The sequence below is a fragment of the Chitinophaga sp. GbtcB8 genome (genome assembly GCF_019091455.1).
Taxonomy (GTDB): domain Bacteria; phylum Bacteroidota; class Bacteroidia; order Chitinophagales; family Chitinophagaceae; genus Chitinophaga.
The window spans coordinates 57672-113217 of the sequence record NZ_JAGXJN010000028.1 but is presented as its reverse complement, the minus strand read 5'-3'; the positions used below and the strand labels follow the sequence as shown (position 1 = coordinate 113217).

Genomic DNA, 55546 nt, shown 5'->3' with positions numbered 1-55546 from the left:
ATGCGCTGTTTTACCGCAGTGGTAAACGAGCCTTTTTCAAGGCCTAACAGCACGCTCTCAATCAGTACTCTGGGAGTGGCGGCGCAGTTCACTTCTATCATAGGCCCGGTGGCGCGGCTGCTGCGCTCATGGATCCAGCGGGCTACCAGCTCCTTGCCTACCCCGTTCTCGCCGGTTACCAGCACACGGGCATCGGTGGGAGCCACTTTTTCAATGGTCTCTTTTATTTTCAGGATAGGCGCAGAACCGCCGATCATTTCCTGGGTTTTGTTCACCTTACGGCGCAGGCGCTTGGTTTCCGCCACCAGTGTAGTTTTATCCATAGCATTGCGCAGGGTAATAAGCAGGCGGTTCAGATCCGGTGGTTTGGGAATGTAGTCAAACGCGCCTTTTTTAACTGCTTCTACGGCTGTATCAATATTACCGTGGCCGGATACCATTATGATGGGAATATCAGGATTGGCTTCCTTGGCTTTTTCCAGGAATTCCAGGCCATCCATCTTGGGCATTTTGATGTCGCACAACACAGCATCATACTGCTTTTCCCTGAACATCTTAAAACCTTCTGCCCCATCTGCCGCTTCATCGAGCTTATATCCTTCGTAGGTCAGGATCTCAGACAATGTTTTACGGATGCTTTTTTCGTCATCAATAATCAGGATGTTCGCCATATTGGTGTTTTGTGAGGGAGCAAAGATAATGAAATCAATGGGCCGATGAGAAAATATGCGGATGTGCCGGTGTTACCGGCAGCAGGAAAAAAAACAACCCTGCGACTAACTTTACAGGCATAATATGTACTTTTAAACTACTAAACATTGTATCCTGTAATTCTAAGCCGCATATGGAAAAATTATTGGAGGAGTTAAAGCGCAGGCACCAGTGGGCAGCGGCCAATCCTTACCCTTGTACTACAGCGGTCAGCGATTTTGCCAATGACCTGGTAAACTGGCTATTTCCCGAACACACGGGTAAAGTGATGGCAGCGGCGGACCTGGCCCCCTATGCACAAAAGCTGGAACAGCAGCTGCAGCAGCTATTGCATACCATGCAGCCCCAGCTACCGGATACGGCAGCACAACTGAGCCAGCATTTCATGGCCCAGGTACCGTCTATTTACGATGATCTTACCAAAGACGCCACCGCTATTTACCAGGGCGACCCGGCAGCTACCTGCTTATACGAAGTAATAAGGGCTTATCCCGGTTTTTATGCCATTGCCTTTTACCGTATTGCACACGCGCTGCAGCAGCTGAACATACCCTTACTGCCCCGCATGATCACGGAGCTGGCGCATGCCCGCACCGGTATCGACATTCACCCGGCAGCTATTATAGCGCCCTATTTTTGCGTAGACCATGGCACCGGTATTGTGATCGGGGAAACTTCTGTAATAGGAGCGCATGTAAAGCTGTACCAGGGCGTTACCCTGGGTGCTTTGAGTATTGATAAAAGCATGGCTAAAAGCAAGCGCCATCCCACCATTGAGGAACATGTAGTGATCTATGCCGGCGCCACCATTTTAGGCGGTGATACCACTATTGGCCACCACAGCGTAATTGGAGGTAATGTGTGGCTGATCAAAAGTGTTGCACCCTTTTCCCGTATTTATTACAAGGCAGATGGCAGCATGAATGTGGTGGAAGCCGTGTAAACCTAAGATCGTAAATCAACATAACTGATGCATTCAATTCTTGACCAGGTAGGTAATACACCTATTGTTGCACTGAAAAAATTAACGGCAAACCCTAATGTTACTATTTATGCCAAGCTGGAAGGTAATAACCCCGGCGGCAGCGTAAAAGACCGGGCCGCCTATGGCATGATCAAAGGCGCGCTGGACCGGGGCGAGCTAAAGCCCGGCATGAAGCTGATAGAGGCTACCAGCGGTAATACCGGTATTGCACTGGCTATGATCGCCGCCCTGTTTGGGGTAGAAATGGAGGTGGTAATGCCGGAAGATGCTACCCGCGAGCGGGTGCTGATTATGGAAGCCTTTGGCGCCAAGGTGACCTTAACCCGCAAGGAGGATTCCATGGAAGGCTCTATTGACTATGCGCATGCGCAGGTGGCCAAAGGCGGTTATCATATGCTGAACCAGTTTGCCAACCCGGATAATTACGGTATGCACTACCGCACTACCGGCCCGGAAATATGGCGCGATACACAGGGAGCGGTAACACATTTTGTGAGCGCCATGGGTACTACCGGCACTATTATGGGCGTATCCCGCTACCTGAAGGAGCAGAACCCGCAGGTACAGATCGTAGGCTGCCAGCCAACTGAAGGCTCCCGTATACCGGGCATCCGCAAGTGGCCGGAGGCTTACCTGCCGAAAATATTTGATAAAGAGCGTGTAGACCGCACCATGGATATATCTGAGAACGAAGCGCGGCAAATGACGCGGCGCCTGGCAAAGGAAGAAGCCATTTTCTGCGGCATGAGCAGCGGCGGCGCAGTATCTGCAGCAGTACGCTTATCTAAGGAATTAGAGCGGGGTGTGATCGTTTGTATTATCTGCGACCGGGGCGATAGGTATTTATCGAGTGATCTCTTTGGATCTTAAGCTGAAAGCTCAAAGCATAAAGCAAAAAGCCGATTGTAATTATACAACCGGCTTTTTGCGTTTTAATATGTTCTGAGCTTTGGGCTTTCTGCTTTGAGCTTTGAGCTTTATGCTACTTCTTCATATACATTACTTCCTTTACCAGCTTCACGGTACGCTCAATATCGGGCATGTACAGTTTTACCAGGTTGGGTGCGTAGTGCATAGGTGCATCCGGAGCAGTGATACGGCGGATGGGGGCATCCAGGTAATCAAAACCCTCTTTCTGAATACGGTAGGTAATTTCAGAAGAAATGCTGGAAAAAGGCCATTGCTCTTCCACGATCACCAGGCGGTTGGTTTTCTTTACAGATTCCAGGATGGTGAACCAGTCCAGCGGGCGGATGGTACGCAGGTCGATCACTTCGGCCTCAATACCTTCTTTGGCCAGCTCTTCTGCGGCGCCCAGGGCTACTTTCATCATTTTGTTGAAAGAAACGATGGTTACGTCCTTACCGGCACGTTTAATATCGGCCTTGCCAATGGGAATAATATATTCTTCTTCGGGTACGTCGCCCAGCTCGCCATACATTACTTCACTTTCCATGAAAACCACCGGATCATCATCGCGGATAGCGGCTTTCAGCAAACCTTTGGCATCATATGGGTTGGAAACGGATACTACTTTTAAACCGGGGATGTTGGCATAATAGCTTTCAAAAGCAGTGGAGTGCTGGGCGCCCAGCTGACCGGCAGAACCGTTAGGTCCGCGGAAAACAATGGGGCAGCCTACCTGTCCGCCACTCATGGCCAGCATTTTGGAAGCGGTGTTCAGGATCTGGTCCAGGGCCAGTACGGCAAAGTTCCAGGTCATAAATTCCACTACAGGACGAAGGCCGTTTTGTGCAGCGCCAACGCCAATGGCAGCAAAGCCTAATTCTGCAATCGGGGTATCAATTACCCTTTTGGCCCCAAATTCATCCAGCATTCCCTGGCTCACTTTATAGGCACCATTGTATTCGGCTACTTCCTCTCCCATCAGGAATACGCGCTCGTCCCGGCGCATTTCTTCCTGGAGGGCTTCTCTTAAGGCTTGTCTGAAAGCTATCTGACGCATGCTATTGGTATAATGATTTGAAAGATTTAAAGTCCTTTCCTAAAAAGGCAGGGGCAAAATTATCGTTTGTTGGCGAAAATGCAAAGGATTTCAGGAAGGCTTATTTATTTAAATATTAATAAAATATATAAAATTATTAATATATTGTAACGTATTACCTGTCCTATGATCACCGTTACCATCCTATCCCTGAGTTTTTTAACGGCCATTTCCTGCAGAATAAAGAAGGTAAAATCGCCGGATGCTGTACGCCTTTTATGGTATGTGCACCTGGTTTTGCTGTTCTTTTCCGTGCTTTGTGTGTTAATGATGCTGAATGGCTATGGCTTTAAAGGCGCTTTCACAGAGCGTGTGTTCCTTTCACTGTATGCCGGCTCCGGCGTGATCCTGTATGGGTTAACGACCCAGGATGCCAGTGGCAAATGGCTGTATCTGGCTTGCTTTTTCGGCTTTCCTTTTCTGCTGCTGTTTGGATTGCTGCTCCCGCCTTTACGCATTTTAACCATTATGGCGGGCGTAGCCCTGCTGTTTGATGGGAATGTGCGCCGCTACCCTATTGATGATGATTATACGCTGGAAACCCGCGATATGGGCATTTTATCCCGCTACCCTACCTACAACATGGTAGCAGATAAATACTGGTTCTTTGAAAAGACCACTCCGGATGTGGTATCCAAGAACTACTCCCTGCAGGCGCTGCAAACGGCGCAAAAGGACGGGGATAGCGTAAAGATCAGCATACTGGCATTTGACAGGAGCAAAATGCGGTTTGATACAACGATCGCCCTGCAGTAAAAAAAGGGGAGCAGGATGGATAGGATATTTATATGATCTTAATGAAGTTCTATATGAAAAATGCAGCGAAGTGCTTCGCTGCATTTTTAGTTTATATACATTTCGTATAGCCGTGTTTATACCTTCTCAATAATAATGGCGCTGGCGCCGCCCCCGCCGTTACAGATCCCGGCTACGCCATAACGGCCGCCGTGCTGGTGCAGGATGGAATTGAGTGTTACCACAATACGGGCGCCGCTGCAGCCAATAGGATGGCCCAGGGATACGGCCCCGCCCCATACATTCAGCTTCTCCGGGTCTAATCCCAGGTCTTTCTGATTGGCGATAGCCACACAGGAAAATGCTTCGTTGATCTCTGCATAATCCATATCAGATATTTTCAGCTGTGCTTTGGCAAGCGCCCTGTTAATAGCCTTTACCGGCGTAGTGGTGAACCATTCCGGAGCCTGGGAAGCATCTGCAAAGCTGATGATCTTAGCCAGGGGCTTTAATCCCAGCGCTTTCAGCTTTTCGCCACTTACCAGTACCACTGCAGCTGCACCGTCATTGATGTTGGAGGCATTGGCCGCTGTAACTGTCCCATCTTTCTGGAAAGTGGGTTTCAGGGTGGGTATCTTTTCAAAATTCACCTTTTTATAGTCTTCATCTTCCGTAACGGTTACTACCTGTTTGCCGGGCACTTCCACGGGGATGATCTCATTTTTGAAATATCCTTTTTCATATGCTGCTGCGGCGCGTTTGTAGCTGCTGGCAGCATAAGCATCCTGGTCTTCACGGGTGATCTTGTATTCTGATGCACAGATCTCAGCGGCGTTGCCCATATGAAAATCCTTGTAGGGATCCCAGAGGCCATCCCGGAGAATACCATCTATTACAGCGCCATGGCCCAGGCGGTAACCTGTGCGGGCTTTATCCAGGTAATAAGGAATGTTGCTCATACTTTCCATGCCGCCGGCTATCACTACATCATTATCTCCCAGCATAATGCTTTGCGCGCCCAGCATAATGGCTTTCATACCGGAGGCGCATACTTTATTTACGGTGGTGCAGGGCACATTGGTAGGTATGCCTGCATAAATACTGGCCTGGTTGGCAGGGGCCTGGCCCACGTTGGCGCTGATCACATTGCCCATATATACTTCATTCACCTCTGTGGCGGCAATTCCGGCTCTTTCCAGGGCTGCTTTTATAACGGTGGCGCCCAGCTGCGTAGCCGGTACAGCGGCCAGTGTACCGCTTAATGCCCCGATGGGTGTACGAACCGTGGATACTATAAATACTTCTTTCATAACATAAGATTGTTTGGCTTGAACATTCAAATATAAAGGAAAAGTAGGAAGCGGTAAGAAGGCTGCATAAAAAAGAAAGGTGAAAAGCGGGCTGCTTTTCACCTTTCAAAATTTTGTGTATATGCTTATTGCAATATAATGCGCATAGCTTTTTGTTTGCCGTAACCGGCTACTTCCAGGTGATAGATGCCTTTGGGTAAGGTACCCAGGTCTATTTCCGTAAGCTGGTCTTTTACCTGTTTACGGTACAGGGTGTTACCTTTTGTGTCATGTACAATAATATCCACCGGTTTTAACAGTGGTTTTTCAAAGCGTACATATACCAGGCCGGCTGTAGGGTTCGGGAAGGCGCGTACAACGTTCTCCCCTACTGTTACATCCGGTACTGCGGTGATCACCATATTCACCGTAGTGGAGGTGCTGCGGCAGGTACCGCCATTGCTTACAATTACGTAATACTGCCCGTTGGCTTTTGCGCGGATGGCTGCCGTAGTGGCGGCGGTTAAGGCTGCACCGTTAAAGTACCATTGGTAGGTAAGCGCTTTGCCTGCAAACAGGCTATCGCCCCGTTGCTGTAAAGTAGCCACCGGCGTATTTACTACGGCAAACTTTGAAGACCAGTCAGTAGTATCTGCCGGGGAGCTGCTCACTATTCTTACCCGGTAATCCTGTCCGCAGGGAATGGTATCCGGTATGCTAACCTTTACGGATATACGTGGATCCGTACCCGGTACAGTAGCCAGGTTTGTTACTGTTCCATCCAGCTCGCCGGCCTTTTTACCGCCGGTGTTAGTGCCTTGCAGCAGCTGAATGATGAATACGTTATTGCTGTTGAAGGAATGATTAAAGCTGGCAGTTATGGCAAGGCTGTCGTTCGCATTAACCGTAGTGGTGTTGCCAACGCTGGCCGGGTTTTCGGGTTCAACAGGCTGTAGTATGCGGATGGTATCTGACACAGATCCGTTACAATAATACACGGTTACACTGTAAGTGCCCGGAGCAGTGATGGTAATAATAGGCCCGGTTTCGCCGGTAGACCATGTACGGGTGGTGTTTGGAAAATCGGCGCCCAGCATCACGGAATCGCCTGGATAAAGGGTTATGTCTGCTCCCAGCTCCAGGTTAGGTTTATTAATCAGCTCAACAGAACGGGTGGCAGTATCCGTAGCTCCCTGGCTGCCGGTCACTACCAGCCTTACCAGGTATTGCCCATCTGCAGCATACAGGTGCTGAGGGCTTTGCGTGGTATCCGTTGTGCCATCGCCAAAAGACCATTCCCATTTTACGATGGGTTGTATTGCCGTGCTTTCGTCCCCGAAGTGCACGCTGGTGCAATTGCGGCCCCATATGCCAATGGCAGCATTTATACCGGCCGGGTTAGCAAATTTAATATTAATGGTATCTGTAACTGTGCTGCCGCAGGAGCTAACTTTTACCCAGTAGCTACCGGATGTATACACTACAATTTCAGGCTGGGTGCTGCCGGTAGACCACAGGTAAGTATCTCCGGAGTTATTTGGTTTACGTGCATCCAGCAGCAGGCTGTCGCCGGCCACCAGGGTGGTATCTGCACCCAGAGTTACAAGCAGTGGTGCAAAGTAAATGGTGGTGGTGGCGGTATCCCGTTTTCCAGCACTGTTCATTACTACCAGGCTAACTGTATATTCACCACGCTGGCTATAGGTATGCAGCGGGTTTTGTGCAGTGTCAGTAGTATTATCGCCAAAGCTCCATTGACGGCTGGTAATAGTAGTGCCGGCAGCAGTGGTGCTTTGATCAGTGAAGCGTACGGTAGTGCATTGTTGTTTGTCGGCAGTGAATTGAGCGGTGGGATTATTGACTATTACCGTATCCGGTATGGTTACCACAATAGTATCTGCAACTGTGCTGCCGCAGGAGCTAACCTTTACCCAGTAGCTGCCGGATGTATACACTACAATAGCAGGTTGTGTGCTGCCGGTTGACCACAGGTAAGTAGCATCGCCAGAATTTTCCGGTTTGTGCGCATCCAGCCGCAGGCTGTCACCGGATGCCAGAGTGCTATCTGCGCCCAGCTCCACTACCGGTATAGTATTAATGATAACCGTAGTATAAGCAGTATCCCGCTGGTTGTAATTATTGGTTACTATCAGCCTTACATTATAGGTACCATCCTGCGTATAAGCGTGATCGGGAGCCATTGCTGTTGATGTAGTGCTATCTCCAAAATTCCATTCCCATTTTTTAATGGTTCCCGCGGTTATATGGGTGCTGTCCAGGAACCAGGCGGTGCGGCAGCTCTGCTTCCAAACGGTTATTTTGGCTTCCATTGTATTAGGCGGAGGATCAATGAAGGTAATGGTTAAGCTATCGCTCATTATATCGTTATCCTTAAATACATGTACGCCATAATAACCGCTGCTAATCACTGTAACCGTTTGGGCACTACCGTCGTAGTTGCCCCACCAGCTATACCTGGCGCCTGGGTTGCCCGCATCCAGGATCAGCGTATCTCCCTTATAAAGAGTAGTATCGCTGCCCAGGTCCACGGTAGCAGCAGGTATCCGTACCGGTACTGTTATAAATTGAAGGGTATCACAATATCCGCGGTCATCCTCTTTCAGCCGGGCGGTAAAAGTAGCCTGGTAATTGCCGGGCTTCTGGTACTTATGGGAGAACCGGTTTAAATTTATATTTGTTATAAGGTAACGATTAGTAATTTCATCGATCGTACCATCCTTCCAGTCAATAAAACAACGGTCAATTGCCTCCGTGTTATAGGGAATATTCACTTTCAGGGTCCTGTTATAATACCCTACATACCAATTGGTAACGGCCGGGGAATCTATCGTTACTTCCGTATGGGTTGATGTCTGTGAAACATTCGCATTATCCTGTAAGGTTTGGCCGCATGCTTCATAAGTTACACTATAGGTGCCTGGTGTATTTACCAGAATGCTGGAAGTAGTATCGCCCGTAGACCATAGATAAGAGCCAAAAGCAGGACCATTAGGATCCGTTGCTTTATTTGCGATCTTAACACTGGCGCCTCCAATAAAAATATTACATAACAGGTATTCGTCGCCTATGTTCAGGCTGGGCTGCACGGAAATGTAGTTGGGATAATAATAATTGTCCTTAATGGCTTTATTACCCATATTATCCCAAACGGTTAGCGATACACGAAATCGCCCTTTCAGGGTATAAATATGTACAGGATTCTGAAGGGTGGAAGTATCGCCGTCCCCGAAGTTCCATCGCCATGCGGTGATCGGGTTAGGGCCGGTGCTCAGGTCCTGGAAGGATACCGTCAGCGGGCCGCAGCCAATTGTTTTGTCAGAGCTAAAATCCACGGTAATACTTTGCCCAAAAAGCAATGTATGGGCCCATAAAAAAACAAACAATAGTAAAAATCGCTTCATATTCAAGGTATAGGGTGAGAAAATGGAAATTGTATTGTCCTAAAGAGCCTTAAAATTACTCAAATAACTAATAAGTCAGTCACTATGACCTTTTATATACAACGAAAAGGTGAAGAATGAAACGGCCATCGTTCCATCCTTCACCTTTCCGTGAATGTATATTGATACCTAAATTACTGGCGCACCGTTACCTTACGGGTTACGATATCCGCACAGCTGTTCTGGTACTCCATGTGCACTTCTATGGTATAATCGCCTGATACTGCGTACTCATGGTCAAAAGTGAGCGCATGCCGGTTCTTTTCTGCCAGCGTTTGGGAGGTATTATCCCCCCAGTTCAGCCACAAGCGGTAGGGTACATTTTCATAAGCCGGCATCACGGTCAGGTCTACCTGACGGCTGCATAACCAGGTATAGGAAATGTCGGCCAGGGTTTCGCTTACGCGGGCAATTACCACAGTGGTATCGCTCAGCGTTTGACCGCACACGTTATAGGTTACGGAATAGGTACCGGGAGAGCAGGCACGCAGGGTGCTGGTAGTATCACCGGTGGACCATAAGTACCATCCTGGATCATGGTGGCCCTGCGCCATGGCTGTGTTGCTGATAATGGGACAATAGTTGCGGCACAAGGGGTGCTGCACGCCAAGGTCCAATATGGGAAGAATATCAATTTCCTGGTAGCTGAACACTTTCATAGAGGTAGGCCCTGCGGGGATTACCATGGTTAACCTTACCACGTAGTGGCCGGGTGTGTTAAAAGTGTGTGTAGGCTGCGGGCCGGAGGCGGTACCGCCATCCCCAAATTCCCAAAGCCAGTCAATCACAGACAGGGAAGAAGATGAATTCACATCAAATGTAATCTTCTTAGGCGCACAACCAATGGTGTCAGTTGCTTTGATCTTAAAGTCGAAATTCTGCGCCTTTAAACCGGAAATTGCAAAACATGAGCATGCAATCAGTAATAACAATCTTTTCATTAGGCTTAAGGAATAGGGTGAAAAATTATGTAAATATATAAAAATTAATATGTAAAATTAATAAAATTAGTACAAAACAATATACTAAAACCGTCCATATACCAACCCTCCGGGATAATTAACGCCAAAAGGCGTAAATTACCTATGTTTGCAGTTTGCATTCTTCCAGACATTGATAGCACAACATACCATACAACAGATCCTGAGCCGCATAGATATTGTGGAGATCGTAGGCTCGTTCGTGAAGCTGAAAAAAAGGGGGACCAACTACCTGGGCCTCTGCCCTTTTCATAATGAAAAGTCGCCCTCCTTCACGGTTTCACCTAGTAAGGAGATCTATAAATGTTTCGGCTGCGGGGCCAGTGGCAATACCATCAGCTTCCTCATGGAGCATGAGAAGTACTCCTATGTGGTGGCGCTGCGCTGGCTGGCCCAGAAATACAATGTTGAAATTGAGGAGAAAGAGGTTAGCGCAGAAGTAAAGCAGCAGCAGCTCCTGGCCGACAGCCTGTATATCATCAACAACTTTGCCCGGGAATATTTTACCAAAACCCTGCTGGAAACAGAGGAAGGGCAGAACATAGGGCTCAGCTATTTTGAGGAAAGGGGTTTTACAAAGGAAACCATCCAGAAATTCCAGCTGGGCTATTGCAGCAATGAGCGGGACGCTTTTGCACGCACCGCGCTGGAAAAGGGCTATAACCTTGACTACCTGCAAAAGACCGGCCTGGTTGCCATCCGGAATGAGCAGCCGGCGGATAACTACCGGGGCCGCGTTATTTTTCCCATTCACAACCAATCCGGCAAAGTGCTGGGTTTTGGCGCACGTATCCTGGTTAAGAACGACCGGGCGCCCAAATACATTAACTCTCCTGAAAACGAGATCTATGTAAAAAGCAAGGTGCTATACGGCACTTATTTTGCCCGTCATGCCATTGACCGGCTGAACGAATGTTTGCTGGTAGAGGGTTATACCGACGTAATTTCCCTGCACCAGGCAGGCATTGAGAACGTGGTGGCCTCCAGCGGTACCTCCCTGACAGTAGACCAGCTACGGCTGGTAAAGAAATATACCAATAACCTCACCATCCTGTATGACGGGGACAGCGCAGGTGTAAAAGCAGCGCTGCGCGGCCTGGATATGGCCGTGGAAGAAGGTCTGAACGTGAAGCTGGTGCTGATACCGGATAAGGAAGACCCGGACAGCTATGTGCAGAAGATAGGCGCGCCTGCTTTCCGGCAGTTTGTGGAAACCAATAAGCAGGACTTTGTATTGTTTAAGCTGCAAACGTCCATGCAGGACATTGGCAACGACAGCAACCGCAAAAGCCAGCTGGTAAATGAAATTGCGGAAACCATTTCCAAAATTGATAAGGTAGAGGATTTCACCCGCCAGCAGGACTATATACGCCAGTGCAGCCAGCTCCTGAAGATAGACGAGCAGGGCATGATAACGCTGGTGAATAAATTCATCCGCGAGCGACTGCAAAAACGGGAGCAGCAGCTGGCCAAGAATGCCCCTCCGGAAGATGATCAGCTGAGCGATGAAGCCATTGCCGCCATGGAAGCGGCCGAAGGCAACTTTGAAGTGCTCTTCCCCACTGATGAAAAACAGGAAAGAGAGCTGGTGAAGATCTTACTCCGCTTTGGAGATATGCCTTTCAGCGAAGAAGAAAAGAACAGTGTTGCCGATTATGTATTTCACTTGCCGTATGATTTTGAGTCGCTGGCAGATAGTGAGATCGTAAAGAAAATACTGCGGGAATATAAATCCAGGTACGATGAAGGCGCCGCCCCGGATAGAAAATGGTTCCTGTACCATGAGGATACCGACATCTCCAAACAAACAGCCCTGATCCTGGAAGATAAGGAGGCGGACCTGAGCATAAACTGGAAAGAACGATTTGAAATAGATACTGTTTGCGGGGATAACGCTTACCTGCGCGACACCATCAGCACCACCAACTACCTGATACTACGTAAGATCAAAAAGCTGATCCTGGAAAACCAGCAGGAAATGGAAAAGGCGGATACCTTTGATATGCAGATGAAATGTGTTGAAGTGCATCAGCATTTGAAACAGCTTGAAATGGAGCTGACACAAGGGATCGGGACGGTGATCTTCAGATAGATGATGATTTTAAAATGAGAAATCAGAAGCAGGATAATGTAATAGCAATCAGGATCAAACTTTAATCTCTTACTTCTTCCCTCCTACTTCATTTCCTTAACCCTGTATACCTTCTTTCTCCGCTTTGGTTTTCTTATCCCACACCTCAAATGTAAATGCATAGGCATGTTTTTCATCTGCCGGGTGCAGCCTGCTGCTTACCAGGTTCCATTCTTTGGGATCAAATTCCGGGAAGTGCGCATCGCCGGTAACGGTAGCATGAATGCGTGTAATGTACATGCGCTGCACCAGTAACGGAATGGCCTGGCTGAAAATTTCTTCTCCCCCGGTAATAAACATTTCTTCCCCATCAAAAGTGCCTGCAATCATCAGGGCTTCCTGTAAAGAGGTAGTAACAATAATGCCCTCACGCGGGTAATCCGGCTGGCGGGTAATTACTATATTCGGGCGGTTGGGTAAAGGCTTGCCTAATGATTCAAAGGTTTTACGGCCCATGATAATGGGTTTACCGGTAGTAGTTTCTTTGAAGTATTTCATATCGGCCGGCAGGTGCCAGGGTAACTGGTTGTGCTGCCCTATAACGTTATTCTCTGATGCTGCAACAATGATGGAAACCATGGGTTGAATTACGAATTGTCAATTACGAATTACACCGCTACCGGCGCTTTAATCCCTGCATGGTGCTGGTAATTCAGCAGCTCAAAATCTTCAAAGGTAAAAGCAAAAATATCCTTCACGGCCGGGTTAATTTTCATTACCGGCAGCGGGTAAGGCGTGCGGCTTAATTGCAGCTTGGCCTGTTCAATATGATTATTGTACAAATGCACATCGCCAAAGCTGTGAATAAATTCGCCCGGCTCAAGGTCACATACCTGCGCCATCATCAGGGTGAGCAATGCATAGGAAGCAATGTTAAAAGGCACGCCTAAGAACACATCTGCGCTACGCTGGTATAACAGGCAGCTCAGCTTCCCATTAGCCACATAGAACTGGAACAGGCAGTGGCAGGGGCTCAGCGCCATTTGCGGCAGGTCGCCTACGTTCCAGGCATTTACAATAATGCGGCGGGAATCCGGGTTATTTTTGATCTGTTTTACGGCTTCGCTGATCTGGTCTATCACTTTACCATCCCGGGTTTCCCAGCTGCGCCATTGTTTGCCGTAAATAGGCCCCAGGTCGCCATTGGCGTTTGCCCATTCGTCCCATATACTTACGCCGTGTTCCTTCAGGTAGGCAATATTGGTGGCGCCCCGGAGGAACCAGAGTAACTCATAAATAATAGATTTCAGGTGTAATTTCTTGGTAGTGACCAGCGGAAAGCCATCCTGCAGGTTAAAACGCAGCTGGTAGCCAAAACAGCTGCTGGTACCAGTGCCGGTACGGTCTGTTTTTGTTGCCCCATGATCCAGTATATGCTGTAATAAATGAAGGTACTGATCCATGGGGCAAAATAACAAAATTGTTGCTAATGCTCCCTTACATATTTTTCCCCACAGCCTTCAATACACATACGGTTGGCCAGTACAAGGGTATTTTCATTGATGCTGATGAAGAATACAGCGGTATCGGATTGTTGTCCTTTTTTATAGATCCGCAGGGTAGTATCAACATCTGTAGCGCGCAGCTCAAAATGATCGTAGGTGCTGCTGCCGGTGTTGGTATATCCGCCATCGGCATTGAAAGTTAAATAAGCAATATTTTCAGCAGGTTTCCATACCGGTTCCCCGCCAAAGCTGTAATAAGAAGCATATGATTTCCAGCGGCCTGTCAGGTAATTAAGTTGCTTGGGTAAAGAGACGCCGTCTGTTATAGTATTATCATCCTTTTTTTTACAGGCAGTAATGCAAATAAGCAAGAATACAGGGAGTAGCAGATATTTCATGGGTGAGATTTGACTATAAAACGTGGCATCTCGCCCGGAAGTTACAAGGGTGTAAAGCGAAAAATATAACGCAAATAAACTAAACAAAAAATACACTTATCCCGTGGAATTTTCGTAATCTGCTAAACAACAACAACCAAAGTCGTACGTCAGCAGCAGGAAGCCAGCGAGCAAGATAAGTTCCATGTATATGAAAGCTTGAATAGCCTCTGATCTTTATCTAAATCTAACGCCTATATTAAAAATCTCATCATGTAAAATTTAGTATCAATCACCCAAAATCACACGCTTATGTTTCTATCTAAATCTGCACTGATGGTGTTGCTATGCCTATGCACCATCAGTACGCTGTTTGCCCAGCAAACAACTATTACGGGGAGGGTCACTGATGCCGCTTTTGGCAAACCGATACCCGGGGTTACCGTACGGGTAGCCAATACCAACCGGGGCGCCATTACCGATGTAGATGGCCACTATTCGCTGATGTTACCGGCGGGCAGCAACCAGCTCACCTTTTCCTTTACCGGTTATAAAACCCAAAAAGCCACGGTAACCGGTAACACCCTTAACATGACACTGCAAGAAGATTTTGCGCGGCTGGATGAAGTAGTGGTAACCGGCCTGGCCACTTCTGTAAAACGTAGTAACCTGGCCAATGCGGTAGCCACGCTTTCCGCCAAAGACCTCTCCGGCACTGCGCCTGCACAAACATTTGATGCAGCGCTAAGCGGTAAAATACCCGGCGCCCTGATCTCTGCCAACTCCGGCGCACCGGGTGGCGGCATCTCGGTAAAAGTGCGCGGTATTACTTCTGTATTCGGGAATGCGCAACCCTTGTATGTAGTAGATGGTATCTTTATGAATAATGCCAGTGTGCCCGCCGGCCTCAATGATGTTACCGGCGCAGCTACTGCGGGCAATCCCAATAACCAGGATAACCCCTCCAGCCGTATTGCAGACCTGAATCCGGCTGATATTGAAAACATTGAAATACTGAAGGGCGCTTCTGCAGCAGCCTTATATGGCTCCAAAGCAGCTGCCGGTGTAATACTGATCACTACCAAACGCGGTAAATCGGGCAGAACCAATATCAGCATTAACCAGGAAACCGGTTTTGTAAAAGTGCGTCATTTGTTAGGCCAGCGCCAGTTTACCGCAGAAACCGCGGCAGACCTGGCCGGTGCGGCAGACAACCCTGACCCCGATGTACAGGCAGCCCGCAACACCAACCGGCAGCGGTTCCTGGATGCACAATCTGCCGGTAAGATCTATGATTATGAGAAAGAGCTGTTCGGTCATACCGGCCTGCTGCTAAATACTAATCTGAGCTTAAGCGGCGGCTCTGAACGCACTACTTTTTACTTTGCCGCTAACCGCCGCAGCGAAGATGGTATTGTAAAAGGTACCGGGTACCTCAACAGCTCCCTGCGGTTAAATGTGGATCACCGCATCAGTGATCGTATATCCGTTGGGTTTACTACCAACTATATTAATTCCAGCGCAGACCGCGGCCTTACCAACAACGATAATAATGGTGTGAGCTATGGCGTGGCATTATCTACCACCCCCGGTTTTGCAGAGCTGCATAAAGATGATCTGGGTAACTATCCCCGCAACCCTTATGCAGCATCCAACCCGCTGGAAACAAGGGATAAGATGATCAACAATGAAACCACCAACCGTTTTGTAACCGGCGTAAAGCTGGATGCACGGCTGCTGCAGAGTGATAAATCCACCACGCGTTTTGTAGCCAACGGCGGTGTAGATTATTACAACCTGAAAACCACCGCGGTATTCCCACGTTCCCTGCAGTTCATGGAAAATACATTGGGCGGCGCCTCCATACAGGGCAATACCAATAACATTAATACCAACCTGGCCGGTTACCTGGTGAATAATTTTACGCCATCGTCCAAGGCCAGCTTCACTACTACGGTAGGGGCTACACTGGAAACAGGTAATTTTGATAACATCCTGATCTCTGCCACACAGCTAATAGGCACGCAAACAAACGTAGACCAGGCGGGCGCTGCCAACCCGCGTCAGTTCCGTCAGAAGTACCGCGATAACGGCATTTTTGCACAGGAAGAAATTACCCTGCTGGATGCAGTAACTGCTACCGCCGGTGTACGTTTTGACCGCTCCACCAACAACGGCGACTTTAAAAAATATTACGTATATCCCAAGGGCTCCCTTTCCTGGAACCTGGCTAAAATGGATTTCTGGAAAGTAAAGACCATCAATAGCTTTAAGTTACGTGCTGCTTACGGGCAATCCGGCAACGTATCACCTTACGGCAGTAAATTCACCGCGCTGGTGATCTCCAATACCGGCGGCCTGCCCGGCTCTTTGGTGGATAACCAGCTGGGCAACACTTCCATTAAACCGGAAAAACAAACAGAGCTGGAAGCTGGTGTAGACATTAGTATACTGGATGGCCGCGTGAACCTGGAAGCTACTTACTACAACAAAAAAATATTTGACCTGCTGTTACGCCGCCTGCCTCCCGGATCTACCGGTTTTGTGGCAGAATGGGTAAATGCCGGCGATCTGCGCAACCGCGGTATAGAGCTGGGTTTAAGCCTGCTGCCCATTAATACCAAAAACGTACGCTGGACCTCCAACATTAACTGGTGGCGCAACCGCTCACAGGTTACCCGCCTTAGCATTCCTGCCTTTGCGCTGGGCGCCTTCGGCAACTCACTGGGCACTTTTTATATAGAACAGGGCCAGCCTGCCACACAAATAAAAGGCACCATTCCTGACCCGCAGGACGACACCAAAAACGTGTTTGTAACATTAGGTAATTCAGAGCCGGATTTCCAGATGAGCTTTTTCAATGAAGTGCAGCTGTTCACCAATTTAAGCATGCGCGTATTAGTACATTGGAAAAAAGGCGGTGATAATATTAACCTTACACGGCTGCTCACAGATGGCGGCGGCACCAGCCCTGACTGGGATGCAGATGCCAATGGGGATGGTGTAAAAGATGGCGCTGAACGCGCCGCTGCCGGCAGCGCGGCCCTTTTTGTGCAGGATGCCAGTTATGTAAGGATCCGTGAAATTGGCCTATACTACAACTTCCCCATTAAGAATAATCCATTCTTAAGAAATGTGCGGGTAGGCGTTTCCGCCAACAACTGGTTTACGTGGACGCATTATGTGAGCTATGATCCGGAAGTATCCAACTTTGGAAGCAACACTATTAATACCAGCATAAGCCGCGGTAGTAACGGTGTTTCCAGCGGGGTGGATGTTATGCCCTTCCCTGCTTCCAAACGTATGAGCTTTCATGTGGGCATTGATTTCTGATAACATTTAAACGGATTATTATGAAAAAACATTTCATTCAATATATAACAGCAGCCGTGCTGCTGGCAGCCTGCCAGAAGGGAGAGATCCCCAATTTAAACACGCCGCAGGCAGATGCTATTACACGCAATCCTACCAAGGAAGAGCTGAATAACCTGGTAACCGGGGCAGAATCCGGTATGCGCTTTACCCTGGGCACTTATTATGATGCAATGGGTATTATAGGACGCGATATTTACCGCTTTGCCGGTTCTGAACCACGTTTTTATACGGAGCTGTTAGGCGCCGGTTCCTCCACGCTGGATAATAACACCTTTTACATTACCAACCCATGGGCTTCACGGTACCGCGTGGTGAGGCAGGGAAATATACTGCTCCAGGCGGCCACCAACTCCAGCTTTATTACTGCACCGCAAAAGAATGGCTACCTGGGTTTTGCCAAAACCATTATGGCTTACCAGCTATTGCTGAACCTGAACATGACTGATGCCAACGGCATCCGCATTAGCGTGCAGGATTTTGAAAATCCGGGGCCTATTGTACAGAAAAACATTGCGCTGGATTCTATTGCACAAATGCTGGAAGATGGAAAGACCAGCCTTACCGGTTCGGAAATACTTTTCCCTTTATCCGGCGGGTTTGATGGTTTTAAAGATGCAGCAGGCCTGCTGAAATTTAACCGGGCGCTGGCCGCCAGGGTAGCCGTATACCGGCAGCAGTGGGCACAGGCATTAACGGCGCTGAATGAATCTTTCTTTGACCTGAACGGCAGCTTTACCACTGGTATATATCATTTGTTTGGTAACGGCAGCGGCGAGCAGCTGAACCCCTGCTATTTTGCGCAAAACTCAAACGGTGAGGTAAGGGTGGCGCATCCATCCTACGCATTGGATATTACCCCGGGCGATGACCGCATACAAAAGGCTACACTCCGCGCCAGCGCCGCCAGCCAGGGCGGGTTAACCAGCAACCGCGATGTATGGATCTATACCAGCAACACCGCGCCCATTCCCATTATCCGTAATGAGGAACTGATACTGATCTATGCAGAAGCCAAGATCCAAACCAATGCATTCCCGGATGCCATTGTAGCGCTGAACCGTATTCGCATAGGGCATAACCTGACCCCATATGCAGGCGGCATTACGCAGGCAGCCCTGATAGATGAAATGTTACGGCAGCGCAGGTATTCGCTTTTTTATGAAGGCCACCGCTGGATAGACGTGCGCAGGTATAACCGCCTGAACACCTTACCCTTGGACCGGACCGGTGATGATGTGTGGACGGCGTTCCCGATACCGCAGAATGAAAACCAGTAGAGGAGCCGAAAGCATAAAGCTGATTGAAGCGAATGATGTTCGCGGATTGGAAAACAAGACATGAATACATAAAACAAAAAGCAGAAAGCCGGGCACTCGCTCCGATGCTTTCTGCTTTTTGCTTTCAGCTTTATGCTTAAACCGCCCTGCGTTTCAGCTCCTTCCTTATCAAACCCAGCTCACGGCCCATTTGCCCGGAGATAGAAGTATTTTCCTGTGCGCGGCGCAGCAGGTAAGGCATTACATCCTTTACCGGGCCATAAGGCAGGTATTTGGATACGTGGTAACCGGCATGCGCCAGGTTAAAGGTTATATTATCGCTCATGCCCAGCAGCTGTGAAAAGCTTACATGCGGATGGTTGTGGGGTAATCCCTTTTCATCCAGCAGGCGGGCTGCCAGCATGCTGCTTTCTTCGTTGTGTGTACCTATGAATACGGCCAGCTTGTCCAGCCGGTCAATACAAAACCTTACGGCCTCGTTATAATCTTTATCGGTTGATGTTTTGTCCGGTTGGATGGGAGACGGGTAATTCAGGGCTTCTGCACGTTTGCGCTCTTTTTCCATGTACGCGCCCCTTACCAGCTTGGCGCCTAACAGGTAACCCTGCTGCTGCGCCTTATCAAAAGAGAGCTGCAGGTATATCAGGCGGTCGTGGCGGTATAGCTGGAAGGTGTTGTATACAATAACGGTTGTTTTATTGAACAGCCGCATCATTTCATCGGCCAGGTCATCTACCGGCTGCTGGATCCAGGATTCTTCCGCATCTATCAGCAGGCCTATTTTATTTTTTGCAGCTGCTTCCGCAATGGTCCTGATGCGGTTACGCACTCTTTCAAACTCCTGCTCCTCTTCCGCCGTTAGTGGCTGCCGGCTGTGTATTTTTTCCAGCAGCTCAAAACGGGCAAAACCGGTTACCTTGATCGCAATAAAAGGAATGTTATGATTGGTGGCTGCATATTCAATAGCCCGTATAAATTCCGGTACAGCATGGTCATAGTTCTCCTCCCCCTCCATGGCTTCTACGCCGTAATCCAGCGCAGCGCCCACATGATATTTGCCCAATACCTGTGCAGTTTGTGCAGCTTCCTCCAGGCTCTCGCCTCCGCAAAACTGTTGAAAAATAGTGTATTTGATCAGTCCTTTAATGGGCAGCCTTAGTTTAAAGGCCAGGGGGGTTAATACGCCGCCCAGCTTTACCAGCCATCGTTTGCCAATATTACTGAACAGGAAATCGGCCTTTTTCAGCGCCTTATCTGTTTTGTGTTCAAATGCAATAGCGGTATTATCGAATGATAACGGAAGCTGCTTTTCCATGGGCCGCAAAGTTAAGGGGCTGCCATTGTTTTAACAAAAAACTGTTTACTTTTAACACTCCCAGCAAAAATGTCATGTTCAACACAAGCGTACAAAACACCTTACCTATCATGGGCCTGCTGTTAATGGCAGGTATCCAGCTACAATGCCAGTCATCTGAAAAGCAGGACCCGGTTAAACACCTGCTTAACCAGCAAACGACCTATACTACCTATCAGGGGGAGGTAGGGCACCGTAAAAAGCTGCAGTTGGCAGACAGCAGCACCGTAATACTGAATGCCGGCTCGCGCCTGCTGGTACCAGCCACCTTTCCGCAGCAGGGCAGGGAGCTTATACTGGATGGAGAGGCTTATTTTGATGCAGCGCCTACCATCAACGGCCGGCCTTTTACCGTAAAAACGGATAAGCTAACTATTACCGCCCTGGGCACTGCTTTTAAGATCCGGTCCTTTGCAGCGCAACCCGGCGCTACAGCCTATTTGCTGAATGGCAAGGTGAAAGTGGCCAAAACCTACCACTCCGCTACTGATAACCAGCCGGAGATCCTGGAACGCGGGCAAATGGTATTGGCCAACAGGGACATTGACCTGATGGAAAAAGAAACCTACCAGCCTGCTGAGCTGGAAGCCTGGTTACAGGAAGATCTGCGGTTTAAGGATATACCTTTTATGACCATGGTCCGGCAGCTGGAAGATTGGTTTGCCGTAACCATTACGGTAGAAGGGGATGTATCCTCCGTCAAAAATATGACAGCCTCCTTCCAGCATAATACTTTACAGGAGGTGCTGGAAATACTGCGCAAGGCTGCGCATTGCAGCTATAAGATCAAGGGAGATGAGGTGGTGATTACAATTAATTGATGCGCAGATGTGCAAATGAAGGAACTTCCCTTCCATCACATTTGCACATCTGCACATTTATCATCTGCACATTAACTCAGCGCTCCGCCTGCTTTTTGCAGCAGGGCCAGGGTTTTGCGGATGCCTTCTTCTTCAGAGAGCTTTTGCCCTTCGTATTCAATACCAATATGCCCGGTGTAATTGGCGTCCTTCACGATCTTCAGCATACGGCTGTAATCTGTTTCCACGCAATTACCACTGGCATCAAAGTCATATGTTTTGGCGCTTACACCTTTGGCGTAAGGGATCAGCTCCTGCACGCCTTCATAGCGGTCATATTCTTCCAGGCATTTGGTTTTAGCCCAGCCTTCGGGGGTATTGCTTTCCGGTTTGGTGCGGTTCAGGCAAAAGTTGCCAAAATCCGGTAAAGTGCCGCAGTTGGGCATGTTCACTGTTTTCATTACGTTAGCCAGCCACTTACCATTGGACGATGTGCCGCCATGGTTTTCCACGATCACGTTAATGTTATGATCTTTCCCAAAGGCCGATAATTTGCTCAGGGATTCTATCACCGCTTTGGATACTTCCTCCGGTTTGCCCTCTCCTGCTGCATTTACGCGGATGGCGTGGCAACCCAGGAACTGGGCAGCCTCTACCCACTTGTAGTGATTTTCAACCGCCTGCATCCGTTTCTTTTTATCCAGGTCGCCCATCTCTCCTTCTCCGTCACACATGATCAGCACACTGCGTACGCCGTTATCATCACAGCGTTTTTTAAGATCGCTGAGGTAGGCTTTGTCTTTTGCTTTATCCTTAAAGAACTGGTTCACATATTCTACTGCCTCAATGCCAAAATCATTCTTGGCTTTAGCGGGAAAGTCCAGGTGGTTCATTTTACCGGCAAACAGCGCCTGGTGGAACGACCATTCTGCCAGCGATATTTTAAAGAATAAGGGTCCGCCGGCGGTTTTACCGGCTGTGCTGTCTGTAACAGCGGAAGAATCGGCGCCGGCCTCCTTAGTGGACTGGCCGTTATTACAGGCGGCGAGTACGGCGGGCAGCAGGCCCATACCCATAGTGGTAATACTTAACTGGCGCAGGAATTCGCGGCGGTTTCTGGATGTAGTCATATACGTGGGATTTCTGGTTATCCAAACAAAATACAAAATCCGGGCTATAAATGCTTCGTGAATGGATAACACTATGATACATAATAATATTTTATTATATTGCATCCTATAATAATCCTATCCTATGAAAATGAACCGAATATTTCTCCTGTTAGCAGGTGTTTCACTGATTGTTTCCTGCAGTAAAAAAGATGATGAAGTAAACAAGCCCGCTGATCAGGCGCTTCCCGGAAAATGGACCATGGTTAACCAGTTCAGGACCTATAACCAGGGCGGCGTTATACAGAAGGATACGGTGAGCTATGCTGCAGAAAGCAACTACTGGACCTTTGATGCCAATGCGGGTAAAATTTACCAGGTAAAAAATGCTTTCCTGGATACCGTGGCCTATAAGCTGATCGATGATAATAAAAAGATCGTGACTTCCCTGGATGATAAATTCATTTTTGGCCTGGACACTTTAACTATCCAGACCCTTTCTGACAGACAGTTAAAGCTCACCGGGCATTACACCTCGCCTTATACGCTGGATGTAGTGTATTCCTTTGGTAAATAATTGCGGCCTGCGGCCGCAGGTCCATGGCCGATGGTCCATAGTCCATAACATTTAGCGTATTGCTGATATTGCGGATTATGGACCATTGTTTCTATCGCATTACTATGGGCCATGGACTATTCCATAAACCCCACTACCCGCTCAATCACCTCCTCATTCCGCATAATGCGGAAATGCCCCTCCCCTTTGATCTTCAGCGATTGTATGGCAGGGTATTGCTGCAGGAAATCATCGATCTGCGCCTGTTTTACTAACCCGTCATTCTCATCATAGATCACTAAGATCTTTTCTGCTTTTATACGGTCAATATATTTGAAGAGGTCCAGGTTTAAAAGATCGTTTTGCAAACGCGTCATAATAAGCTGGTGTACTTTTGGCATAACACGGTCGGGTATACGAAACAGGTGGAAAGTTTCCTGGAAGAAAACCGGCGCGCTTACAGCGGCGCTCACCATTACCAAACGGGGCGCCTGTACCTGTTTATGCACCAGCGCCAGTGCAGCGCTGAGGCCACCCAGCGAATGCCCCACAATAGCATGCACCGGGCCTATGCGGGTAAGCAGCTGCTCCATAACATGCATCCATTGCACCAGGTTGGTTTGCTTGCCTTCAGAAGCGCCATGGGCCGGCGCATCCCAGCCTATTACTTCATAACCGGCTGTTACCAGCGCGGTGATCATTTGCCTGAAATCAAACGGGCTGCCGCCCCAGCCATGCAGCAGCAATACTTTTTTATCTGACTGCCCCCAATGGTAGAGCTGCAGGTTAATAGGCCTTTCATCAAAAGCATAACGGCTAAAGCTCATTTGCTCCGCCACTGCATTTTTCTTTACTGCCAGGTGCGATTCCCGCAGCTTTCTTTTGGGCGGACGGCTGTACATTGACAAGAACATGCGGGCGGTTAACCCCGGGAAAGGCTTACCCAGCCTTGACAACATAAAAGCAGATACCTTGAGTGCGAATGGCATTACCTGTTGCTGCTCCATAAAAGACTATAGGTTTGTGTTCAAAAAAATCAAAGGGTATGTTGTGCTATCTCCTCTCTTAACATACTCACCACTATCTTCATTTGTTTGTTATTATTATTGATACGGCTTACCAGGGTGGCCCCTTCCAGCATGGTGAACATTTTCACGGCAAAACGTTCTGCATCCCAATCCGCGCTGAACTCGCCACGTTTTATACCGGCGTTAACCAGCTGCTCTATCCTTTCCTGGAAATAGGCGATCAGCTTAGCCACGCGTTTGCGCAGCTGCGGGTGGGTATCATCCGCATCTACCCCAAAGTTCAGTATGGGGCAGCCCCCGGCCACAAATGGGTTCAGCGGGTAGTGGCTGTAAAATTTAAACAAGGCTTCAAACTTTCCGCCAATGGTGGGCTCCGGTGCGGTTACGCCTGCCAGTTTTTCCTTTAAGGTATCCGCAATGTGGTCAAAGGTAGCCATCAATATATCGTCCTTGGTGGAGAAATTGCCGTATACTCCGCCCTTGGCCAGCTGCGTGGCTTCCATAATATCACTGATGGAGGTGCCGGCCACGCCTTTGCTGTTAAAAATAGGCGCCGACCTTTCAATGATCATTTGCCGGGTACGGTCTGATTTCTTCATATACTAAAATTAGACCTATCGGTCTAAAATAAAAAATAAAATTTGGGCAGGATGGGTTGGGGCCGATCGTTTTCTGCAACCCTGATCCAATGCATAAAAAAAGCCCGTTCCCCGGCTAAGCTGCTGTGGAACGGGCTTTATAGCTTATAAAAGAACTCACATCGTTTCTATTTCATCTTTATGGCGTGGCTTGTAATACAGGTAGTAATAGGCCAGTATCAGCACACCTGTCATAAAAGGAATTACGGCCAGGTGTTTATAGGTAATATCACCCGTGATCGTATTTGCATCAAAGTGCAGGAACTCACTGATCATCCAGTAAGAGTTGGCGGTGATCCATACCGTAATGGCCAGGTTATGGCACAGCTCTGATACAAACTGGCGGGTACGCCAGGCAATTACAATGGAAATGATCAGTGTAGGAAAGATCATGGTAATGCCCAGCGGCTTCCAGATCATACACCAGGCAATATCTTTCAGCAGCCAGAAAACAATATGCAGGTTTTCCATACGCCGGTAACCTACGGGAATGCTGTACATATCCCCGGTTCCTTTACCGGCAGGGGTAGTGATCTGTGTAAGGGTGTCTTGCGCCATAGGTGCAAAAATATAAAAAGCCGCTGAACAACCTGCAGGCATTTACCCATCGGCTTTGACCAGGCTTTGATGCTTGCAGGCGCATTCTTACCGGCAGAGGCCTGTTATCCCGGCGCATCTCCCTCTTTGTCGTAAAATGGTAAACCATTGGCGTTTATAGATAACCGTTGCCCTGCTGCTGTAAACTAGCTTTGTATCATCAATAACAACAAAAACTATAACAATATGGAAAAGCAAACCTTACAGGTAGTAAATGAATTTGTAGCCGCTGTACAACAGGTAAATCTTGAAAAACTAGGCGCCCTGCTGCACCCGGATGTAAAATGGGAGCAACCCGGCAATAACCGTTTCTCCGGCCATAAACAAAACATTACAGAAGTGTTCCAGATGGTTGGCGGTATGTTTGAGGTATCGCAGAATACCATGTCGCTGGCCGGTGTAAAGGTACTGGCAGTAAACGGCAACAGCGCAGCCTGCGTATTGCACTGGAAAGCCAATCGCCCCGGCGCTGTGCTGGATACGGATAACATTGACGTATATACGGTGGAAGATGGTAAAATCGTAGCTGCTAAAATTTATGCTGAAGATGTAACGCAGGAAGATGCGTTTTGGGGGAAATAGTTGATGGGCCGATGGACCATCGGCTATCAACTACCTCACCTTCACCTGCACGCTCCAGTCGCTCCCGCTTTCAATACGGTATTTAGCGGCAAAGCTGCCCTGGTTCAGCGCAAATGATAATTGCATCAGGCTATTCAGGTAAGCCAGGGGCTGGCCTAAGGGTACATCGCCAAATGTATGCGCATAGGGCATTACACCCTGGTACACCTGCTGGCCTTTATGATATATTATTACCTGCAGCTTGCCGCCGGCAGGGATGTTCAGCTTCGCAAAAAGATCCGCAGGAATGTTAGTCCACAGGTTGCCGTATTGCACATCCAGGATGGCAATGGTGCCTTTAAGCACGCCGCCCTGCAAAGTGGCGGGTTGATGCGGAATAGTAACCACGCTGTCCGGCAATGCAGGCCCTACCTGCTCAAAGGAAATAGTGCCGGCAGCCAGGCGAGCGCCGGTATAGGCATACACATCGCGCCCATGAAAAGTGTAAGATTTGCGGGAATCCTGGCGGCGGTTCACCGCTTCATCAATTTCCCGGATAGCCGCTATGCCTTCTGATTGCGCAATCAATGTAAGCGTACCATTGTCCGGCGTTACAATAAAATGGCCGGCTTTTGTTTGCAGCACTACTGATTTGCGTTGCGTACCCACACCAGGATCCACTACAGATACAAACACGGTACCCTTAGGCCAGTAAGGCACGGTTTGTTCCAGGCGGTAAGCGGCTTCCCATATGTTGTAAGCCGGTATCTCATGCGTTACATCATACAGCTTCAGCTCACCGGATACGCCGTTGGCTACGCCTTTCATGGCAGAAACGGCGCCGTCTTTTAAACCAAAATCCGACTGGAAAACAACAATCTTATTCTGGGCCTGCAGCTGCTGCATATAAAGGCCTAACATAAATACGTACACGAATTTCCGGACCATACCTGACATAAGTGAAATAAATAAATGGGGTGACTGAAAACACGAAATTAATGAAAAATTAAAGTCTACAAAACAACTAGACAAATCATGATAAAATAATCCCACTACTCTGAAGCGGCCAGGGTTTTATTTCGCAATAATATTCCGTATATTGGATGTACGAACAGCGGTTACACCGCTCCCAAAAGATCAGATAACCTTTTTTCTAACCCCAATAAATGCTGCTTATCTATGGAGAGCAAGATCCCTAATGATGCCGAACCAACGCAGGATTACGTATTACTTACCGTGCTGAGTGTATTTTTTGGTTTGCTGGGCATTACGCTATTGTATGTGGTGCTGAAGGTGTGGCCATCCGGTATTTCCGGTATGCCTGAAGAGGTATGCCTGTTTGGACGTTCTTACACCTTTACGCCGGAGCACCGTTACCTGCTGCTTATGACGCTGGGCGGGGCGCTGGGCGCCAGTGTGCACCTGCTTATTTCCTTTACCGCTTTTGTGGGCAACCGTTCCTTTGTAACATCATGGGTACCCTGGTACATGCTACGCCCTATTATTGGCGCGGCTATGGCGCTATTCTTTTACATGCTGCTGCGCGGTGGCATTTTAACCTATGGCACCGTTCCGCCTGCAAATTCCAACGACAGCACAGCGCAGGCGCCCCCTGCCGACACAGCGCCAGCCCCGGGCGATTCGGATTCTGTAAAGATACAGAGCCCTCCGCCTTCTGCGGATAGCACAGACACTACTAAAACAGTGGGTGCAGCACCGGTAAAAGCAGCGAAACCACCAGAGAAACCAAAGAATCCTCCGAAGCCACAGCCTGCACCAGTGCCGCCCCTGAACCCTTTTGGCATGATGGCCATTGCCTGTATGGTAGGCCTGTTCTCAAAAGAAGCATCCAAAAAGCTGGAAGAGCTTTTTAAAACCCTGTTCAATGTAAGGGCAGATCAACAGGTGCCATTCAAAGACAAGCTGCCTACAGATAAACGCGGTACCATCCCGGCTAACACAATAGCTGTTACGCCCAGCCCGGATGCCAATACTGCAAAGGCAGATGATATTAATGATGTGCTGCCGGATGCAGATGAGGATGATGATGCCACTGATCCGGATCATAAAGACGCTGAACCCCAGGGATAAAACTTATATAACATGACACAGTTCAAAGTAAAAACAGCACTGCGCCTGCGGAGTGTTGCCGCCATAGAACCCGGTAATATTATTACGGTATTGCCCCAGGAAACACTGGTAACAGAAATTGAACAGCCACACCCCGCCGGCTGGCTGTTTGTAAGCACAACGGTAAGTGGTAAACAGCTGTCCGGTTTTGTCAGCTCTGCGTTCCTGGATAGCGTAGCGGCAGACATCCCGGAAGATGAAGCCACCACGGTACAGGAAGTACATATGAAAACAGCGCAAAGCATTACCCGCTTAAAAACATCGGGCCGCGCCTTTCCGTTGAATGAGCCTGGCATGCCGGAACGTACCGGGGCCGATGTGCTGACCAAGATAAACCAGATCTGGCAGATCATTGATTTCCTGAACGTGGAAAAAAGCCCGCGTTACCAGCCGGCTAACAAACAAACCTTCTGTAATATTTACGCCTACGATTATTGCTTCCTGGCAAAAGCTTACCTGCCCCGCGTATGGTGGAGCGGTAAAGCGCTTACCCGCCTGGCAAAGGGAGAAACTGTGCCCGTTACCTATGGCGATACCATTAATGAAATAACTGCCAACGGCCTGTATAACTGGTTCAATGACTTTGGCGATGATTTTGGCTGGAAACGCATGTTTGACCTTACGGAGTTCCAGGATGAAGTGAACAAAGGCAAAGCAGGCATTATTGTAGCGCAACGTACGGTGCTTTCCCTCTCCGGGCATATTGTACCGGTATTGCCTGAAGATGCCGCCAACAAAGCTCTGCGCGCCAATGGCAAAGTAACCATGTTGCTGCAAAGCCAGGCCGGCGCTGCTAATAAAAGGGCCTTTACCAGCCAGTGGTATTTATCCGAAAAGTTCAGGGGATTTAGTTTTTGGCTGCATGATTGATGGAATGTAAAATCATAAATGTAAAAAGGGAATGCAGCGAGTGATATAAACTCCACTGCATTCCCTTTTACATTTATGATTTAAAATTTTACATTCTACATTTTATGAGTATTTTTCTGGTAAGCAGCCAAAACTACACCGCTATGTTATATCAAAACAAAAGAAGCAGCCTTCTTTTTCTACTGTTATGCATTCCCTTTTACCTGAGCGCCCAATCCATTAAGATCGTTACTAATCATGTAGGGTACGAAGGCAGCAAAGCCAAACAGGCTGTAATTGTTGCCGGCAAACAGGCAGCCATCAACACCTTTCAGCTGCTGGATGCAGCAGGTAAAGCCGTGTTTACCGGCAAACCTGTATTTACCGGCCCGGTACAAAAATGGAAGAACTGGGTTTTCTGGACCATGGATTTCAGCACGTTCAATACACCCGGCACTTACCAGCTGCAAATAACAGCTGCCGGTAAAAATATCAGCTCCTACCCTTTCCGCATTGGTAAAAATATATTGGAGCAGGCCACCATTTCTGATGTGATCTATTATTTTAAAGGACAACGCAGCTCCGGCCTGCTGGACCAGGCAGACCGTCATTTACTGCTGGCCGGTAAAACTACTGATACCGTAGATATGCATGGCGGCTGGTACGATGCTACGGGAGACTATGGCAAACACCTGTCGCACCTTACTTTTTCCACCTACTTTAACCCGCAGCAAATATCGCTTACCGTATGGAGCTTATTAAAAACCTACGCCCTGCTGCATAAAAAAAGCGGTACGGACTACCGCCAGTATAACCGCCGCCTGCTGGATGAAGCCATGTACGGGGCCGATTACCTGGCGCGTGTACATGCGGCCAATGGCTCTTTTTACCGGTCCGTATCAGCGCCCGGCCCGGGCAAGCTGGCAAAGGACCGTGTAGTGCATGGAGAGGAGAAAGGTTACAGCATTAAACAATCCAAAGATCAGGCAGCGGATAAAAAAACTGCCGGCGACGACTGGAAAGGGTACCAGTCCAGCTACCGCTCCGGCGCCGGTATTTCAATTGCTGCATTGGCCATCGCATCTACCTACGATACTTCCGGTGAATACAGCAACGCCGATTACCTGCACGCTGCGGAAGATGCCTTTACCTTCCTTGAAAAGAACAATGCCGGCATGACGAATGACGGCAAAGAAAATATCGTGGATGATTACTGCGCGCTGGAAGCGGCAACAGAATTATACAAGGCCACTAAAAAACCGGCCTATAAAGCAGCCGCTGATAAAAGAGCGGCACAGCTGATGCAGCGCCTCAGCTCCTGGAAAAAGTACCATGACTACTGGCGTGCTGATGATCAGGACCGTCCTTTCTTCCACGCAGCAGATGCAGGTTACCCGCTGGTTAGCCTGGTGGATTATTATTCCATTGCAGATGGTGCTACACAAAACCATATCAAAGAAGTGATCAAACGTTCCCTGGCTTTTGAGCTATCTGTTACCCATGAAGTAAATAATCCTTTCGGCTATAGCCGCCAGCTGGTGCAGGATACAGCCGGCAAGCGCCGCACTGCTTTCTTTTACCCGCATGGTGCAGAAACAGCGCCCTGGTGGCAGGGAGAAAATGCGCGTTTAGGCTCTATGGCCAGCGCTGCCCGTATGGCAGCAGGTTTGTTTAAGGAAGATAAACCTTTGCACGACAGCCTGGAACGTTTTGCGCTGGACCAGCTGAACTGGATCCTGGGCCTGAACCCCTATGATGCCTGTATGCTGCAGGGCACCGGCCATAATAACCCGGCCTATGGTTTCTTTGGCACCTTTGAATATACCAATGCGCCGGGCGGCATTGTAAATGGTATTACCAGCGGTTTGGATAATGAGGAAGATATTGAGTTTAACCTTTCCTATGCTACTACCGGCAAGGATTATGACTGGCGCTGGGCGGAGCAATGGCTGCCGCATGCAGCCTGGTATCTGCTGGCAGTATCGCTGGCGGAATAATTCATTTCATATTAGCATCCCTATGTCCTTTAAAAAGTTATTCCGGTTGCCGGAGCTGCTGTTATTATCATCAAATAGAAAAGCATGTCATTCGCCTGGCATGCTTTTCTGTTAAAATAACTTTCATGTGATTATCTCATTTACCTTCCAAAATGCACCATTGCCTGATATGATCTCTCTGAAAAATTTTATTTAATTGATTATCAACAACTAATTAATATTTTCTTTTATTTATATTTTTTATTTGTATTTTTCCAGCGCCTAAAAACCGATATCTTTATTAAAAGCGCTTAATACTAACATGTTACGTAATTCCTTGTCCTATGATTACGGAAAGCTAGCGGGATTGTCGCTTTCTGTGCTGGTAATTTGCTCACTTTTTTCTGCCCGGCAGGCTGCAGCCGCCTATCGTTCTGCCGGTCATTCACCTGTTGACACATCTATTTTTCAACCGGCAGATGCGCCCACTACTCCTGCAGTGGATGATGGTATGCCTATTGAAATAGGAGTTAAGTTCAGGTCTGTGCAGGCCGGCCATATTAATGGTATCCGCTTTTACAAAGGCAAAGCTGGCAGCGGAAAATACCAGGTGCATCTTTGGAGCAACAGCGGCCAAAAGCTGGCAGAGGCGCCCTTTACAGGCGACAGCTCCACCGGATGGAAAGAAGTGTTGTTTGAAAAACCGGTTGCCATTACCGCTAACACAACTTACATAGCTGCTTATTTCAGCGCCACAGGCGACTATGCCAGCACCAACCCGTTCTTTACACAGGGCGTGGTGAATGGCCCGCTGCATGCGCTGGCCAACGGAGAAGATGGTCCTAACGGCATTTATAAATATGCCGATGCCCCTACCTTCCCCGACGATAACTTTGGCACCAATAACTATTGGGTAGATGTAGTGTTTATACCGGATGCTAACAGCCCGGTAGTAAAAACAGCTGCAGCCGGCGCCCACAAAGCAGGCCCGGATACCATAGCGCCGGTGATCACTGCCTTAAAAACAGTATCCAATGCAGATGGCACCACTACTATTAGCTGGACCACCAATGAAAAAGCAGCAGCTGCCATTCATTATAACATTAATGCAGAGGACCTTTCCCTGCAAACAGAAGATAATGCACCATCTACCACCCACGCCATGCGTTTAAGCGGGCTGGTACCGGGTGTTACCTATTATTTTCGTGTAGCCTCCAAGGATATGGCAGGTAATATTACCACCAAACCTTCACTGGGCGCACCGCCGTTAAAATTCACCTTACCGGAAGCCCCCTGTGCTATTGACCGCACGGAGTTTAACCAGGGTAATCCTGATATAGGCGCCGCAGTAACTGCAGATGGTGGCGTAACCCTGCAGCCGGCATTAACCGAAGAGTTTTTGAGCCTGGTGAAAACCATCCCCGAAGGCTGGACCGGCGCACGTTATAACAACGACGGTACTGCTGTTAATAACAATGGTGTTATCACCGCCAACGGCATCCATATTTTTTCCAACAATCCTTTTGAACCGGGATCCACCATGGAGTTTTCCGCCATGTATACCGCAGGCGCCTACCAGAACATAGGTTTTTCCATTGACCAGCCTTATGTGGATGGCCCCTGGGTAACCATTGGCCAGGGAGGCAGCGGTGATGGCAATATCTATGCACGGGCTTCCAACAATGTAGAAGTAAAGCTGGGCAGTAATTTGCTGGATGCCATGCACCATTACAAGATCAAATGGAACGCCACCAATTTTGAGTTTTTCATTGATGGCAGCGCCAAACCGGCCGCTGTTATTAATATAACCATGACCTCAAAAATGTACATCCAGATCAGCGACTATGCAAGCACAGATGGCGCTTTATCTATAGACTGGATGCACGTAGCACCCTATACGCCCAGCGGCAGCTTTACCTCCCGCGTGTTTGATGCAGGCGATGCTACCGACTGGGGCGCCGTTACCTGGCATGCAGAAACACCGGCCGGTACCAGTGTAGCCATCTCCGTGAGCGCTGGTAATACAAATAATCCGAATGATGGTACCTGGCAAGCCTTTAAACCCATTAATGCCCAGGGCGAAGCCGCGGGTATCAACGGCCGTTATGTGCAATACAAGGCAACTCTGAAAACTACAGATACCAAAGTTACACCGGTGCTGAAAGAGGTAGCCATTAACTGTAAAGGCAATGGCCGCATGACGGAAAAAGCCAAAGAATCCATAAAACCAGCTGTTGCCGCTGCGCCTGCCAACAGTGGCCTTAACATTAAGGTGATGCCCAACCCCAGCGCTGATTATTTTGAGCTGGTAAGCACTACCCCGGTTAATGACAAACCGCTGATGGTGAATGTGCTGGATAGTTATGCCCGTATTGTGGAAAGCCACCGTACTGTAACGCCTAATACCAATTTCCAGTTCGGACAGTCATTATCGCCGGGCAGCTACTTCCTGGAAGTGATACAGGGCAACCAGCGTAAAACTTTGAAGCTGATCAAGATCAAATAATAATAAGCGGACTTCCGCTCTCTCTGTAAGTAAGATCATAAGCACAGGCGCACTTGTTGCGCTTGTGCTTTTTTAATGGAGGCTGGTTCCCGGAATTATTTTCACAATAAAAGACTAAAAACTCTTTTATTATTCCATTAATACTATCTTTGCATTGTAAACTTAAAAAGGAATGTTCTCAAAAACTTGCGAGTATGCTATCCGCGCCATGATCTTCATTGCACAGCAATCGAAGAGTGATGTGCGGGTAGGTGTGAAGGACATAGCCAAAGGCATTGGCTCCCCGGAACATTTTATTGCCAAAATACTGCAGGACCTTGGCCGCAAAGGGCTGGTACTTTCCCTGAAAGGCCCTACCGGCGGTTTTTACCTGGATAATAGAACCCTTAAATGCACCCTGGCAGATATTGTGAAAGCAATAGACGGCGACAAGCTTTTTTCCGGCTGCGGCCTGGGGCTGGAGTATTGCTCAGATGTAAAACCCTGCCCCCTCCACCATGAGTTCAAAAAAATAAGGGAAGACATTTATAAAACCCTGCAATCCACCAAGCTGGACGAGTTTCACGACCAGCTTGCAAAAAGCATTGGGTTCCTGAAAAGGTGATGGCTTTTTTTGCAATAATAAAAGACAAAAAGGTATTAATATATTTTCTCAAACCAGTATCATGAAAACAGATATCACAACGGAAGCAGATATAAAAAAGCTGGTGTATACTTTCTATGATAAGGTTAGGCAGGATGAGCTGCTGGCGCCTGTTTTTAACGGTATTATAAAAGACTGGGACCCTCACCTGGAGATCATGTGCCAGTTCTGGGGCACCCTGCTGTTATACACGAAACAATACAAGTCTGATCCCATGAGCAAACACTTACCCATACCGCTGGAAAGAGCCCATTTTGACCGCTGGCTGTTATTATTCCATGCCACACTGGATGAGCTGTTTGAGGGCGAAGTGGCGGAAAATGCCGGGAAAAGGGCCGCCAGTATTGCACGTATTATGATCCATGTAAAAAATATCCCGAACTAACATACCTCCCTGATCTAACATCTTAATCTAACCAACATGACCGTACGAAAACTATGGATAGGACTTGCTATGACCTTAATTTGCTCCTTTGCCGTCCTCATCTTCTTTGGAACCGACATTTACCGTAAGCTACCACCCATCCCCGGGAAAGTGGTGGATGAAGCAGGCAATACCCTGTTCACCGGGCAGGATATTAAAGACGGGCAAAATGTATGGCAGTCCATTGGCGGGCAAACCGTGGGCAGCATATGGGGGCATGGCAGCTATATTGCACCCGACTGGACCGCCGATTACCTGCACCGCGAAGCTGAAATAATGCTTAAAGAAATTGCTGCTGCAGATGGAAAGGTATATGCACAGCTGCCGGCCGATGAACAGGCCTTGTACAAAGAGCGCCTGAAAGAGAATATACGGCGCAATACATTCAACAAGCCGCAGAACAGCATTGTATTCTCTGCTGCACGCACAAAGGCTTTTCAACAGCTCTCCGCGTATTACACCGGTTTATTTATGACGGATCCGCAGTTTAACATGCTGCGCGAACAGTATGCCATTCCCGAAGCCACCATCAAGGACCCGGAACGCATGCGTAAAATGAATGCCTTTTTTGCCTGGACCACCTGGGTATGTATCACCGAAAGGCCAGGCAGTAATATTACCTATACCAATAACTGGCCGGGCGATGAAACGGTGGGCAATGTGCCGGGCGCCGCTTTGCACCTGTGGTCAGGTTTCAGCATCCTATTGCTGCTAACCGGTATAGCCCTCCTGATCTTATACCATGCAAAGAATAAAGATGAAGAAGCCGTGGTGCTGCCTGCTACAGATCCCCTGCGGGATTCACCGGTTACGCCTTCCATGAAAGCCACGCTGAAATATTTCTGGATCGTAAGCATCCTTATCCTGGTACAAATGGCAGCGGGAGTTATTACCGCGCACTATGGTGTGGAAGGCAGCGCCTTTTACGGATTACCATTAGATAAATTTTTGCCGGCCTCCGTATCCCGCAGCTGGCACGTGCAGCTGGCCATTTTCTGGATAGCTACTTCCTGGCTGGCCACCGGTTTATATATTGCACCGGCAGTATCCGGTTATGAACCTCCATTACAACGTTTAGGCGTAAACGTATTGTTTGGTGCGCTGGTGGTAGTAGTAGGCGGTTCCCTGGTGGGGCAATGGTTAGGCGTAATGCAAAAGTTAGGGCTGGTAGAAAACTTCTACTGGGGCCACCAGGGTTATGAATACATTGAGCTGGGCCGTATATGGCAAATACTGCTGCTGGCAGGGCTGGTGATCTGGCTGGTGCTGATGTTAAGGGCCCTGCTGCCGGCCCTGCGCAGGCGCGATGAAAGCCGGCATTTGCTCACGCTGTTTGTAATTGCATCCATTGCTATTGCTGTATTTTATGCAGCAGGTTTAATGTACGGGCGGCAAACACATATGGCCATAGCAGAATACTGGCGCTGGTGGGTAGTACACCTGTGGGTAGAAGGATTTTTTGAAGTATTTGCCACCGTGGTAGCAGCGTTCCTTTTTTGCCGCCTGGGTTTGTTACACATTAAATATGCTACTACCGGGGTGCTGTTCTCTACTATTGTGTTCCTGGCCGGCGGTATCATTGGTACGTTCCATCACATTTATTTCAGCGCTACCCCTACGGCGGTATTGGCCCTGGGTGCCACTTTCAGCGCACTGGAAATAGTGCCGCTGGTGCTCATTGGGTTTGAGGCATATCATAACTATACGCTCAGCCGCTCCGCTAACTGGATCAAAGCATATAAATGGCCTATTTACTGTTTTATTGCCATGTGCTTCTGGAACTTCCTGGGCGCAGGCATCTTCGGGTTTGCCATTAACCCGCCCATTGCCCTCTATTACATACAGGGGCTGAATACAACCGCTGTGCACGGGCACACTGCTTTGTTCGGCGTATATGGTATACTGGGTATAGGGCTCATGTTGTTTGTGCTGCGTGGTCTATACCCGGATAAACACTGGAATGATAAGCTGCTGGGATGGTCATTCTGGAGCATTAACATTGGCCTGCTGGTAATGGTTACCATCAGCATATTGCCCATGGGCATTTTGCAGGTGATTGCCTCCATACAGCATGGTTATTGGTATGCCCGCTCAGCCGCATTCATGCATACGGATACCATGCAGCTCCTGCGCTGGCTGCGGGTTCCGGGCGATATAATACTGGCTTTAGGTGAAGTGCTATTGGTACTTTTTGTGGTTGGTTTGAAAACAGGATGGTCGCTGAAGGAGGACCGGTAGACAAAGGAAGCGTTAGTCAGTGATCATCACCGTTACAACGGCGGGGCTTAAGGAATGTAAAATAGTTCCTCCCCCTTCGTTTGTAACGGTTTTTTATTATTTTGTTTAGTCAATTCCCATCATCCTTTCAAACACTTTCAATATGTCCACGTATACCAGGTTTCTGCTGCAAACGTTTATCTGTACCCTGTTCCTGGCTACTGCCCTGGCACAGGATACTCCGCAGGTGATCCATTTATGGCCTAATGGCGCACCGGGGTATGAAAGCCGCCGTAATGAGCCGGAAGAGGCTAAAGACTATTACATAAAAAATGTGCACAACCCTTCCATTACCGTGTACCTGCCGCCTAAAGAAAAAGCTACCGGTGCGGCCGTGGTAATATGCCCGGGTGGCGGGTTCCGTTTGCTGGTGTATAACTCAGAAGGTGTAGAGCCGGCCAAATACCTGAACAGCATAGGCATAACAGCTATTATTTTAAAGTACCGTTTGTTCCGGGAAGAAGGATCGCCCTACACCCTGGAAAAAGAAATTAAGCAGGATGCTTACCGCGCCATGCGCCTGGTACGCAGCCATGCGGCAGACTGGAATATTGATACCGCCCGTGTAGGCATCTGGGGCTTTTCTGCCGGTGGAGAGGTGGTAGCGCAGGTGGCATATGCATCCGGCGCAGGCGATCCACGGGCTAAAGATCCTGTAGACCGTTTGAATGGTAAGCCCAGTTTCCAGATACTCGTATACCCGGGGCCGTTAGGTGTGCCGGAGCAGGTACCGGCCAATGCGCCGCCTGCATTTTTGATTGCGGCTAATGATGATGAGTGCTGTTCCGTACCTATTGTGCAGCTGCTGCAAAGGTACCGTGCTGCCAAAGTACCGGTGGAGGCGCATATATTCGCCAATGGCAATCATGCCTTTAATATGGGTTACCGCTCTAACTTACAATCGCTGAAAGCATGGCCCCCGCTGTTAACCAACTGGCTGGTGGATAGTAATATTTCACCGCGGAAGTAGTTGATGGTCCATGGACATAACTTCCTTAACCGTGTTCCCACGGCTATCATTCGTGCTGCTATAATACTTGCTGAACAGATGAGGAAGGCTAGTCCCTTCTGCTTTCCACGGTATATACAAAACTGTCTGCGCGGTAATACCCCAGGTTAAACTCAATGGGGCGCTCGCCCTGGTCGTACACAAATCTTTTCCTGCAAAGAATAGGGCTGCCGGTTTCTACTTCCAGCTTACCGGCCAGGAATTTGTCGGCCGACTTGGCAGAGATCTCCTCTTTGGAAAGTGTGGCCGTGACCATGTAATCTTTTTCCAGGATATCATATAGCGGGCGTTTAAAATCTTCCTCTCCTGAAAGTCCTACCCGTGGATGAAAGTAGGAGATAAAATACACGAAAGGCCCTTCCGCCTTACCCCGCAGCCTTTCCAGCTTCAGGATCTTTTTGTTGGTGCTGATGTCAAAAAAATTGGCCACTGCGTCATCCGGTGTTACCCAGGTTACATGCAGCTCAAAGTTCTTGATCATAATTCCCCGGGCATTCATTTCCTGTGTAAAACTGAGCCAGTTCTTGGATTTGGAGCTGATAGTAGGTTCCGCTACTTTAGTGCCCACCCCCTTTTTGCGGATCAGCAATCCTTCATACACTAATTTGTTGAGCGCCTGCCTTAACGTGGATCTGGAAATGGCAAGCTGTTTGGCTAACTGTACTTCATTAGGTAAAAATTTTCCATTTGCATACTGCGGGTCCCTGATGATTGTACGCAGCAAATTCTCCGCCTGCACATGCAGCGGCAAGGGATTTTTGTGGTCAATACTAAAATTCATATTCGCTATAGGTCGAGGCAAAAAGTAATGAAAATATAATAGTAGGCATATGAAAGAGTATGATAGTATGTATGATCAAAGTTAAGGGAAACAGAAGGAATATGAACCAACTAATATTGCCTGCTTCCACCTAAAATACTGACAATCAAATTTATAAATACTAAATAAGATTATTTAACTTATTTTTAAGAATTCTTGCAAAAGTTAATTTATGTTTATATGTTTGTACATAATTAAAGGGGCCATGCACATGAGGCGCATCTTTACGATTCCCGTTATTACCATATTTTTTTTCTCTTTTTTGCTAAATGGTTTTACTGGGTTCACACAGAGCAGGAACAATACTTTAGCCACCTCCATTTTGGCTGATAGCCGCTTAGATACGATCCAGGCAAGAGCATTACGTTTACTTACCGGGTTTGCTGCAGGCACTTCCTATGGGGAAGTATGGATCCGCGATTTTAATACCTTCATAAAAGGATCATTACAGGTACATCCAAAAGAAAAAGTAAAGGAAATGCTGCTGCTGTTCTTTAAAATGCAGGGCAGCGATGGTAATATAGTAGACGGCGTTATTGATGCACGCAAAGCCACCGGCGGTTATCAATACAGGTATTCTAAACTGGCGCCCGGATGGGCAGCGCATAAGAACACGGTAGAAACGGACCAGGAATCATCCCTGGTGCAGGCGGTTAGAAAATATATTGACGCTACCGGCGACCATTCCATTCTGCAGGAAAAAATAGGCGACAGCACGGTATTACAGCGTATGGAAGCAGCTTTCAGCTACCTGCTGAAAGAAAGGTACTCCGCTAAATACGGCCTTATCACCGGCGCTACCACCATTGACTGGGGAGATGTGCAGCCTGAAACCGGCTGGGGCGTAGCCATTAACAACAAAACAAAATGGAGCATTGATATTTATGACAATGCCATGTTCGTAATAGCTGTGCAGGATTTCCTGGCCATGCAGCCAAAAGAATACCAGGCATCCAAAGACTGGAAAAAGATTGCCGCAGATATCCGCCAGCATGTACGCATGCACCTGTGGCAGGCCGGTAAACAAAAATATATTCCACACCTGTACCTGAACGGCAGCCCGTTCTCAAACGCATTTAACGAACAGGAGATCTTATATACCGGTGGCAGCACCTGTGCTATACTCGCCGGCTTTCATGATCATGTAGAAATTGCAGCCATCAACAAACAAATGGTAACAGCTGCAGCTAAAGAAAAACATGCCACTATTGGTATCACAGTATACCCGCCCTACCCGGCCACGGAATTTCCGAACATGAAACCTTATGTGTATCAGAATGCCGGCGACTGGACCTGGTTTGGCGGCCGCATGATACAGGCGCTTATTGCCAATGGATTTATAGAGGAAGCCACCCGTGAGCTGGATCCCATCCTGGAAAGAGCTTTAAAATATAAAGGCTTTTACGAGTGGTATGATGTGCAAACCGGTGAACCAAAGGGGTCAAAAGATTTTAGGGGGGAAGCAGGTGTTTTGTTCGATGTTATTACATTATTGAAACAATGGGCTGTACAGCATAAATAGCTGTTCTGCTTAATAGACTTTTAAAGGATTAAACTTGTTATTTAAGTATCTCGTTAGGTATTGGAGCATCACGTCAGGTATTAAAGTCGTAAACTGTTGAACGTTATTCTTAGATCAATCACGTCATCTCGTAACTGAAATTAAATTATTAGAAACCAAAGCTTAAACCAAAGTAACAGCTATACATAAACCAGATCAGGCGATCTATTGGTAAAACCAATAGTTGTTATAGTCGTAAACTATTGAATATTATTCGTAAACCAAATTCCGTCATCACATAATTCAAATTAGAAACCAAGGCTAAAAAATCAAAGTAACATCTATTCGTAAACCATTTCAAGCAATCTATTCGTAAAACCAAAATACCTGTTATGAAAAGAAAGTTTATCTATTATGCCATTGCATGCATGCTGCTCTCCATAAATGCAATGGCCCAGCTTAAGGTAAGCGGGCGGGTTACCAATGCCAGCGATAAAACGCCGCTGCCCAATGTAACCATACAGATAAAAGGTACCAGCAACGGTACTATTACCAGTGAAAGCGGCACTTTTACCATACAGGTGCCTGATGCCAGCTCCGTATTAATTTTCTCTTTTACGGGTTTTACCAGCAAAGAAGTAACCGTAGGTAATCAAACTAACATCAGTGTTGCGCTCGAAGAATCAGCCAGCCAGCTGAATGATGTAGTGGTGATCGGTTATGGCTCTGCCAAAAAATCTGACCTTACCGGTTCAGTAGCTTCTGTAAAGGCAGAACAGCTGATGGACAGGCCCGTACCCAACGTATCACAGGCCCTGCAGGGTAAAGTAGCTGGTGTGGATGTAAACATCAACAGCAGCGCTCCCGGCCAGGTAGCTAAGGTGCGCATCCGCGGTATTGGCTCCATTAACTCTAACATTGATCCGCTGTACGTAGTGGATGGGGTAATTGGCGTAGACGCGAATGCGCTGAACCCCAGCGATATCGCTTCCATTGAAGTGCTGAAAGATGCATCTTCCACCGCTATCTTCGGTGCACGTGGTGCAAATGGTGTGATCATCGTGAGCACCAAACGTGGCGTACGCGGCCAAACCCGTGTAAGCTATGAAGGCAATGTGAACGTAAGTGAGCTGTATCGTCACCTGCCTACACTGAACTCAGATGAATTTGTAAAAACATATAACCTGGCTTTTGCCAATGCTACCAAATTCGATCCTGATCATGGTACCTGGGCGCCGGACAAAGCCCTGAACCACACTAACTTCCCTCTGCTGTTTGATGCTAACGACAAACCGCTGTACAACACCAACTGGGAAAAAGAAGTGTACAAACCGGCTATATCCCACAGCCATTACATTAACGTACAGGGTGGTAGTGAAAAGTCTTTATTCAGCTTATCAGCAGGTTACCTGGATCAGGATGGTCTGATGACACAATCCTGGTTCAAACGTTATTCTACCCGTTTAACCTTTGATAATGATGTGAACAAATGGCTGAGCGTAGGTGGTAACGTTTCCGTTATTTCCAGCAAACAACGTGTGGTATCTGAGAGTAACGGCAGCCTGAACGTACCCCGCATGGTGAGTGAAGAAGTGCCCATTTTACCGGTAAAGTATCCTGATGGCAGCTGGGCAGGCAACTTTGATATTGCCGGCCTGGAAGGCGGTCCCAACCCGGTACACATTGCAAATAACAGGTACACGCTCAACAATAACCTGCAGGCTATTGGCGATGCTTACCTGAACTTTCATATCACCAAAGACCTGGATTTTAAAACAGACTTTGGTTATAACCTGAACTCTCTCAAGTCTAACTATTTCTCTTCAGCCGATCTGCCGCACTTATCACAAGACCAGGGCGGTGTTGCTATCATTAACAACAACACCAACACTTACTGGCAGTCTGAAAACTACCTGACCTGGAATAAGAAGATCAACGAACACCAGCGCATGACCGCCCTGGTAGGTATCTCTTTCCAGCGTTATAACAACGAAAATTTCAATACAGAAGAACAGAACTTCATCAGTGATTTCTTCCAGTATCATAACCTGAATGCAGGTTCCGTACGCCAGGCCATTGGTTCCGGCGATTACCAGTGGTCCATGAACTCTTACTTTGCGCGTGTTACCTATAACATTAACGAAAAGTACCTGTTCACCGCAACCGGCAGGTATGATGGTTCTTCCCGTTTTGGTGAGAACAATAAATACGCGTTCTTCCCGTCAGTAGGTGCAGGCTGGAACATCAGCCAGGAAGAGTTTATGAAAAAGGCAAGCTGGATAGATCTGCTGAAACTCCGCGCCAGCTATGGTATTTCCGGTAACCAGGAAATTGGCCAATACCTTTCACAGCCGCAGATCGTTGCTGATAACACTCCGCTTGGAGGCGCCAACGCATCCATTCTGCTGCCCGGTTATCTTGGTAACGCGGACCTGAAATGGGAACGCTCCCTGCAGTTTGACGCCGGTTTGGAATTTGCCATCTTTAACGGCCGCATTAACCTGAACCTGGACTACTACCGCCGAACTACAAAGGATCTGCTGCTGCAGGCGCCCATTCCCTGGTCTGCCGGTATGCGCACTGCCAACGTTTACCAGAACGTAGGTTCCGTACGTAACAGCGGTATAGAAGTGAACCTGCAAACGGTGAACGTTAAAAGCCAAAACTTAACCTGGACCACCAACTTCATCTTCACCTCCAACAAGAACGAGATCCTGAACCTGAACCGTGGTAATGCAGACATTTTCCCTGGTCCTAACTTCCTGGGCCAAACCAACGTACTGCGTGTAGGCCAGCCTATCGGCTCTTTCTATGGTATGACCCGCCTGGGCACCTACAGCACCGACGAAGCAGCTGAAGCAGCACAACACAGCCTGCTGCCCGGCGACCGTAAATACATTTACAATGCAGACGGTACTCCGTACTACAGCATCATAGGACGCGCCTATCCGAAATGGACCGGTATGTTCAGCAGCACCCTGAAATACAAGAACTGGGATTTCTCCTTTGACATTCGTGTAGTACAAGGTGTAAATGCTGCCGCAACTTTCAAACACTCTACAGAAGACCGTCAGACACTGGCCAACAGCCTGAAAACGGTACTGGATGCCTGGACGCCTGAGCACCAGAACACCATGATCGCACAGGTACGCAGCTATAAATTCACACAGGATTCTCACTTTGATACCTGGTGGGTAGAGGATGCATCTTTCATCCGCGGTCAGAACTTTACGCTGGGCTACAACTTCCCCGAATCTATGTTCGGCCGTACGAAGATCAACCGCTTACGCGTATACGCCAGTGTACAGAACCTGTTCGTGATCACAGACTACAGCGGTTATGATCCGGAAGTTGAAACCTTTAACACTACTTACGGTTCTAACAGTGCGTTTTCACAAAACCTGGATTTCTTCTCCTACCCCCGTCCCCGCGTGTGGAACCTGGGTGTATCACTGGGCTTTTAACAGCTAAGTGAAACGGATGTAATGATGTTCCTTTAAACCAAGTGAAAACAAAAACTTAAGAAAAATGAAAACAGTAAAAAATATATTATTAGCGGCGCTGGTGCTAACGAGCTTTTCCTGTAAAAAGTTCCTGGAAGAAAAGCCCACCGGTTTTATTAAACCCGGCACCCCGCTTTCCGGCGTTAAAGTGGCCCATGCATTTGCCAATGGCTGCTACGAAGATCTGCAAGGCTTCCTGGCCGGGCAGGATGGTTCCTACGGCGGTAACACTTATAACCTGATGGAGTTTATGACCGGTAAGGCTAACAGCGACCTGGGGCAAACCGGCTATGTAACCTTCCAGAACCTGAGCTATGGTGCTACCTCTTTTTACGTGGATACCTGGTGGCGCCGCCTGTACCAGGGTGTAGGCGCCTGTAACTCTGCGCTGGAAAACCTGCCTAATGTTACAGATGTACCGGACGCAGATAAAACCAATATGCTGGCAGAAGCCCATGCACTGCGCGCTTTATACTACTTCTGGCTGGTACGCATGTACGGTGCTGTTCCCATGGTAACTGCTATAGCTAAAGGGGCAGATGAAACCTACGTTCCCCGCACACCGGCAAAGGATATTTATGATAAGATCATTATTCCTGATCTGCTGGAAGCTGAAAAATCAACGCTGCCCTGGTCAGACAATACCGGTCATATATCCATGGCTGCTGTTCAATCCATCCTGGCAGATGTGTACCTGACTTACGCTGGCGCAGCTATTAACGGTGGCGCTACCAACTATGCAGAAGCTGCCAAACATGCCAAGCTGGCTATTGATAACGGCGGCGCTTCCCTGTTCACTGAATACAGGGACATGATTAACCCGGCAAATAAGAACAAGGGAGAATTCATTTTCCAGGTGCAGTACGATGCTTCTATACCCTCTAACAACCCGCTGACACCGCTGCTTATTCCGAACTACTCAGGGATCTCACAATACTCAGATGAATATGGTTCCGTGTATCCCACCAACCAGTTCATTGCATCTTTCCCCGCGGGCGATAAGCGCGTAAAAGAGCGTCAGTTCTTTTTTACCAAGTATAAAAGCAAGAGCGGTACAGATACCATTACGTTCCGCCATCCTTACATTTACAAATACTTTGATTCATCTGCAGTAGTTAACACTGCCAAGTCAAACCTGAACTATACGCTGTACCGCCTGGCCGATGTATACCTGTTGTATGCAGAAGCATCTAACCGTGCAGAAGGCGGGCCCAATGCCGATGCCATTAAGTACGTAAATGCTATCCGTGCACGCGCACAGCTGGCGCCTATTGGTGCTTTAGGACAGGCTGCCTTTGAGCAGGAAGTATGGCTGCAGCGTTATTATGAGCTGTGTTTTGAGAACAAGATGTGGTTTGATATGATACGCACGCGCAAAGTACATAACGATGTAACCGGCGCCTGGGATAATTTTGTTGGACACAAAACTGTATTCAACGCAACGTTTGCAGAAAAGCAATTACTGTTCCCGCTTCCCAAACAGGAAACGGATGTGAACCCTGCTATTTTGCCTAACAATCCTGGCTTCTAATATTGTTCATACAAAGTGTAAAAAGCCCACCGGAATCCGGTGGGCTTTTTTTGTTTTCAGCACTTGTCCATTTCCGCTGAAAATCCCATAAATAAAGAATTTTAGTTGGAGAAGTGCGAATATGTATATATGTTTGTACATATAGAACTGCACGTATGAAAGTAAGACTGTTTAACCTGGTTGCGCTCACCTTTTTATGCGGTACTGCCGCTTATGCGCAACAACAACCCTCCTTTACTTCTGTTGCCTTACAGCCTACTACTGCTTACCTGCAGCATAATGGCAAAACATGCAGAATGGCGCGGCTGGTATTTCACGGCGGCCTTAGTTATACAGGCGGGCAGCTGTATATTTCAATTAACGGCTTGCAGGACAGCCTGCCCATAGCCCCTGCAGCAGCAGGTTTGAAAGATTATGAAGTTCCTTTACCCGGCGCGCCTGTTACAAAGGATGAGCAGGTGTATGTACGTTATACTTCCGGCGGACAGCAGTACACCGCCCGCTGCATAGTATCGCCTGCACGTACAGACTGGAAGGTATATGTAATGCCGCACTCCCATGTGGATGTTGGTTATACCAATGTTCAGTCAAAAGTGCTGGCCATTCACATGAATAACATTGATGAAGCCATTAAGATAGCAGAGCGTTCTGCCGCTTATCCTGCGGAAGCGCGTTTTAAATGGAATACAGAAGCCATTTGGGTGGTGGAGCATTACCTGGCTTTATCTGATGAAGCAAAACAGCGCCGCTTCTGGGATGCTGTTAAAAAAGGATGGATCAACCTGGATGGCGGTTACGGCAACATTAACACCAGCGCCACCAGCGCCGCGCAGCTCATGCATATGTTCTACACCGGCGTTCGTTTGGGTAAGGAGCATGGTTTAACTGTTAACTCTATGTTCCAGGGTGATGTACCCGGCGCTTCCTGGGGCCTGGCTGCACAATCGGATATTACCGGTGTGCATTATTTCCTGAGCGCGCCCAATGCATCGGACCGTATTGGCAGCGCAGACCAGTGGCGCGATAAACCTTTTTACTGGCAGTCGCCTTCCGGCGGGCAAAAGCTGCTGTTCTGGCAATCTTCCCCCTACTCCATCGGTTACCAGATCAAAGGCAATAAGATCCCTAACTTTTTCACGATAGAAGACCCCAAACCTTATTACACCGGCCACCCGGAAGAAAATTTCCTGGATCCCTTTTTGTTTGATTACCTGGCTAAGCTGGAGCAAAAAGGATTTCCCTATAACATGACCTTACTCACCTGGGCTATGAGCGATAATGCGCCTATAGACCCGGAGCTGCCGGAAGCAGTAAAAGCCTGGAATGAAAGGTATGTTTCTCCCAAACTGATCATCACCTCTGCCAAACAATTCTTACAGGATTTTGAAAGCACCAATAAAGATAAGATCCCACTGGTAGCCGGTGATTATACGGAGTTCTGGACAGATGGCATTGCATCTGCCGCACGGGAAACAGGCATTAACCGCAATGCCTCTGACCGTCTGCAGCAGGCCGGGGCCATCTGGGCATTACGGGGTAAGCCCAATTACCCTGCCGCTGATTTTGATACGGCCTGGACCAACATCATTATGTTCAATGAGCATACCTGGGGCGCCTACAACAGCGTTTCGCACCCGGAGTATCCCCAGGTTATATCCCAATGGAACTACAAACAGGCTTTTGCATTAAACGGAGCAGCTCAAACCAATGCGCTGCTTACTAAAAGTGAGGCAGGCGAAGCCACTACTACCAGTGCGGTAGATGTGTTCAATACGCTTTCACAGCGCCGCACAGAGCTGGTAGTAGTGCCTGCCTCACTTAGCAACGCAGGCGACCTGGTAAAGGATCATAAAGGCAATAAAATGCCTTCCCAGCGCCTGAGCAGCGGGGAGCTGGCGTTCCTGGTACAGGATATACCGCCTTTTTCCAAGCAGCGTTTCACCATTCAAAAAGGAGCTGCCTATATAACGGACAAGGCTACTGTAAAAGACAACACCTTACAGAATGGTATTTATGCCATTACCCTGGATGAAAAGACCGGCAACATTACCCGCCTGCAAAAGAAAGGCAGCACCGTAAACCTGGCCGATTCAGCAGGGCTGAACCAATACACCTACCTGCCCGGCGACTCTGCTGAAAAAATACAATACGCCGCCAATGCCCGCATACAGGTAAAAGAAAAAGGCCCGCTGGTAGTAAGCCTGCTGGTAAATGCAACGGCGCCCGGCGCCAATGGGCTGCAGCAGGAAATTAAGCTGGTAGCAGGTATAGACCGTGTAGAGCTGATTAACACTATTGATAAACAAGCCATCGGCAACAAGGAAAGCGTACACTTTGTATTCCCTTTCCACGTGCCCGGCGCGCAGGTACGTTACAGCATTCCCTGGGGCAGCATTACAGCAGAAGCAGACCAGCTGCCTTATACTAACCGTAACTGGTATACGCAGCAGCGCTGGGTAGATGTATCCAATAAAGACATGGGCGTTACCTGGAGCAGCCCGGATGCGCCCCTGTTTGAAATAGGCCGCTACCCTACCGCCGGTTTAATAGGCGGGCTGCACTTTTCCCCCTTATGGCGCTCTTTTACGGAGCAGCAGCCGGTTATTGCATCATGGGTAATGAATAACCTATGGCATACCAATTTCCGCCGCGACCAGCAAGGCCCCGCCACTTTCCACTATTACCTGCAGGTGCACAAAGCCTATGATGTAGTAGCCGCCAATCAATACGGCCTGGCCAACCACCAACCGCTGGTAGCTGCAGCAGCCACCGGCGCAGCAGAGGAATCATTGTTCTTCAGCATAAATGCCCCCACTGTTTACGTGGAAAATATAAACCCTGCCCGCAATGGTAAAGGCGTGCTGCTGCAGCTGGTAAATGCCGCTGCCGCACCGGCACAGGTAAACCTGCAGCCAAAGGACCATAGCGGATTAAACGTTCACCAGAGCAATCTGCTGGAAGAAGATGGCAATGAATTAGGCAGCACGTTTACCATACCTGGCAAAGGTATTATGATGATACGCGTTACAACCCGGTAAAGAAAACTGACAGGTACTACACTATGGATACAACAACACAGGGGCCGCTTATGAACAGCGGCCGGGAAAAGCAGCTGGAATGGAGAGAAAGCTCACAACCCTTATTGCCGCTGCACAATCACAGGCAGCCGGCTAACGGTTATAATATTTACCCAACGCATGCGCTGGGCAATGGAAAAATATTTTCCGGTTATGCCACGCTGGCTGCCTGGATAGCCACACAACCTATAGTGCTGATAGATGGCTATACCGGCATTTGCTGGGATACCGTGCAGCAGGCATTAGACCAGGAGCTGCTGCAGCAGGGCCTGCGCGTAAAATGGCATTATACCGCACCATTGCTGAAACCAGCGCAGGAGGTACAGCAATTAGTAGCGCCTTTTATTGGCGAAGAAGGGGATGTTTGGGGCACAAGGACCACGCTCACATTAACAGACTTCTTTAAGCCCGGCGCGCTGAATACCCCGCAGCTTGATGCCAGCGCTATTCACATTGTGATAGGTACCGGCGCTGCATTAACACATACACTGGCCCCGGTAATTTATTTAGACCTTCCCAAGAATGAGCTGCAATACCGTATGCGTGCGGGTGCCGTTACCAACCTGGGTAACACGCAGGTGGAAGTTTATAATGAAATGTACAAACGCGCCTATTTTGTGGACTGGGTGGTGCTGAATGATTATAAACAATCCCTGGGCAAACGCATTACCATTATGGCAGATACCCAGTGGCGCAATACGCTTACCTGGATATTTAACGCGGATCTGCAGGCAGGCATTGAAAGCTTAAGCCGCAACACTTTCCGTGTACGGCCCTGGTTTGAAGCCGGCGCCTGGGGCGGGCAATGGATGAAGGAACATATTCCCGGCCTGAACCGGGAGGAAACGAATTACGCTTGGTCTTTTGAAATGATTGTGCCGGAAAATGGAGTAATATTTGAAAGCGATCATAACCTGCTGGAAATTCCTTTTGAATGGCTGATGTTTTACCAGCATAACGCCATTTTAGGTAACCATGCCGCCATTTTCAAATACGAGTTCCCCATCCGTTTTGATTTCCTGGATACGTTTGACGGCGGTAACCTGTCTATACAATGCCACCCTGCCCTGCAGTACATACGCGACAATTTTGGAGAGAACATTACGCAGGATGAAACCTATTACATACTGGATTGTAAAGACGATGCCGGTGTGTACCTGGGTTTTCAGCAGGGAATAAACCCGGCAGCTTTCCGTAACGCGCTGGAAAACAGCCGGGATAACCAGCAGCCCCTTAACATTACAGACTACGTGCAGCTGCACAAAGCAGCAAAGCACGATCTGTTCTTAATACCTAACGGTACCATACATAGTGCAGGTACTAATAATCTTGTGTTGGAGATCAGCGCCACACCGTATATTTTTACGTTTAAAATGTATGACTGGTTAAGACCGGGCCTTGATGGCAAGCCCCGGTCCATCAGCATAGACCATGCATTCAACAACCTGGATTTCAGCAGACAGGGAGCTCTTGTTACGCAGCAGTTACGGTCAGTACCCACTACTATTAAAGCGGGTACGGATTGGCAGATTGTACACGTACCTACCCATGCTGTTCATTTTTATGACGTTCACCGTTTGGAGTTTGATACCACCATTACCGTACCTACCGGCAACTGCTGTTTGGTGCTGATGCTGGTAGAAGGTACTTCCATTAACGTAACTACTGCCAGTGGGCAAACAACGGTATACCATTATGCGGAAACTTTTGTAATACCTGCAGCAGCGGACGTTTGCACCTTTACCAATAACGGCAGCGAACGCGCAAAAGTAGTACAGGCTTTTTTAAAACCGGAACACCCGCTCTTTAGCGATCTTATTTCAGGAAAATGACACGATCATCAACACATAACAACTTGGCGCTTACCACGCTCATAGCCTCCCTGGGTGGCTTCCTTTTTGGTTTTGATATGGCCGTGGTATCCGGCGTGCTGCCTTTTGTACAGCAGCAGTTTGACCTCTCGGCTGCACAGCAGGGCTGGTTTGTATCCTCTGCACTGGCAGGCTGCATTATTGGGGTGATCTTTGCCAGTGACCTCAGCGACCGGCTGGGGCGTAAAAGGCTTATGCTGCTGGCAGCCCTCTTATTCCTGTTTGCAGCTATTGGCTGCACCTTCATACCGGTATTTGCCTGGCTTATAATGGCACGTATCTTTAGCGGCATGGCAGTAGGCATTGCTTCCAGCGTAGTGCCCTTATACCTGTCTGAAATAGCGCCGGATCACCAACGGGGGCGGCTGGTTACCTTTTACCAGCTGGCTATTACCATCGGTATTTTTATTGCTTACCTGAGCAATGCCCTGTTATTACAATATGCATCAGAAGCAGGCGGGCTGGCCCTTTGGCGTAAAATGTTCGGCGTAGGTATTATACCTGCTATCCTGTTCCTGCTGGGCGTAACAATTATTCCTGAAAGCCCGCGCTGGTTAAAACAGCAGCAGGAAAGCGCTACAGCGGCTGCACATACCAACAGCGGTTACGGGCAGCTTTTTGCGCCGGCTTACCGCCGTGCGCTGCTGATAGGCATCTTACTGCCGCTGTTCTCGCAGTTCAGCGGTATTAATGCCATTATTTATTACGGGCCTACCATCTTACACCAGGCCGGCATTACCATCAGCAACTCTTTATTAAGCCAGCTATTCTTTGGCGCTGCCAACGTTTTCTTTACGCTGTTTGCTATCTGGAAAGTAGATAGCTTAGGCAGAAGGCCCCTGTACCTGTGGGGCACTGCGGGTGCAGCTGTTAGCCTGGTATTAACGGGTATTTGTTTTTATACCGGCGCTACCACCGGCATTTACCTGCTGCTTTGCGTGCTGGCCTTCCTGGCTTTCTTTGCCTTTTCCATAGGCCCGCTGAAGTTTGTGATAGCAGCGGAAATATTCCCGGATCATATCCGCGCCAAAGCATTATCCTTTAGTATAATGGTTATGTGGGTAGCAGATACTATTGTGGGGCAGCTAACGCCCATGCTTTTAAACGGCATCGGCACAGCGCCTACCTTCTGGTTCTTTGCGCTGTTTTGCGTACTGGCATTTATTACGGTTTATAAATTGGTTCCGGAAACCAAAGGACAATCCATAGAACAAATTCAGGCACATTGGAACAAAGTAATGCATTAAACAGCCGGCACCCCGTAGTGCTGGGAGCAGATATTGGCGGATCGCACATCACGACCGCATTAATAGACCAGCAGCGCAGAATGCTGGTACCGGGCTCTTTTCACCGCGAGCAGGTAAATGCCCAGGGCACTGCGCCGGAGATCATACAGGCATGGAGCAGGGTAATGCGCTTAAGCATGCAGGCCGCCGCAGGCGTGCAGCAGATAGGTATTGCCATGCCAGGCCCTTTTAAGTATGAAGAAGGTATTTCCCTTATTAAAGGTTTGCATAAATATGAGGCGTTATATGAGCTAAATGTAAAAGACCTGCTGGCGCAGGAGCTGCAGCTGCCTGCATCGCACATTAAAATGGCTAATGACGCGCAGTGTTTTTTACAGGGCGAGTTATACAACGGGGCTGCCAAAGGCAGGCTGAATGCCATGGGTTTTACGCTGGGCACCGGCTTTGGATCGGCCATAGCGGAAAATGGCATTGTAAGGGATGCGGCTTTTTTTGATACGCCTTTCCTGGCATCCCGGGCAGAGGAATATTTCTGCGCCCGCTGGATCATGCAGCGGTACCGGGAGCTGAGCGGGCAAACCGCTAAAAATGTAAAGGCCATTGCAGATGTGGCGCAAACAGAACCGGCCGTAGCAGCCCTGTTCCATGAATTTGGCGCTAACCTGGGCGCCTTCATAGCTGCTTTACAGCCCACACCGGAGCTGGTAGTGCTGGGCGGAAATATTGCGCAAACCTTTCCCTTATTTAAAACCGGCCTGCAGGAAAAAATGCAGGCATACAGTTTATCCACGTCATTTGTGTTATCAGCGCTGGGCGAGCAAGCCTCCCTTTTTGGCGCTGCCGGAATGCTGCCTTCATAAGGCAGCATTCTACATTTTTTCTTGTGCATGAAAATTGTTACATTTCTACCGGATGGCTATAGTACCATCCGGTATTTTCATTTACAACACATACGCTCAACCAGATCTTTGCCAACCGACTGGATTTAATGTTCGTGTTCTTCTATCAATCTTGTGTTATGGACAAACCGGAAATTCCACACCCCCTGTTCCGTGAGGCCCTTGCGGCTATAGATGCAGGGGATACCACTGCGCTGGAACAATTGCTGGCGTTACATCCGGAAATAGTGAGCGAGCGGCTGGAAATGCCTGCAGAGGGCTACCTTAAACAACCTTACCTGTTATGGTTCATTGCAGATAACCCCATCCGCACCGGTACCCTGCCCGATAATATTACAGACAGCGCAGCTGTTATTATACGCGCTATTCAGCAGCATGCGCCGGGTACATTACAGCGGCAGCTCAATCATACCTTGGGCCTGGTGGCTACCGGCAGCACGCCCCGCAACTGCGGCGTACAGCTGCCATTGATGGATCTTTTACTGGATGCAGGCGCTATAGCCAATGGTGCGCTGGGCGCATTAGCCCATGGCAATGTATCAGCAGCCAAACACCTGCTGGAACATGGGGAAGCCCTTACCCTGCCCGTAGCCGCCTGCCTGGGGCTTACCAGCAGCGTAGAACGGCTGGGGCCTGATGCCGGTAAGGAAATAAGAGAAGTGGCTTTAGCAGCTGCCGCCTATTACGGACAAACAAACATTATTACCCTGCTGCTGGAAATGGAGCTGGATATAAACGCCTTTCCACATGCAAAATGCAGTTTCCATAATCATGCCACGGCCCTGCACCAGGCAGTATCTTCCGGCTCACTGGATACTGTAAAGATCTTGGTGCACGCCGGCGCCCGGCTGGATCTTAAAGACAAAATATTCCAGGGTACGCCTTTAGACTGGGCAGAGTACCTGCAAAACGAAGAAAAAGATGACATTGCCAAACGGCAGCTGGCCCGCATTGCCGCTTACCTGCGTACTGCCGCCTAATAACTTCCTGTTGCTGCTGACATAGGGCTGTCAGCCAGGAACCTTAGCTTTGCAATGAACAAACGTACACCGCTATATGAAAACTACCGCCTTACTGGACCTGCGCCTGGCAAATCAACAGCTGTCAGTACATAATTTTACAAAACCGGAGGAGGTAGTAGCGTGGATGGGCGCCCTGCAGGCACAGGAGTATGCGCAGTCGCAATGGGCCATAGGCGTACGCCTGCCGGGTTTACAGGATGCGGATATAGAGCAGGCAATTGCAGAACAACGGATCACCCGCACCTGGTGCGTAAGAGGCACCTTACATTTAGTGCATGCTGATGATGTGCACTGGATGTTATCCCTGCTGGCGCCGCGTATTATAAGCGGCGCTGCCAGCCGTTATAAGAACCTGGAGCTGGATGAAAAAACCTTAAAAAAGACCCAAACCATTCTTTCCCGCACACTAAAGAATAATGAACCGCTTACGCGGGATGAGCTGACCGCTGTATTTCATAAAGCCGGCATTGAAGCTAAGGGAGAACGTTTAACGCATATCCTTTACCGCGCAGCAATGGATCAGCTGATCTGCATAGGCCCTAAAAGGGGCAACACTGCCACCTGCACCTTGCTGCATGCACCAACCGCCAAACCTTTTAAAGACCGCCCTGCTGCAGTTGCAGAACTGGCAAAAAGATATTTTTTAAGCCATGGACCTGCTACTGTAAACGATTTTGTTCTATGGTCCGGCCTTACCATTACAGAAGCCCGCAAAGGACTGGAAGCCGTGAAACCGCTGCTTACTTCCGTTACGCTGCAACAAAAAGAATACTGGATGAACGCAAAACAACCCGCAGCCGCAAAACCAGGCCTGTATTGCCTGCCGGGCTTTGATGAATATGTGTTGGGTTATGAGGACCGGAGCCATTTTTTACCTGCGCAGCACAAAAACATGGTATATACAACCAATGGTATCTTTAATCCTGTGATCATACATAAAGGAACTATCATTGCTACCTGGCAACGTACATTTAGTAAAGACAATGTGATAGTAACATTAAAACCATTCCAACCCTTACCCGCCGCCACCTTGAAAAAAATAACTACCGCATTACAGCCCTACGCATCCTTCTGCAACAAACAATTATCCATTATGCCAATCGCATCACTGCGAAGAGCAAAGTAAGGCCAGGGCATGTGGCGCGACGAAGCAATCTCGCGAATGGCTGGAGATTGCTTCGTCGCCCTTCCACTGCAGCCTCCCGGCTCCCCGCAATGACGCGATTGATTGATAATTCTTAAACGGTGCGGCCCATAAACGGATCCGTAAAGCTCTCCTGCCCCGTCTCTACCCTGCCGGCATAACGTTTTTCAAACACATCAAAACCATTGACCTTAATACTGAAGTCGTACCAGCCATGGCTGTTCTTCAGCGGCAGCACTATGCTTGCAGTGTCGCCTTTGGCTACTGCCTTTGCTACGTCATTTGTTTTGTAGGCATGATCTTTAATAGCTAACTGCAAGGCTTTGGCAGCATCCTGGTTAGTTACCTTTACCACTACGTTACCGGTAGGCTTTTTTGTTTTGGCATCCTGCTCATACTCCACAGCCACCTGTATGGCCGGGTCCTGCGCATTACCCGTCAGCTCCCGGTAAAAACCATTGGGGCCGTATAAACGCAAATGATATTTATTATTCTCAAACGCCTGCAAAGGCCATTCGTAGCTAATGCTGTCACCGGCTTTTACGGCAAAAGCCCAGTTGCGGGAAATATCAGTCACACCTTTTTCATCTTTGAAAGTTCCCGGCACATATACTGTAAAGGGCGAGCCTGCAGCATTTTTACCAAACACCTGGTTACCGGCGGTCATTTTCAGTGTTACCTGTTTTTTATCTGCTGTGCAGGTACCTTCAGCATACAGCTCATACGGCAGGGCGCTGGAAGCACGTATCCCTTTCTCCTGGGTAGAGAGGGCATCCATTGCCAGCGGGTTTTGAATAATGTTACGGATCTCGTGCCCTGATATTTTTTTATACCCGCCCGGCGCCTGTTTAAACCTGGCGTTATAAATATCTTCTACAAACTTGTCGCGCTGCAGGAAGGGAATGGGTTCCAGCTTATTGCCGTTAAAGGGGCTGAAAGCTGCTGTAAGATCGCCGCAAATGGTTCTGCGCCATGCGCTGATATTCTTTTGCTGAATATTCTTTTTATACTTCTGGTTCAGGAATGTTTCCAGGAACTGTAAGGTAGAGGTATGATCAAACAGCTGGGAGCATACTTTACCACCGCGGCTCCAGGGTGATGCTATGATCATAGGTACGCGGAAACCCAGTCCTATAGGCGCTTCGCGGGCAGCCTTTTTAGGCACACCCTGTTTCAGCTCATTTTCCAGGCGCACATGCTCTATTTCCGTATCAATGCCGGCAGATACTTTGCCTGTCTCCGGTTTGTTTTCATCCGGGATATAAAAAGGCTGTACGTGATCAAAGTAACCATCATATTCATCATAGGAAACAATGAAAATAGATTTCTTCCATACGTCCGGGTTCTTGGTAAGAATGTCCAGCACTTCAGATACATACCAGGCGCCATACCAGGGTGCCCTGGGATGGTCAGAGAAGTTCTGCGGCGCTGCCAGCCAGGATACAGTGGGCAGCTTACCGCCTTCCACATCTTTCCGGAACTGGTGCAGCACATCGCCTTCCGGTACAGTTACATCACGTTTCTCCCCGCCATCTGTATAGCTGAGGGTAGTGATGTTGCGGTAAGCGGGATCGCCCTCATTTACTACAAAAGCACGTTTGTACAAGCTCTTTTGTTCAGCGCTTAGCTTTTCAAAATTAGCCTGGTTCCATTTTTCCAGCTCAGCTTTTGCATTGTCCAGCACTTCCTGTTTTTTGGCCAGC

The 55546-nt window shown here is 48.5% G+C and carries 42 protein-coding genes (1 of these 42 running past the window's edge); 26 read left to right on the top strand and 16 right to left on the bottom strand.

The window, feature by feature from the left end; genetic code table 11:
• Window positions 1-671, bottom strand: a 671-nt coding sequence (locus tag KVT36_RS22200) for a sigma-54 dependent transcriptional regulator (protein ID WP_217605637.1), incomplete at its 3' end; no start/stop codon positions are given.
• 173 nt (window positions 672-844) lie between these two features.
• On the opposite strand from KVT36_RS22200, the gene KVT36_RS22195 reads away from it, so the two are divergent.
• Both KVT36_RS22195 and cysM read left to right on the top strand, forming a co-directional pair.
• Entirely contained in the window at window positions 845-1654 is an 810-nt protein-coding gene (locus tag KVT36_RS22195) for a serine O-acetyltransferase (protein WP_217605636.1), read from the top strand.
• Between the two features lie 27 nt (window positions 1655-1681).
• Window positions 1682-2566 carry a cysteine synthase CysM gene (gene cysM / locus KVT36_RS22190; RefSeq protein ID WP_217605635.1) on the top strand — a complete coding sequence of 295 codons (885 nt, stop codon included), beginning with the start codon at window positions 1682-1684 and terminating at the stop codon, window positions 2564-2566.
• A gap of 112 nt (window positions 2567-2678) precedes the next feature.
• Here the strand turns inward: cysM and KVT36_RS22185 are convergent, their stop codons facing one another.
• A complete protein-coding gene (locus tag KVT36_RS22185) occupies window positions 2679-3662 on the bottom strand; it encodes a pyruvate dehydrogenase complex E1 component subunit beta (protein ID WP_217605634.1) in 984 nt (327 codons plus the stop codon).
• A gap of 165 nt (window positions 3663-3827) precedes the next feature.
• Here KVT36_RS22185 and KVT36_RS22180 point away from each other — a divergent pair, with 165 nt between their 5' ends.
• The gene (locus KVT36_RS22180) at window positions 3828-4457 is read left to right on the top strand and encodes a hypothetical protein (protein ID WP_217605633.1); all 630 of its coding nucleotides are present in this window, start codon (window positions 3828-3830) and stop codon (window positions 4455-4457) included.
• A gap of 116 nt (window positions 4458-4573) precedes the next feature.
• On the opposite strand, the gene KVT36_RS22175 is transcribed toward KVT36_RS22180, so the two are convergent.
• From KVT36_RS22175 to KVT36_RS22165, 3 genes are all read right to left on the bottom strand, one after another.
• Entirely contained in the window at window positions 4574-5746 is a 1173-nt protein-coding gene (locus KVT36_RS22175) for an acetyl-CoA C-acyltransferase (RefSeq protein WP_217605632.1), read from the bottom strand.
• 125 nt (window positions 5747-5871) lie between these two features.
• Window positions 5872-9147 carry a PKD domain-containing protein gene (locus KVT36_RS22170; RefSeq protein ID WP_217605631.1) on the bottom strand — a complete coding sequence of 1092 codons (3276 nt, stop codon included), beginning with the start codon at window positions 9145-9147 and terminating at the stop codon, window positions 5872-5874.
• 173 nt (window positions 9148-9320) lie between these two features.
• Window positions 9321-10127, bottom strand: a complete 807-nt coding sequence (locus KVT36_RS22165; protein ID WP_217605630.1) for a PKD domain-containing protein — start codon at window positions 10125-10127, stop codon at window positions 9321-9323.
• Window positions 10128-10275: 148 nt separating this feature from the next.
• Between KVT36_RS22165 and dnaG the strand changes: the two genes are divergently transcribed.
• Entirely contained in the window at window positions 10276-12258 is a 1983-nt protein-coding gene (dnaG, locus tag KVT36_RS22160) for a DNA primase (protein WP_254640140.1), read from the top strand.
• Window positions 12259-12354: 96 nt separating this feature from the next.
• Here dnaG and KVT36_RS22155 read toward each other — a convergent pair whose 3' ends face one another.
• Genes KVT36_RS22155 through KVT36_RS22145 form a run of 3 tightly spaced genes read right to left on the bottom strand, consistent with a single transcriptional unit; the run spans window position 12355 to window position 14140 of the window.
• A complete protein-coding gene (locus tag KVT36_RS22155; RefSeq protein WP_217605629.1) occupies window positions 12355-12876 on the bottom strand; it encodes a dihydrofolate reductase in 522 nt (173 codons plus the stop codon).
• A 29-nt stretch (window positions 12877-12905) separates the two neighbouring features.
• The gene (locus tag KVT36_RS22150) at window positions 12906-13700 is read right to left on the bottom strand and encodes a thymidylate synthase (RefSeq protein ID WP_217605628.1); all 795 of its coding nucleotides are present in this window, start codon (window positions 13698-13700) and stop codon (window positions 12906-12908) included.
• A 23-nt stretch (window positions 13701-13723) separates the two neighbouring features.
• Complete coding sequence (locus tag KVT36_RS22145) at window positions 13724-14140, bottom strand: hypothetical protein (protein WP_217605627.1); 417 nt, start codon at window positions 14138-14140, stop codon at window positions 13724-13726.
• Between the two features lie 291 nt (window positions 14141-14431).
• On the opposite strand from KVT36_RS22145, the gene KVT36_RS22140 reads away from it, so the two are divergent.
• Together KVT36_RS22140 and KVT36_RS22135 are read left to right on the top strand one after the other, a co-directional pair.
• Window positions 14432-17452 carry a SusC/RagA family TonB-linked outer membrane protein gene (locus tag KVT36_RS22140; protein ID WP_217605626.1) on the top strand — a complete coding sequence of 1007 codons (3021 nt, stop codon included), beginning with the start codon at window positions 14432-14434 and terminating at the stop codon, window positions 17450-17452.
• A gap of 20 nt (window positions 17453-17472) precedes the next feature.
• A complete protein-coding gene (locus KVT36_RS22135; protein WP_217605625.1) occupies window positions 17473-18771 on the top strand; it encodes a RagB/SusD family nutrient uptake outer membrane protein in 1299 nt (432 codons plus the stop codon).
• Between the two features lie 136 nt (window positions 18772-18907).
• Here KVT36_RS22135 and KVT36_RS22130 read toward each other — a convergent pair whose 3' ends face one another.
• Window positions 18908-20086 carry a proline dehydrogenase family protein gene (locus KVT36_RS22130; protein ID WP_217605624.1) on the bottom strand — a complete coding sequence of 393 codons (1179 nt, stop codon included), beginning with the start codon at window positions 20084-20086 and terminating at the stop codon, window positions 18908-18910.
• Window positions 20087-20160: 74 nt separating this feature from the next.
• On the opposite strand from KVT36_RS22130, the gene KVT36_RS22125 reads away from it, so the two are divergent.
• Window positions 20161-20946 (top strand): FecR family protein, encoded by a 786-nt coding sequence (locus tag KVT36_RS22125; protein ID WP_217605623.1) that lies wholly within the window; start codon window positions 20161-20163, stop codon window positions 20944-20946.
• 71 nt (window positions 20947-21017) lie between these two features.
• On the opposite strand, the gene KVT36_RS22120 is transcribed toward KVT36_RS22125, so the two are convergent.
• Window positions 21018-22055 (bottom strand): sugar phosphate isomerase/epimerase, encoded by a 1038-nt coding sequence (locus tag KVT36_RS22120; protein ID WP_217605622.1) that lies wholly within the window; start codon window positions 22053-22055, stop codon window positions 21018-21020.
• Between the two features lie 130 nt (window positions 22056-22185).
• Here KVT36_RS22120 and KVT36_RS22115 point away from each other — a divergent pair, with 130 nt between their 5' ends.
• The gene (locus KVT36_RS22115; protein ID WP_217605621.1) at window positions 22186-22611 is read left to right on the top strand and encodes a hypothetical protein; all 426 of its coding nucleotides are present in this window, start codon (window positions 22186-22188) and stop codon (window positions 22609-22611) included.
• 116 nt (window positions 22612-22727) lie between these two features.
• Here KVT36_RS22115 and KVT36_RS22110 read toward each other — a convergent pair whose 3' ends face one another.
• The 3 genes from KVT36_RS22110 to KVT36_RS22100 all read right to left on the bottom strand — a co-directional run bounded on the left by KVT36_RS22110 (window position 22728) and on the right by KVT36_RS22100 (window position 24814).
• The gene (locus KVT36_RS22110; protein WP_217605620.1) at window positions 22728-23597 is read right to left on the bottom strand and encodes an alpha/beta fold hydrolase; all 870 of its coding nucleotides are present in this window, start codon (window positions 23595-23597) and stop codon (window positions 22728-22730) included.
• Window positions 23598-23626: 29 nt separating this feature from the next.
• Window positions 23627-24217, bottom strand: coding sequence for a TetR/AcrR family transcriptional regulator (locus tag KVT36_RS22105; protein ID WP_217605619.1), 591 nt, complete (start codon window positions 24215-24217; stop codon window positions 23627-23629).
• A 156-nt stretch (window positions 24218-24373) separates the two neighbouring features.
• Complete coding sequence (locus KVT36_RS22100; RefSeq protein WP_254640139.1) at window positions 24374-24814, bottom strand: hypothetical protein; 441 nt, start codon at window positions 24812-24814, stop codon at window positions 24374-24376.
• Between the two features lie 225 nt (window positions 24815-25039).
• On the opposite strand from KVT36_RS22100, the gene KVT36_RS22095 reads away from it, so the two are divergent.
• Window positions 25040-25435, top strand: coding sequence for a nuclear transport factor 2 family protein (locus KVT36_RS22095; RefSeq protein WP_217605618.1), 396 nt, complete (start codon window positions 25040-25042; stop codon window positions 25433-25435).
• A gap of 30 nt (window positions 25436-25465) precedes the next feature.
• On the opposite strand, the gene KVT36_RS22090 is transcribed toward KVT36_RS22095, so the two are convergent.
• Window positions 25466-26362 carry an S-adenosyl-l-methionine hydroxide adenosyltransferase family protein gene (locus tag KVT36_RS22090; RefSeq protein WP_217605617.1) on the bottom strand — a complete coding sequence of 299 codons (897 nt, stop codon included), beginning with the start codon at window positions 26360-26362 and terminating at the stop codon, window positions 25466-25468.
• Between the two features lie 231 nt (window positions 26363-26593).
• On the opposite strand from KVT36_RS22090, the gene KVT36_RS22085 reads away from it, so the two are divergent.
• The 8 genes from KVT36_RS22085 to KVT36_RS22050 all read left to right on the top strand — a co-directional run bounded on the left by KVT36_RS22085 (window position 26594) and on the right by KVT36_RS22050 (window position 37189).
• Window positions 26594-27505 carry a hypothetical protein gene (locus KVT36_RS22085; protein WP_217605616.1) on the top strand — a complete coding sequence of 304 codons (912 nt, stop codon included), beginning with the start codon at window positions 26594-26596 and terminating at the stop codon, window positions 27503-27505.
• A 12-nt stretch (window positions 27506-27517) separates the two neighbouring features.
• Complete coding sequence (locus KVT36_RS22080; protein WP_217605615.1) at window positions 27518-28414, top strand: hypothetical protein; 897 nt, start codon at window positions 27518-27520, stop codon at window positions 28412-28414.
• A 143-nt stretch (window positions 28415-28557) separates the two neighbouring features.
• Window positions 28558-30390 (top strand): glycoside hydrolase family 9 protein, encoded by a 1833-nt coding sequence (locus KVT36_RS22075; protein ID WP_217605614.1) that lies wholly within the window; start codon window positions 28558-28560, stop codon window positions 30388-30390.
• A gap of 301 nt (window positions 30391-30691) precedes the next feature.
• Window positions 30692-32875 carry a DUF4082 domain-containing protein gene (locus KVT36_RS22070; protein ID WP_217605613.1) on the top strand — a complete coding sequence of 728 codons (2184 nt, stop codon included), beginning with the start codon at window positions 30692-30694 and terminating at the stop codon, window positions 32873-32875.
• 172 nt (window positions 32876-33047) lie between these two features.
• On the top strand, window positions 33048-33479 hold the full coding sequence (locus tag KVT36_RS22065; protein ID WP_217605612.1) for an Rrf2 family transcriptional regulator: 432 nt from the start codon (window positions 33048-33050) through the stop codon (window positions 33477-33479).
• 61 nt (window positions 33480-33540) lie between these two features.
• Window positions 33541-33903, top strand: a complete 363-nt coding sequence (locus KVT36_RS22060) for a group III truncated hemoglobin (protein ID WP_217605611.1) — start codon at window positions 33541-33543, stop codon at window positions 33901-33903.
• A gap of 36 nt (window positions 33904-33939) precedes the next feature.
• Window positions 33940-36180: a nitric-oxide reductase large subunit gene (locus KVT36_RS22055; protein ID WP_217605610.1), complete on the top strand. Its 2241-nt coding sequence runs from the start codon at window positions 33940-33942 to the stop codon at window positions 36178-36180.
• Window positions 36181-36322: 142 nt separating this feature from the next.
• Window positions 36323-37189 (top strand): alpha/beta hydrolase, encoded by an 867-nt coding sequence (locus KVT36_RS22050; protein WP_217605609.1) that lies wholly within the window; start codon window positions 36323-36325, stop codon window positions 37187-37189.
• Window positions 37190-37277: 88 nt separating this feature from the next.
• Here KVT36_RS22050 and KVT36_RS22045 read toward each other — a convergent pair whose 3' ends face one another.
• Window positions 37278-38009, bottom strand: a complete 732-nt coding sequence (locus KVT36_RS22045) for a GntR family transcriptional regulator (RefSeq protein WP_217605608.1) — start codon at window positions 38007-38009, stop codon at window positions 37278-37280.
• Between the two features lie 361 nt (window positions 38010-38370).
• Between KVT36_RS22045 and KVT36_RS22040 the strand changes: the two genes are divergently transcribed.
• The 9 genes from KVT36_RS22040 (at window position 38371) to KVT36_RS22000 (ending at window position 53825) form a co-directional block, all read left to right on the top strand.
• Window positions 38371-39570 (top strand): hypothetical protein, encoded by a 1200-nt coding sequence (locus KVT36_RS22040; RefSeq protein WP_254640138.1) that lies wholly within the window; start codon window positions 38371-38373, stop codon window positions 39568-39570.
• 371 nt (window positions 39571-39941) lie between these two features.
• A complete protein-coding gene (locus tag KVT36_RS22035) occupies window positions 39942-43013 on the top strand; it encodes a TonB-dependent receptor (protein WP_217605606.1) in 3072 nt (1023 codons plus the stop codon).
• A gap of 64 nt (window positions 43014-43077) precedes the next feature.
• Entirely contained in the window at window positions 43078-44583 is a 1506-nt protein-coding gene (locus tag KVT36_RS22030; RefSeq protein WP_217605605.1) for a RagB/SusD family nutrient uptake outer membrane protein, read from the top strand.
• 155 nt (window positions 44584-44738) lie between these two features.
• Window positions 44739-47621: a glycoside hydrolase family 38 C-terminal domain-containing protein gene (locus KVT36_RS22025; RefSeq protein ID WP_217605604.1), complete on the top strand. Its 2883-nt coding sequence runs from the start codon at window positions 44739-44741 to the stop codon at window positions 47619-47621.
• A 23-nt stretch (window positions 47622-47644) separates the two neighbouring features.
• Window positions 47645-49492: a class I mannose-6-phosphate isomerase gene (locus KVT36_RS22020; protein WP_217605603.1), complete on the top strand. Its 1848-nt coding sequence runs from the start codon at window positions 47645-47647 to the stop codon at window positions 49490-49492.
• Complete coding sequence (locus KVT36_RS22015) at window positions 49489-50778, top strand: MFS transporter (RefSeq protein WP_217605602.1); 1290 nt, start codon at window positions 49489-49491, stop codon at window positions 50776-50778. Before KVT36_RS22020 ends, KVT36_RS22015 begins: the two co-directional genes overlap by 4 nt.
• Window positions 50757-51638 carry an ROK family protein gene (locus tag KVT36_RS22010; protein ID WP_217605601.1) on the top strand — a complete coding sequence of 294 codons (882 nt, stop codon included), beginning with the start codon at window positions 50757-50759 and terminating at the stop codon, window positions 51636-51638. The genes KVT36_RS22015 and KVT36_RS22010 overlap by 22 nt, the downstream gene beginning before the upstream one ends.
• A 158-nt stretch (window positions 51639-51796) precedes the next feature.
• Complete coding sequence (locus KVT36_RS22005) at window positions 51797-52657, top strand: ankyrin repeat domain-containing protein (RefSeq protein WP_217605600.1); 861 nt, start codon at window positions 51797-51799, stop codon at window positions 52655-52657.
• Window positions 52658-52733: 76 nt separating this feature from the next.
• The gene (locus tag KVT36_RS22000) at window positions 52734-53825 is read left to right on the top strand and encodes a winged helix DNA-binding domain-containing protein (RefSeq protein ID WP_217605599.1); all 1092 of its coding nucleotides are present in this window, start codon (window positions 52734-52736) and stop codon (window positions 53823-53825) included.
• A 112-nt stretch (window positions 53826-53937) separates the two neighbouring features.
• On the opposite strand, the gene KVT36_RS21995 is transcribed toward KVT36_RS22000, so the two are convergent.
• A protein-coding gene (locus KVT36_RS21995; RefSeq protein WP_217605598.1) for a phosphocholine-specific phospholipase C crosses the window boundary here: on the bottom strand, window positions 53938-55546 show its 3' portion. The gene runs 932 nt beyond the window's last position; 1609 of the gene's 2541 nt are visible here — the last part of the coding sequence; its start codon lies off the right edge, out of view; the stop codon is at window positions 53938-53940.

Coding starts and splice junctions, on each gene's coding strand:
- KVT36_RS22195 (WP_217605636.1), top strand. CDS start 845: ATGGAAAAATTATTGGAGGAGTTAAAGCGCAGGCACCAGTGGGCAGCG.
- cysM (WP_217605635.1), top strand. CDS start 1,682: ATGCATTCAATTCTTGACCAGGTAGGTAATACACCTATTGTTGCACTG.
- KVT36_RS22185 (WP_217605634.1), bottom strand. CDS start 3,662: ATGCGTCAGATAGCTTTCAGACAAGCCTTAAGAGAAGCCCTCCAGGAA.
- KVT36_RS22180 (WP_217605633.1), top strand. CDS start 3,828: ATGATCACCGTTACCATCCTATCCCTGAGTTTTTTAACGGCCATTTCC.
- KVT36_RS22175 (WP_217605632.1), bottom strand. CDS start 5,746: ATGAAAGAAGTATTTATAGTATCCACGGTTCGTACACCCATCGGGGCA.
- KVT36_RS22170 (WP_217605631.1), bottom strand. CDS start 9,147: ATGAAGCGATTTTTACTATTGTTTGTTTTTTTATGGGCCCATACATTG.
- KVT36_RS22165 (WP_217605630.1), bottom strand. CDS start 10,127: ATGAAAAGATTGTTATTACTGATTGCATGCTCATGTTTTGCAATTTCC.
- KVT36_RS22155 (WP_217605629.1), bottom strand. CDS start 12,876: ATGGTTTCCATCATTGTTGCAGCATCAGAGAATAACGTTATAGGGCAG.
- KVT36_RS22150 (WP_217605628.1), bottom strand. CDS start 13,700: ATGGATCAGTACCTTCATTTATTACAGCATATACTGGATCATGGGGCA.
- KVT36_RS22145 (WP_217605627.1), bottom strand. CDS start 14,140: ATGAAATATCTGCTACTCCCTGTATTCTTGCTTATTTGCATTACTGCC.
- KVT36_RS22140 (WP_217605626.1), top strand. CDS start 14,432: ATGTTTCTATCTAAATCTGCACTGATGGTGTTGCTATGCCTATGCACC.
- KVT36_RS22135 (WP_217605625.1), top strand. CDS start 17,473: ATGAAAAAACATTTCATTCAATATATAACAGCAGCCGTGCTGCTGGCA.
- KVT36_RS22130 (WP_217605624.1), bottom strand. CDS start 20,086: ATGGAAAAGCAGCTTCCGTTATCATTCGATAATACCGCTATTGCATTT.
- KVT36_RS22125 (WP_217605623.1), top strand. CDS start 20,161: ATGTTCAACACAAGCGTACAAAACACCTTACCTATCATGGGCCTGCTG.
- KVT36_RS22120 (WP_217605622.1), bottom strand. CDS start 22,055: ATGACTACATCCAGAAACCGCCGCGAATTCCTGCGCCAGTTAAGTATT.
- KVT36_RS22115 (WP_217605621.1), top strand. CDS start 22,186: ATGAACCGAATATTTCTCCTGTTAGCAGGTGTTTCACTGATTGTTTCC.
- KVT36_RS22110 (WP_217605620.1), bottom strand. CDS start 23,597: ATGGAGCAGCAACAGGTAATGCCATTCGCACTCAAGGTATCTGCTTTT.
- KVT36_RS22105 (WP_217605619.1), bottom strand. CDS start 24,217: ATGAAGAAATCAGACCGTACCCGGCAAATGATCATTGAAAGGTCGGCG.
- KVT36_RS22100 (WP_254640139.1), bottom strand. CDS start 24,814: ATGGCGCAAGACACCCTTACACAGATCACTACCCCTGCCGGTAAAGGA.
- KVT36_RS22095 (WP_217605618.1), top strand. CDS start 25,040: ATGGAAAAGCAAACCTTACAGGTAGTAAATGAATTTGTAGCCGCTGTA.
- KVT36_RS22090 (WP_217605617.1), bottom strand. CDS start 26,362: ATGGTCCGGAAATTCGTGTACGTATTTATGTTAGGCCTTTATATGCAG.
- KVT36_RS22085 (WP_217605616.1), top strand. CDS start 26,594: ATGGAGAGCAAGATCCCTAATGATGCCGAACCAACGCAGGATTACGTA.
- KVT36_RS22080 (WP_217605615.1), top strand. CDS start 27,518: ATGACACAGTTCAAAGTAAAAACAGCACTGCGCCTGCGGAGTGTTGCC.
- KVT36_RS22075 (WP_217605614.1), top strand. CDS start 28,558: ATGTTATATCAAAACAAAAGAAGCAGCCTTCTTTTTCTACTGTTATGC.
- KVT36_RS22070 (WP_217605613.1), top strand. CDS start 30,692: ATGTTACGTAATTCCTTGTCCTATGATTACGGAAAGCTAGCGGGATTG.
- KVT36_RS22065 (WP_217605612.1), top strand. CDS start 33,048: ATGTTCTCAAAAACTTGCGAGTATGCTATCCGCGCCATGATCTTCATT.
- KVT36_RS22060 (WP_217605611.1), top strand. CDS start 33,541: ATGAAAACAGATATCACAACGGAAGCAGATATAAAAAAGCTGGTGTAT.
- KVT36_RS22055 (WP_217605610.1), top strand. CDS start 33,940: ATGACCGTACGAAAACTATGGATAGGACTTGCTATGACCTTAATTTGC.
- KVT36_RS22050 (WP_217605609.1), top strand. CDS start 36,323: ATGTCCACGTATACCAGGTTTCTGCTGCAAACGTTTATCTGTACCCTG.
- KVT36_RS22045 (WP_217605608.1), bottom strand. CDS start 38,009: ATGAATTTTAGTATTGACCACAAAAATCCCTTGCCGCTGCATGTGCAG.
- KVT36_RS22035 (WP_217605606.1), top strand. CDS start 39,942: ATGAAAAGAAAGTTTATCTATTATGCCATTGCATGCATGCTGCTCTCC.
- KVT36_RS22030 (WP_217605605.1), top strand. CDS start 43,078: ATGAAAACAGTAAAAAATATATTATTAGCGGCGCTGGTGCTAACGAGC.
- KVT36_RS22025 (WP_217605604.1), top strand. CDS start 44,739: ATGAAAGTAAGACTGTTTAACCTGGTTGCGCTCACCTTTTTATGCGGT.
- KVT36_RS22020 (WP_217605603.1), top strand. CDS start 47,645: ATGGATACAACAACACAGGGGCCGCTTATGAACAGCGGCCGGGAAAAG.
- KVT36_RS22015 (WP_217605602.1), top strand. CDS start 49,489: ATGACACGATCATCAACACATAACAACTTGGCGCTTACCACGCTCATA.
- KVT36_RS22005 (WP_217605600.1), top strand. CDS start 51,797: ATGGACAAACCGGAAATTCCACACCCCCTGTTCCGTGAGGCCCTTGCG.
- KVT36_RS22000 (WP_217605599.1), top strand. CDS start 52,734: ATGAAAACTACCGCCTTACTGGACCTGCGCCTGGCAAATCAACAGCTG.